Here is a 52,744-nt window from a genome sequence, read left to right on the forward strand (position 1 = left end):
ATAGCCACTCGCTATGCAAAAAATAGTGCGTCTTTTCTTGCCGCTGTGCAAATCCGTTGCTTTGTTCTTTGGCTGAAAATTTCATGACGACAGCATCTAGCTATCACTCCCCCGATCAAAGTCGGGAGGGCGACTAATACAACACCCGAAAGGGAAATAAGTCCGCGGCTCTTACTGCCGTTTCGAACCTCCCGGCACCACTACGATAGTGGTAACTTCGAAAAAAAGTAAGGAGTCAGAAATGACCAACCTCTCAGTAACCGCATTCATGTTCGAAAATCAGCCAGTACGCACATTGACTAAAAATGGCAACACTTGGTTTGTTGCTCAAGATATATGTGATGCATTGAAAATCAAAAATAGCAGGGATGCCATCGCAAAACTTGATGACGATGAAAAGGGTGTCGCTTTAACCGACACCCTTAGCGGGAAGCAAAAAGTAAACATCATCAATGAATCAGGAATGTATTTTCTGGTAATCCGTTGTCGTGATGCTGTAAGAAGAGGAACGCTGCCTCATCGTTTTCGTAAGTGGGTTACTAGTGAGGTTTTACCAGCAATTAGAAAGACTGGTAGTTATATAAGCAAAAAGAACACTGCTTCTCTGGAGAAGGCCATCATTTGCCCATACTGTGAAAAGCCCGCCAATATTGTAGGTGTTAAATATTACCATCGAGAAAGATCCGAAGTTCTTGCATTATGTAGTAATTCTCAATGTCCAAGCCAACCATTTAAATTCGAGCTTTCGTTTTGCCACTACTTACATGTTGAGAATGATAATAGCCCTCTAATTCAGCAAAATATCTGGGGTCATTGAATCAGTGACCTCGAAGATAATTGAAGCGAGTTAGTGTGTTTTCATTCAGAGAGTGGTGTCGCTAAAAAATCTCGTGCGACACTTTTGCGACACTGTCTCACAGATACAAAAAAGCCACTTGTCTAAAAGTGGCTTAATGTGCTGATTTAACAGCTAAAATTTGGTGGCCCCTGCTGGACTTGAACCAGCGACCAAGCGATTATGAGTCGCCTGCTCTAACCACTGAGCTAAGGGGCCTTTGAACTGGGAGGATTATACGGTACAGTTTGGTGCTAGGTCTAGTCCCCAAAATTCATATGCGTGTTTTATATACAATAATCAGTATCTTTTAACGTATTTCAGCCGATTGGAAGTAATCTGAAATCCTTTTTAGTAATATTGGTTGCTTTTATAACAAATATTTCTGGTTGTTTTTTGCCCCATGGCCATAATGTGGTCAAGAAAATCCTGTTAACTCCGTTTTGTGTTTTTCATTGATTTTCCGCCGTTTTTATACTTTCTAAAAAATTTTTGGTAAATAAATATGAAAAAACAGCAGCTATCGGCTGCTATTTGGTGTCATCACCAAATAGAAGATGACTTTTTTTCGTCTATTAGCCAAATGTCCCAACATATTAGTGAAAGTGTTCGAGTCTATGTGACAGGTGTTGAAACGCATTCATTGAATTTTTTGTTGGTGATTGATGTTAATGAACAGACTGCTGGAGATTTACAACAGGGGATTCGATTACTGGAAGAGAAAACTTATGTTCCTTTTGCGATTGTTACTGTAGAGCCAGATAATCAACTTTTAGTGGTGATGCAGCAGGCTGGATTTGTGTGGGATGCTGATAGCATAACTACAGCCATGCAACTTGATTTGGTGAATTGGCAGATAAATACAGTCTCAGTTATGGAATATGACATTCGGTGTGTTGACCACTGTTTGGATGATTGGGCAATTCCGGTAGAAAGTGCATTTGAGTCAGATGATGCTATTTCTGGACAATACCAAAAATGCCATCAGGTGGCTTTGGATGCAGGAAAAAATTTGCAACATTATGCCTTATATATTGATGAGCTGCCGGTCAGCTCTTTAACGCTATCAAGATTAAATAATTTTGTTCGTCTTGATGATATTAGTACTGTGGTGGAAAAACAGGGAAGAGGATATGCTTTTGCCTTGATCAATCATGTGCTGAATAAAGTTAAGCAAGATGGTGCAACTGCGTGCTATTTAGATGCCTCTCGCTATGGTAATGGGTTGTACAGGCGTATTGGGTTTCAGCCATTGTTTGAATATCAGGGATTTAGCCGCTAATAATGAAAAAGCGTCTGCTGTAACAGACGCTTTTCAGGTTTATCTCAAGTTTGATGATTAGTCATCAAGGAAGCTGCGCAGTACTTCGGAACGGCTCGGATGGCGTAGTTTACGTAGTGCTTTTGCTTCGATTTGACGAATACGTTCGCGGGTTACATCAAATTGTTTACCCACTTCTTCCAGAGTATGGTCAGTGTTCATATCGATACCAAAACGCATACGCAGAACTTTCGCTTCACGTGCAGTCAAACCTGCCAGCACATCGTGAGTTGCTGCGCGCAGGCTTTCTGACGTAGCTGAATCCAGCGGCAGTTCGAGCGTGGTATCCTCGATGAAATCGCCCAGATGTGAATCTTCATCATCACCCACAGGGGTTTCCATGGAGATTGGCTCTTTGGCAATTTTCAGGACTTTGCGGATCTTGTCTTCAGGCATCATCATTCGTTCTGCCAGCTCTTCCGGTGAAGGCTCACGACCCATTTCCTGCAACATCTGGCGGGAAATACGATTGAGTTTGTTGATAGTCTCAATCATATGTACTGGGATACGGATGGTACGTGCCTGATCTGCGATAGAACGTGTGATTGCCTGACGGATCCACCATGTCGCGTAGGTTGAAAATTTGTAACCACGACGGTATTCAAATTTATCAACCGCTTTCATCAAACCGATATTACCTTCCTGAATCAAATCGAGGAATTGCAAGCCGCGGTTGGTATATTTCTTCGCAATCGAAATAACCAGACGCAGGTTGGCCTCAACCATCTCTTTTTTCGCACGGCGGGCTTTCGCTTCACCGATTGACATGCGACGGTTGATGTCTTTGACCTGTTCAATAGTCAGGCCTGTCTCTTCTTCGATCTGGCGTAACTTTTGCAGGCTACGCATAATTTCTTCTTCAACTTCCAGCAATTTATCAGACCATGGTTTGTTCATTGCTTTTGCAGCGGTGAACCATGTATCAGTGGTCTCATTGCCAGAGAACAACGTGATGAAGATTTTCTTCGGCATTTTGCACTGTTCAACACACATCTTCATGATCTGGCGCTCTTGAAGACGTACGCGATCCATCATGGAACGCATGTTGTTAACCAGATGATCAAACTGCTTTGGTACCAGGCGGAACTGTTTAAATACTTCAGATAACGTTAAGATTTCTGCTGCGGAATTAGGATGACTACGACCGTGAGTCTTAATCGCCTGACGAGTCAGTTCATGCTGTTCACGTAGTTCTGAAAATTTCTGGCGAGCGAGTTCCGGATCGATGCTGTTATCTTCTTCGCTGTCAGTATCATCATCGCTATCTTCTTCATCATCGTCATCATCGTCGTCAAGTTCTTCCTGAGGAAGCTCTGAACCAACGTGAGTGGCGGTTGGGGCAAGATCTTCTTCTGCGTTAGGATCAACGAAACCCGTGATCAAATCGGACAGACGGCTCTCGCCGGATTCAACACGGTCGTACTGTTCCAGCAGGTAAGTAATCGCTTCAGGGTATTCAGCAACGGAGCACTGCACTTGGTTAATGCCATCTTCAATGCGCTTTGCAATGTCAATCTCACCTTCACGCGTCAAGAGTTCAACCGTACCCATTTCGCGCATGTACATGCGAACCGGATCGGTGGTACGACCGATTTCTGACTCAACACTAGATAGCACTTGCGCAGCCGCTTCCACTGCGTCTTCATCTGTGTCGTTTGTGTTTTCTGCCAACATGAGATCATCGGCATCAGGTGCTTCTTCCATTACCTGGATGCCCATGTCATTGATCATTTGGATGATATCTTCTATCTGATCAGAATCGACGATATCTTCCGGCAGATGGTCATTGACCTCAGCATAGGTCAGATAGCCTTGCTCCTTACCTTTGGTGACAAGTAGCTTTAGCTGTGACTGCGGGTTTTGCTCCATAAGACGGTATCCACACTTCAGAGTATTGGTTGGTGTCGGTCGGCGAAACAAATATGCCAACAATAATATTTAGGGGCGTTTTCAGAGTATTGCCGCTGCCCTCAATTGCGGCAATTGTAGGGTTACCTGCCCTACCTAATGCGGCATCTAAGCCGTGAATTCTGTGTCTGTGATTTTAGGTTTTGGTGTAAAACCTGTTTCACCAAGCTATATTTTTAAGGAGATAAACCTATATAAATAAGCCAAATAGTATAACCTCCAAGTTAATATAATCTTGAAGTGATATAGCTTTGCTGAGACAGATTCTTATTTCCTTGCACCAGATACTGTAATTAACCGGACTTCTTCGCGCTCTTCTGGTGTTAAGCCTTCCGTTCTCTCTTTAGCCATTAGAAAATTAAAACGTTCATCAAGTGCTGACGCAAAAAGATGGCTCAGTGCATCGCTGAAAGTCTTTTCAGCAATCTCTTCTATTTGTATATCGTTCCATGCAGCGAGTTTTTCAAGCTGTTTAGCGTACTTATTATCGCGATATTGCTCCAGCAGTTGTCCGGTGGTTAAACCTGGTTGTGCGAGGCACGTGTCAACAAGCTCTATGAATAATGGCAATCCTGCTATCTGAGTAGAAAACATTCCCTGTAATGGGGGAACTAATGTCGCTAAATGCGGATTCTGTACCAGCAATGCGATCAGTATGCGCATTGTTGTTGGTTTCAGTTTTAGCGCTTGATAAGTATTGGTATCTTTTTTGACAAGTTTTGCTAAAAATCGTTCCAACTGTGTTGTATCAGGCGTACCTAACAGGTTTCCAAGCTCTTTAAGCAAGTAGAGTCGCAGTGTTTCCCCTGGGATTTGACTGATCAGTGGCATAGCTAGCGAACTGAGCTTAGTCGTTCCTTCTGGGTTACTTAAATCAACCTGCGGCAATAGTGATTCGAACAAAAACGCAGATAAGGTGAATGCCTTTTCCATTCTCTGCTCGAATGTTTCCTGCCCTTCTTTGCGAATCAATGAATCAGGATCTTCGCCATCAGGCAAGAACATAAAACGTAATTGCCGCCCATCATTCAGATAAGGTAGCGCCGTTTCCAATGTACGCCATGCGGCATCACGGCCTGCACGGTCACCATCGTAACAACAGATGACATTATCGGTTGTCCTGAAAAGTAACTGAACGTGTTCGGCTGTCGTGGACGTTCCCAGTGAAGCCACGGCATAGTCAATGCCAAATTGGGCTAGCGCAACAACATCCATATAACCTTCAACCACCAATAGCTTGGTCAGGCTATTGTGGTTTTGTTGTGCCTCATAAAGGCCATATAACTGGCGACCTTTATGAAAAATTTCTGTTTCCGGCGAATTCAGGTACTTGGGAAGCTCATTTCCCAGCACTCGGCCGCCGAATGCAATTACCCGCCCACGACGATCGCGAATGGGGAACATCACTCGCTCGCGGAAACGATCATAAGTACGGCCATTGTCGTTCGTGACCAGCATTCCTGCATCGTTTAGCTGTTTGCGATCTTCCGCATTATGGGCAAACCGTTTTAAGGCGTTATCCCATCCCGCAGGCGCAAAACCAATGGCGAAACGCTGGATGATCTCTTCACTAAGCCCACGTTGCGCCAAATATTGTCGGGCTGATTGGGCGCTGGGAGCATTCAGTGAATGCTGATAGAAGCTATTGAGCTTCTCCATTAGCTGGTAAAGGTTTTGCCTTTGGTGACGTTCGATTTGACTACTGCCGGAACCTGCTTCGTAGGGAACTTCCAGCCCATGCATGGCTGCCAGTTCTTCGATGGATTCGACAAAATCTAACCTGTCATAATTTATTAAAAAATCAATGGCATTGCCATGCGCTCCGCAACCGAAGCAATGGTAAAACTGCTTATCACCATTAACAGTGAATGAAGGGGTTTTTTCGTTATGAAAAGGACAGCACGCTTGATGGTTTTTACCTTTTTTTTTCAAAGGCACCCTGACATCGATCAAATCAATGATATCGGTTCTTGCTAATAAGTCATTGATAAATGCGCGTGGAATTCGTCCAGCCATAAGCCCTTTTTCGCCTGTTGATGAACGAGAATAAGCCGCGCTTCCTTTGGGAAAGCACGGCCTTTAACTGCAGTAGTTTGTTAATACAATCACTAAGCGGACTGACCGCGAAGATTAGTACAAACGAGTGCGGCGTGCGTTTTCGCGAGCTAGCTTCTTAGCATGACGCTTAACAGCGGAAGCTTTAGCGCGTTTGCGCTCAGTCGTTGGTTTTTCATAGAATTCACGACGACGAACTTCTGCTAATACGCCTGCTTTCTCGCAAGAACGCTTGAAGCGACGCAGTGCTACGTCAAATGGCTCGTTTTCACGTACTTTAATTACTGGCATGTGCCTCTCACCTCAATAGAAATCGGGTTTGTCGCTGGCGGGATAGTGCCAGCCGTCTTTAAAATGGTGCGGAATTTTACTTCAATGAACACGGCCTTGTAAAGTGCCGAGGAAAATTGAAACCGATAACGCCACGGGTTACTGGCTGCTTTTTTGTACGCAAAACAAACAGCTTGGTGTTGGCGTTATTAACATTAACCACACAGAAAATTCAAGTAGGGCATTGATTATAGACTAAACAGAAAAAATAGCCAGTATGTAATGGACGCAGTGGCGAGAATGTTGATATGGAAAGTGTGCCGGCAGAGAATTTAGCAATAGATGGTGTTACACTGTTGCGCGTTGAAAGGAATGCGAATGTATATGATCAAACAACGAGACGTAAGATAACGAGACGAATAGTGCAATGCGAGTTTTAGGTATAGAAACGTCCTGCGATGAAACCGGAATCGCAATTTATGACGATCAAACCGGTCTATTAGCCAATCAATTATACAGTCAGGTTAAGCTACATGCTGATTATGGCGGTGTTGTGCCTGAACTGGCGTCCCGTGATCACATTCGTAAAACGGTTCCTTTGATTCAGGCCGCTTTGCAGGAAGCCGGTCTGACGAATAAAGACATTGATGCCGTTGCTTACACAGCCGGGCCGGGATTGGTTGGTGCATTGCTGGTTGGGGCAACGATTGGGCGTTCACTGGCATTCGCGTGGGATGTACCTGCTATTCCCGTGCATCATATGGAAGGCCATTTGCTGGCACCGATGCTGGAAGAAAACAGCCCTGAGTTTCCTTTTGTTGCCTTACTGGTTTCAGGCGGTCATACCCAGCTTATTAGTGTGACGGGTATCGGTGAATACAAACTGTTGGGCGAATCCATTGACGATGCCGCTGGTGAAGCTTTTGATAAGACAGCAAAGCTGCTTGGTTTAGATTATCCAGGTGGGCCAGTGCTTGCCCGTATGGCGCAGCAGGGGCAGGCGGGACGTTTTGTCTTCCCGCGTCCGATGACTGATCGTCCGGGGTTGGATTTCAGTTTCTCTGGCCTGAAAACGTTCGCAGCTAATACGATCCGCAATAACATTCATGGTCATGATACGGCTGAGGATGAGCAAACTAAGGCGGATATTGCCCGCGCATTTGAAGATGCAGTCGTGGATACATTGGCAATTAAGTGTAAACGAGCGCTGGAACAAACTGGATTCAAACGTCTGGTGATGGCAGGTGGAGTGAGCGCAAACCGAACATTGCGTACCAAAATGCAGGCAATGATGGAAAAGCTGGGAGGCGAAGTCTTCTACGCTCGACCTGAGTTCTGTACTGATAATGGCGCAATGATCGCGCTGGCTGGCATGATCCGTTTGCAAGGAGGTACTGCTGGTGAATTAGGCGTAACGGTGAAAGCGCGTTGGCCGTTGGCAGATCTCCCTGCTTTGCAAAAATAATAAAAGACATGGTTTGATATGGGCTGAGTGCTATTTGCTACTCAGCCTTTTCATTATTCATAGGCTTTCTCTACGTCAGTCTTCTTGTTGATTCTGCTCTTTAGTTGCTTGAATTTTCTCTTTATCAGTCATTTCCTGTTTCTTTTTCAATTTTTGCCAGATACGACTTTCTTGTCCTCGCCATAGACGTTGAATATTATCGTGATGACGTAAAAGTACCAGGCATGACAGCATGGCAACGGGAAAAGTGAATTCAGGTTTGAACCACCAGACGTAGAAAGGTGCAATTAATGCACTGACGATGGCACCCAAGGAGGAATAGCCGCTTAACAGTACTGTTAGCAGCCATGTCCCTGAAATCAGCCCCATCAGATCCCAACCGATGGCAGAAATGGCACCAAAAGCGGTTGCGACGCCTTTCCCTCCCTTAAAATGGAAGAAGATGGGATAAATATGCCCCAGACAGGCAGCAATGGCGGTAATACCTAAATAAAATGGGGAAACGTTGAGTTTATATGCCAGCCAAACCGGTATTAGTCCTTTTAGGACATCGCAAACCAGCACTGCCAATGCCGCCCATTTACCACCAATGCGCAGTACATTTGTTGCCCCAGGATTGCCGGAACCATGCTGACGGGGATCGGGAAGCCCTGCCAGGCGGCAGATCAATATCGCGCTGGATATGGAGCCACATAAGTACGCGAAGATGATCATGCCAAGCGCGATTGCACTCATAAGATATCTCCAATGAATAAGGGTCGTTTTCTTAAGTCTAACAATGGATAATACGCACATTTCGTCGGAAGTGGTATCTGGCGAACCGAAAAATGGGGAAAAGGTAGTGATGGATATCGTATTTATTGAAGAATTAACCGTGATTACCACTATTGGTGTTTATGACTGGGAACAAACAATTAAACAGAAATTAGTGTTCGATATCGAAATGGGATGGGACAACAAACTCGCCTCTTCCAGTGATAACGTTGAACACTGTCTGGATTATGCCAAGGTGAGTGAGGCGATTATTAATCATGTGTCAGGCCAACGTTTTGCGCTGGTTGAACGAGTCGCAGAAGAAGTGGCAGGCATCTTGCTGAACCAATTTCATTCTCCTTGGGTCAAAGTTAAGGTCAGTAAACCAGGTGCGGTTGCACACGCAAAAAGCGTAGGTGTAGTGATTGAGAGAAGTGCGAGCTAATTAAAACAGCGTCCCAATGTCATTAATCGCTTGGGACGCTAAATTGATTGATAAACTTAATCAATCGATTGTTGTTTCCAGTCTGCGATGGCAATGTGTCGTTGACGTTCTAATTCTGTGCGAATCTCAGCACCCTGAAATCCACGGGCAATCACTTCCTGGACGTTGACTTGGCTGGCAATAGCAAACACTTTGCGTAAATAATCAGCTTGTGGATAGGGTGACGTTTCTGCGCCTGGGTATCCACGGTTGTCTGCTTCGCTACAGGTAAGTAGTTGTTCAATACGTTGCGGTTTGCGCCAGGCATCCACGGCATTAAACAGGGTTAGCAGGATTTCTGGAGGCAATTGTTTTACGGTATGTACCCAATTGTGATATTGCGTCACAATCGTGGCTAAATCGCGTGCCGAGTTGGGAATGCGCAGTCGTTCGCACATTTGTTTCAGCGGTATCATTTCGATATGGCTGCATAGTGAGGCGAAGCGCGTGTCTATTTCTTCGCTCAATTGGGTGGATATTTGCAAAACTCGCAATGAATGAAGCCCTGCATCATATTCAAGTAGAGGAACAGCAAACAGATTATCGATCTCAGGAAAGAGTACCGCCAATGCTCCACAATCGCGCAGAACCTGAAAGTAGACTTGTGGTGATTGTGAAGTGAGTGCCTTTTCAGTTTCTCGCCAGACACGCTCAGGAGTTAATGAGGATAATTCACCACCTGCGACCATCTCGGTAATGAGCGCTTGCGTCTCTGGGGCAATTGAAAAACCCAGATGGGCAAAGCGAGCAGCAAAACGAGCCAAACGCAGCACACGTAATGGATCTTCTGCAAACGCAGGGGAGACATGGCGCAAGAGACGATTTTTGAGATCATTGGTACCATGATAAGGATCGATTAATGCACCTTCACGCGTTTGTGCAATAGCGTTGATCGTTAAATCACGGCGCAGCAGATCTTCTTCCAGTGTCACATCGGGGGCGGCATAACAGCTAAAACCGGTATATCCCTGACCTGATTTCCTTTCAGTACGTGCCAGCGCATATTCTTCATGGGTTTGGGGGTGCAAGAAAACAGGAAAATCCTTGCCAACTTGTTGATATCCCTGAGATAGCAGCTCCTTTGGATTGCTTCCAACAACAACCCAGTCCCGTTCAGTGACGGGCAGACCCAATAATTGATCGCGAACAGCGCCGCCAACCAAATAGACTTTCACTCTTGTTTCCTTAAATCAGCTCATCCAACGATCTTTCTTTTTCCGGCGAGGGATAATGTGTGGCAATATAAGCCCCAAAATCAGGCCAATCCCCGCACCCCCACCGCCATAAGCAAACCACTGTAAGATGATCTCTCTTTGTCTATCATCCAACTGAAAATTGGCAACTTCGACCTTTTTTTCAGCCACAATTAATTTATTCTGAAGCTGGACATTCTCTTTTTTCAGATCACTGATGATCTTATCGCTGTTTGCCACTTTGTTCTGTAATTCAGCGGTACGCTTATTCCACTTATCGTCAATGGCGGCCAGATTCTCAGTCAGTGCTTTGATCTCTTGTTCCATTGCAGGAAGACGCTCATGCAGGCTTGGAATGGTGCTGAGCTCACTTGCGAATATCCAACTTATGCGTCCTTTATTGTCTTGAATTTGCAAGAAACCATTATCTGATTTAGGGCTGATTAATGTGACTTCTTCGCCGGCATTTAATGAACCAATAATACGGTTTTTAATGCTTGGGCCGCTACGAATGTAAGCTGATAAATCATCGGAAACATAGCGTTTTTCTTCAGCATGTACGGATAACGGAAGAGTAAAACTCAATAACAAGATAAATAATTGATGTAGTTTTTGCATGCTGTGCTCAACTGTTCTCTGTGTATGGATCAATTAAGTATGGATTAATCGTAATTTAAACTACCTAAGGGATAGTAAAGAGTTAAGTTTGTTGGTGCAATCAGTAAACCAGAATGAATGCTATATCAACTGACCGAATACAAACCTTTTGCGGTTTTTTTTGGTGAAGTGAAAGTGATGTTTGTTGAGATAACACCCTATTGTGGTTTATTTTTCTCTTCTGTGAATGAAAAAGTGAACAGAATTAAGAAAAAATTCTGTCATATCAATTGAGGAATAAAAAATATGAGTTCTGTAGAAATAGAATTGAAACTGTCTGTGAAGCCTGATGCGATACCGGCAGTTCGCCAGCAGTTATTTCAGTTTCCTCATGATTACACTTCACCACAACACCTGACTAATATTTATTTTGAGACGCCAGATAATCAATTGCGACGTTGGGATATGGGGCTGCGTATCCGTGGTTTTGACGGGCACTATGAGATGACCATTAAAACCGCGGGTAAAGTGATAAGTGGGTTACACCAACGCCCTGAATTCAATATCCCTTTGCCCCAACCTCAATTAAATCTGGCACTGTTTCCCGCTCATATCTGGCCTGAAAATACCGATCTTGCCTATCTACAGGCACAATTGACCGAATTATTCAGCACCAACTTTAACCGTGAAAAATGGCTTGTGACTTATGAAGAAAGTGAAATTGAAGTGGTGCTGGATCAGGGAACTATTTTGTCTGGAAATAAAGATTCAGGAGATCAGACATCACCTATTTGTGAATTTGAGCTGGAACTAAAAAGTGGAAATATTATCGATATTTTGTCATTGGCAAACAAACTGGCATCACAAAATGGCCTGCGTTTAGCAAATAAAAGCAAGGCTGCACGGGGATATGCGCTTGTTCATGGTTTATCCCATAAGACATTACCAAAATTACCGAAAGAGTTGGAATGGCAGCAGCCATTATCTGTACTTTTGCCTGAAATATTGGCGCAATGGCAGGAGCAAGAAGAAGGATGGCTGGCGGGCTTGCCAGAAGGTAAAACGGGATTAGTGCAGGTTTTGCAGTGGATCATCACATTGACTGCAAGACAGACCGAATGTTTACCGATATTGGATTTATTGGCGGAATTAATGGCTGCTTTATCCATAAACAGTTCAGAAGCTGAAACGTTGTGCTACAGCGCATCTTGGTTGCAATGTAAGTTGGCGTTAATGCAATGGCTACTGATTCAGTCCCGATAATCCCCTTTTATTCTTAAAAATACGGTCATAAGGAAAAAACAGTTATGCGGCCACTTTCATCACCCTTAGCCCGACAATTGCAGCATATTATTGCGAATCTTCCACCATTAGAGGGAACGTTAGCGCCCTTTTCACCTGATGAACAGGCGGTGCTGTCATTGAGTGAGTTTGTGGCAGAAAACGTGTTATCACATCCTGCATGGTTAGAGGATATTCGCCAAAATCCCCCCCAACCGGAAGAGTGGCAACATTATTCCCATTGGCTGGAACAAGCGCTGCTGGTGGTCAATGATGAAAATGGTTTGATGCGGTGTTTACGTTTTTTCCGCCATCGGATTTTGGTCAGAATTGCATGGTCGCAGGCATTGCAAAGCAGTACGACAGAACAGACATTGCAGCAATTAAGCATGTTGGCCGAAACTTTGATTATCGCTGCCCGTGACTGGCTTTATCTGCGTTGTTGTCAGGATTGGGGAACGCCGACTAATAGCGCTGGAATGACTCAGCCGCTGCTAATTTTGGGCATGGGAAAATTGGGGGGCGGAGAGCTTAATTTTTCCTCTGACATTGACCTTATTTTTGCTTATCCAGAAAATGGCGTAACCCAAGGTGGGCGTCGAGAAATGGATAATTCTCAGTTTTTTACTCGATTAGGGCAGAAATTAATTAAGGTGCTGGATCAACCAACCGTAGACGGATTTGTTTATCGTGTTGATATGAGATTACGTCCATTTGGTGACAGTGGACCTTTGGTATTCAGTTTTCCGGCATTGGAAGATTATTATCAGGAACAGGGACGTGACTGGGAACGTTATGCTTTGGTGAAAGCGCGCATTTTGGGCAATGATGATCAGGTTTATTGTCAGGAACTGCGCCAGATGTTGCGACCGTTTGTTTTCCGCCGCTATATTGATTTCAGTGCAATTCAATCCTTGCGCAATATGAAGGGCATGATTGAGCGGGAAGTCCGTCGTCGGGGATTAAAAGATAATATTAAATTAGGCGCAGGTGGAATTCGTGAAATTGAGTTTATCACTCAGGTTTTTCAGCTTATTCGTGGGGGAAGGGAGCCGAGTCTGCAATCCCGCTCATTATTGCCAACCTTAAAGGCCATCAATGACCTGGCTTTACTGCCAACGGAAAAACTAAAGCAGCTTGAAGAAAGTTACCTGTTTTTACGGCGGCTTGAAAACCTGTTGCAATCTATTCATGACCAACAAACGCAAACTTTGCCCGATAATGAGTTAGATCGTGCCCGTCTCTCTTGGGGGATGAATTTTGCCAATTGGGATGAATTAATGGCAGAAACCGAACGCAAAATGAGTGCAGTACGAAGTATTTTCCAACAGTTGATCGGTGATGAAATAGAAGAGCAGAATGAAGAAGCCTGCCATATCCCGTTTAAGAGCTTCTGGCAGGAAGCCTTGCATATAGATGAACTTAGCGCGTTGATTCCTCATCTTGATAAAGAAAAAGTCTGGAAAATGCTTGATGTCATGACGCTTTTCCGTCGGGACGTCAGTAAGCGCACCATTGGTCCACGGGGAAGGGATGTACTTGACCAGTTGATGCCACGTTTGTTAGCAAAAATTGCAGTCAGGCAAGATGCCGATATCGTTTTAGAGCGGATTACTTCCTTGTTGCTCAGTATTGTCAGTCGCACGACTTATCTGGAACTGATGCTGGAATCAGAACTGGTCATGATCCATGTTATCCGGCTCTGTGCGGCCTCTCCAATGATCGCCAGCCAGCTTGCTCGTCATCCGTTGTTGCTGGATGAGCTACTCGATCCTAAATCGCTATATCAACCATTGCCGATGGAAGCTTATCGTGATGAGCTTCATCAATATTTGCTGCGGATCACTGAGGATGATGAAGAGCAGTTGCTGGAGGCCTTACGTCAATTTAAGCAGGCACAACTATTGCGGATCGCAGCAGAAGATATTGCGGGTGTCTTGCCTGTGATGAAGGTGAGTGATCACCTGACTTATCTGGCGGAAGCCATTATTGAGGCAGTTGTGCGACTGGCGTGGAACCAAATGGTAAAACGCTATGGCACACCTGCCCATTTATCCCAGCGGCAGGGCTTAGGATTTGCCATTATTGGTTATGGCAAATTGGGTGGCTGGGAACTCGGTTATGGCTCTGATTTGGATCTGGTGTTCTTGCTGGATTGCCCTATGGGGATAATGACGGATGGCGCCCGTTCCATTGAGGCTCGCCAATTTTATTTGCGCCTTGCTCAACGCATCCTTCATTTGTTCAGTACCCGAACGGCATCGGGGATATTGTATGACGTTGATGCCCGTTTGCGGCCATCTGGTGAGTCGGGCATGTTGGTCAGTACCTTGGAGTCCTTTGATGATTACCAAAAAAATGAGGCATGGACCTGGGAGCACCAGGCGCTGGTTCGTGCACGCATGGTTTTTGGGGATGAGAAAATGCGCCGTGATTTTGCACGCATTCGCCGTGAAACATTATGCCTTCCCCGTAATCCCGATCTTTTACGCCAACAGGTGCGTGAGATGCGAGAAAAAATGCATCGGCATTTGGGCAGCCACCAGCAAGATCAATTTGATCTCAAAGCTGATCCAGGAGGGATCACGGATATTGAATTTATTGCTCAATATCAGGTGCTGCGTTATGCATCAGAAAATGCCAACCTGACTCGCTGGTCTGATAATGTGCGAATTTTCGAATTAATGGCGCAGCATAATATTATGGACGAGCAGGAGGCGATGGCGCTGACACAGGCTTACATTACCATGCGCGATGAATTACATCATTTAGCGTTGCAAGCGTTATCCAGTCGAGTTTCAGTTGAACATTTTAGTCAGCAGCAAGCATTGGTACGTGATAGCTGGCAAAAATGGTTAGAGAATGACCTCACGTATCAATGATCTCAGGCAGCCGCTTTTCCTGATCGAGTTTGCAGGCACTGAGTTTGGTTATGGTAATATCCGCAACAGTTTATTTTGATACTTGGAGTATGGGATGAAAGTAACACTCCCCGATTTTCACCGCGCAGGTGTTTTGGTTGTTGGCGATGTTATGTTAGATCGCTACTGGTATGGTCCAACTAGCCGCATTTCACCGGAAGCACCGGTTCCTGTGGTTAAGGTAGAAACCATAGAAGAGCGCCCAGGAGGAGCGGCTAACGTAGCCATGAACATTGCTTCATTGGGCGCGAATTCACGTTTGATTGGCTTGACGGGCATTGATGATGCAGCGCGGGCATTGAGTGAGAAACTCAGCAGTGTGAAAGTCCGATGTGATTTTGTTGCTGTCCCAACTCATCCAACTATCACGAAACTGCGTGTTTTATCGCGTAATCAGCAATTGTTGCGTCTGGACTTTGAAGAAGGCTTCCAGAATGTAGATGCCCAGCCGCTGTTGGAAAAAATTCAGCAATCCTTGCCCCATATTGGCGCACTAGTGCTGTCGGATTATGCTAAAGGAGCGCTAAACCAGGTTCAGGCCATGATTAAGCTCGCCAACGAAGCCAATGTTCCTGTGCTGATCGATCCAAAAGGCAGCGATTTCAGTCGTTATCGTGGCGCAACATTGCTGACGCCAAATATGTCAGAATTTGAAGCCGTTGTCGGGCACTGCAAGGATGATGATGATTTAGTGCAGAAAGGCACGAAGCTGGTGCAGGATTTGGAACTGCAAGCACTGTTGATCACACGTTCTGAACGAGGCATGAGTTTATTGCGGGTTGGGCAGCCGCCCCTGCATTTACCAACTCAGGCACAGGAAGTTTTTGATGTCACGGGTGCAGGAGATACGGTGATAGGTATATTGGCAACGGCATTAGCCGCTGGCAAGCCGCTGAATGAAGCCTGTTACCTTGCCAATGCGGCAGCAGGTGTAGTGGTTGGTAAACTGGGAACCTCCACCGTGTCACCGGTTGAGCTGGAAAATGCAGTGCGTGGACGTGCAGAAACCGGATTTGGCGTAATGAGTGAAGCCAAACTGAAAGAAGCCGTTGCACAGGCGCGTCAGCGTGGTGAACGGATTGTCATGACGAATGGTTGTTTTGATATCCTCCACGCGGGGCATGTTTCATATTTGTCTAACGCGCGCAAATTGGGTGATCGTTTGATCGTTGCCGTTAATAGTGATGCGTCTACCAAGCGTCTGAAAGGGGAAACCCGTCCGGTGAATCCGTTGGAACAGCGCATGACAGTGCTATCGGCGCTGGAATCTGTGGACTGGGTTGTGGCATTTGAAGAAGATACACCGCAGCGCTTAATCGCGGATATCCTGCCGAATATTTTGGTCAAAGGTGGCGATTACAAGCCTGAAGAGATTGCCGGTAGTGAAGAGGTTTGGGCTGCGGGTGGCGAAGTTAAGGTACTGAACTTCGAAGATGGTATTTCTACGACCAATATCATCAAATCCATTAAGAGCCAGTAAGTTTGGCATCGTGTGCCGTTATGCTTTTTGACGCATAGCGGCATATCTCCTTACTCAATTTTCCTCACGGCATTCCTCTCACACCACCTTATTCAGCTTGCGGTGTTTTCTTATCTGCTTCTTCGAGACGAGCTTCCAATTCATGCAAGCGTTGTTCCATTGCAGCCAATTTTTCACGGGTGCGCAACAAGACTTGTGTCTGCACATCAAATTCTTCACGGTTAACAAGATCTAACTTACTTAACTGGGATTGCAGAACAGCACGCAATTTTTTTTCCACATCATCACCAAATTCTTTGACACCTTTTGGCATAGCGTTGTGGAGTTGGCGAGCAATTTGTTCAATTTTCTTTGGATCGAGCATGATGATCATCCTTATATATAACGTAATTGTGTTTTATAGCGTAATGATATTGGCACTATTTTAATACCCTATGAAGAAAGCATAAATGATTGAGAGCCAGGTTTCATATTTGATTTTTGCTGATTGCTCCTGCCGATTATTAGCGTTATAGTGAAATTGTTTATCTCAGGGCAGGGTGAAAGTCCCTACCGGCGGTAACATGAAATATCGAATGATCATTTTATGAAGCCCGCGAGCGCTCTGTTTGTCGTCATTATCTCTTTGTTGTTGAGGATAAAGCAGAGGTCAGCAGATCCAGTGTGATTCTGGAGCCGACGGTGATAGTCCGGATGGGAGAGAATAACAGCATCAATCGAGTGCTTGCACTCGTCTGTTGTTTTTGTTGCCGTATTTTTGTGCAGCACGAACTCCTCAAAATTGCCCTGATTCTGGTAATCCATACATTAAGAGAGGTTTCTTTACCATGAATCAGACGCTACTTTCCTCATATGGAACGCCATTTGAACGTGTTGAGCGCGCGCTTACTGCTTTGCGTGCGGGTCAGGGCGTGATGGTACTGGATGACGAAAATCGTGAGAATGAAGGTGATATGATTTTCGCCGCCGAAACAATGACGGTAGAGCAAATGGCGTTAACTATTCGCCACGGCAGTGGAATTGTTTGTCTGTGCTTGACTGAAGAGCGCCGTCAGCAGTTAAAATTGCCCATGATGGTGGAAAACAATTCAAGCCAATATCAAACCGCTTTCACCGTCTCAATTGAAGCTGCACAAGGTGTGACAACAGGTGTGTCTGCGGCAGATCGTATTACCACGATCCAGGCTGCTATTGCAGATGATGCGCAACCCAGTGATCTGAGCCGACCTGGACACGTTTTTCCTCTGCGCGCACAACCAGGAGGGGTTTTAACCCGTCGTGGTCATACCGAAGCGACCATTGACTTGGTCAAAATGGCAGGGTTCAAACCAGCGGGAGTGCTATGTGAATTGACGAATGACGATGGTTCAATGGCTCGCGCTCCTGAAGTGATTGAATTCGCAAAACAGCATGATATGCCGGTAGTGACCATTGAAGATTTAGTCGATTACCGATTAAAAATGGCAAAGGTAGCCAGCTAGTGGATTTTCCTATATAAACGCGTAACATTTTAGCGCAGGACAAGCTACACTCGCCTGTAATACTGTTTTTAAATTTGGATAGAGAACAGATTAGGGCAGGAAATATCGGTTATACTCAACCGATTTTGGGTTGCCATGCAGTTGTCGGGTAGCCCGAAAGACGGGGGATACATACGCATGTACGTTGAAAGGCTACAGTCCACACCCTGTAGCCTTTCAGTATTTCTAAGACACTCCATCATTTTTGATTGACGATATTCAAGGAAGGAATGTCTTAATCCTGCCATAATTTTTCTATCATAATCCGAATTTATTATTCGAATGTTTAATTTGCTGTATAAGGGGCGAAAATGAGTCTCCTGAGAATGCCTGCTCTGTTCATTGGTCATGGCAGCCCAATGAATGCCATTGAAGATAACTGTTACTCACGCGCTTGGTTTGAATTAGGGAAGAAATTACCCAGACCACGGGCGATTCTGGTGATTTCTGCGCACTGGTACACGAATGGTACAGCCGTGACGGCGATGGCACAGCCCAGAACTATCCACGATTTTGGTAACTTTCCCAGAGAATTGCATGAAAAACAGTATCCGGCTAAAGGTTTTCCTGAACTGGCTGTATTGGTACAGGATATTCTTGAACCGATTGAGGTTGAAACTGATTTTGAAAAATGGGGATTGGATCATGGATCTTGGGGGATATTGGCAAAAATGTATCCTGATGCTGATATTCCGGTTGTCCAACTGAGTATGGATCGCAATCAACCTGCGTCTTTTCATTATGAAATAGGTAAAAAATTAGCCTTACTGCGAGACGAAGGCGTCTTAATCATGGGGAGTGGAAATATTGTACATAACCTGCCGGCCACAAAACTGGGGATAAAATCTTTTCCTTGGGCACTCTCTTTTGAGCAGTTTGTGCGTGAAAGTTTAACCAGTCTGGAAGAGCCTCATCCCCTGTTTAATGCTTTGGACAGGGAAGACGGTCAATTGTCGAACCCAACACCAGAACACTTCCTGCCATTACTGTATGTGATGGGGACATGGGATAAAAAAGAGCCGATTTCAACCCCCGTTGATGGAGTTGAAGACGGCTCTTTAAGTATGTTATCGATTCAAATTGGCTGAGTGAATCAATCCAAAATAATATGCGGGTAGAAGCGTGACAAATCTTGAGTAATCAACTCACTGTCTTCACGGATACAGATACCCGCAGATTGATCATCGACTAACCAGCTACCAACCAGCGTATAGTTACCATCAAATTTCGGCAATTGGTGGAACTGCTGGATGATCATGCCCTCTTCCCCATAAGGGCCATCCGCATTGGCGATTTCACGGCCATTTTCAATGATGCGAATATTGGCACCTTCGCGGGAGAACAGAGGCTTAATGACATAGCTGTTCATGTCTGAAGGACGTTCATCCGCAAAATAGGCAGGCAGCAAGTTAGGATGATTTGGGAACATTTTCCACAGCATTGGCAGCAGCGCTTTGTTGGAGATAATGCTTTTCCATGCTGGTTCCAGCCAACGGACACCTGCATCAGCCAGCTTGGTAGAGAACATCTCACGCAGCATAAATTCCCATGGATACAGCTTAAACAGGTTACTGATCACTTGATCCTGCAAGTCAGTAAACTGCCCTTTCTCACCGAGTCCGATATCTTCAATAAACAGGAATTCTGTGGGAATATCGGCTTCCGCAGCACAATCCTGCAAATATTGGATTGTGCCTCGATCTTCTTCAGTATCCTGACAGCAGGCCATGTGCAGCAGACCAAATCCATGTTTTTCACGTAACTGTGCAAAACGCTCAATCAGCTTTTCTTGCAAGCTGTTGAACTGATCGGCATTTGACGGCAGGTTGCCTGCATTAATCTGATCTTCCAGCCAGATCCACTGAAAAAAAGCCGATTCATACAGAGACGTTGGGGTATCGGCGTTGTTTTCCAGCAACTTGGGGGGATTTTTGCCATCATAGGCCAAATCCAGGCGGGAATAGAGCGACGGTTGGCTGGTGACCCATGAAGAGCGGACAAACTCCCAACAGTGTTTTGGGATCTGGAATTTGGTCAGTAACTCTTCACTATCGACCACTTTTTCCACGACTTGCAAACACATTTGGTGCAGTTCTGCCGTTGCGTCTTCAATTTCTTCAATTTGGTTCAGAGTGAACTGATAATAAGCTTCTTCACTCCAGTAAGGCTGACCATACATAGTATGAAAATTAAAACCAAACTCTGCTGCTTTTTCGCGCCAATCCGGGCGCTCGGTAATACTAATGCGTTTCATCTTTAATTAACCACCCATAGAGCGGGAAGAACTGGAACTTGAGCTGGCGGACGAACGCTGCATGGCAGATTGTTTCGCCACGGAGTCACCAAATCCACCACGGGTAATCGTAGTTGTGGTTGCCGGTTTTGGTGCCATTGCCGTTTTTGGCACGGTCATGCTGCGACCACCTGCGGTAGCAGCGCCATAGCTTTTGCCTGTCGCATCAACAAACTTGCCATTCGCTGGGCTGGAAGCCGATTGTGATGTGAACAGCGGTTGAGATGGTGCAGAGCTGCCGCCCATTAAGCGTCCCATCATATAACCAGCCATCAAAGGCATCCAGAAACTGCTGCTACTGCTTTGTGCCTGAGCCTGACCGACTCCCGCTTGAGCAGGGGCTTGCGTACATTGTTGTTCACCGAATTCAGCCACACACTCTTCGCGAGTTGCATATTTCGGTGCGGTTTTTTCCGCTTCTTTCAGAGCGTTGTTGTAGGCGGTCTTGCATTGTTCACTTTGAGAAGGATTTGCCTGAGAGCACTCATCGGCATTGGTGTAGAGTGATACCGTTTCATCGTTTTGTTCACAGGCAGTAAGCATGAAAACGGTACTGACAGCAAGCGCTACAGGTGTCAGGCGATAGCTTCGCCACGTTTTACGGAAAGAATCGCGGTTTATCTCTTTTGTCCGTTTCATAGTCATAGGGGCATCCATCTTGAAGGTATCTGATTAAGATTAAGAGCCGTATCCCATTTTATTGTGTTCAATGGGTGTGGCTCTCAGGGATGTGCTAAAAAGCAGCCTACAAAATAGCAGGCTGCTTTCTTTATTAGTATAGCGTTTTTAATATAACGTTTTTCAATCGAGAACGATAGGGTATTAAATCAGCGAACTGATGGCGTTTTCATCTCTTTAATAATGTTGCTGGCAGAGGTTGAAATTTGTGCTCCCAACATTTTGTTCAACTCTACCAAATCCTTTTCATTTAAAGTGCCACGGGCTTGCTGGATCTGTAATTGGGAAAGCAGGTAATCGTAACGTGCTTTGGACAGATTTTGTTTAGCTTGATATAGCTTGGTTGTCGAGTCCAGGACATCCACGATAGTACGCGTTCCCACTTGATAACCCGCTTCCATTGAGTCTAACGAGCTTTGCGCAGAAAGCACGGCCTGTTTGTTGGCTTCAACACTACTGATGGCGGCAGAGATATTATTGGAGGAAGAATGCACTTCCTGTATGACTTTGCGGTAGGTGTTTTCCAATTCTTGGCTGGCACTGACAAAATTATATTCTGCCTGTTCTACCTGAGAGTAGGTCGCTCCGCCATTAAACAGAGGTAAATTTAGGGATAATTTAACCGAATTCTCTCCAGTGTAGCTATTTGTTCGCTCGATTCCGCGTTGATGGCTGTTAATGATCCCCGTGTTTGCGGTTAAATTGACAGTAGGCATATAGCCTGTCTGTGATTCTTTGATCTGCTCACGGCTTAAATCTTGTTTTAAGCGTGCTGACAATAAATTCAGGTTACGGTTCTCAGCTTCTTTCAGCACTGTATTAGCTGGCTCAGGCTGTTTGGTCTTGAACTGATCTATATTCAATGAGGCCAGTTGTGGGTAGTAAATACCCGTGATCATGCGCAGTTTTTCCAACGCATTTTCTAGGTTGTTACGATAAGAAACTTCCTGCGCCTGAATGGCGTCGTATTGAGCGCGGGCATTTTGTACGTCAGTAATGGCAACCAAGCCGACATTAAAGCGTTGGGTGGTTTGATCCAACTGGCGGTACAGTGAGGCTTTTTGCGCCTCCGTATACGTTAAGGCATCAATCTTATTCAGAACGTCAAAATAGGCTTGGGCGGTGTCTATAATTAATTTCTGTTGCGCGGATTGGTAATTGACATCTGCGATACCGGCACTTTTCTCAGATTGGTTTAGTTTGTTCCATTTCGCCATATCGAAGATAGTCTGATCCAAGCTTAAGCTTGCACCTGTGCCATGAGATTCTGAATCTCTGTTGTCACGAAAGGTTTTTCCATAACTGGCGTTGGCATTCAGACCCAATTGAGGCAGTAAACTACTACGCGCTATATTAATATTTTTAACCACTGAATTGCGATCAGCTTGTGCTTTAAGTAATTCGGGATTGGTTTCTTTCGCCTGCTGATAAATCTGGAGCAGATCGGCGGCATGACCCGAAGTACTAAAACCTACCAGATTCATAGCAATAAAAAGAGAGAGCAATTTTTTCATTTGCGTTCCTTGTTGTGCAGCTATTTTGCTTAGGTTGCCTCTGCATAAAAACTAATACCACAGATTCTAGCAGAGAATGCCAGCAGGGTAGGGTGGCTGTTTGTGCCATATTGCCTCATTTTTCTGCTTGTTTGTATCATCAAAATCAATTTATTTAGATCAATATGAAAAAATATCTTTTAATAATAGGAAATTTTAAAAACTGACAGGGGGATTTTATGAGTAAAAATCTTGCGTTGCCATATACCTTTACTCAACAAGATGTTGAAATTATTTCTCAAAAAACGCTTTATCGCGGTTTTTTTAAAATGACTGAATACCAATTCAAGCATCGCCTATTTCGCGGTGGTTGGAGTGAAACCATTAAACGTGAAGTTTTTGAGCGAGGTCATGCCGGCGTTTTATTGCCTTATGATCCGGTGCGCGATCAAGTTGTTTTAATTGAACAAATCCGTATTCCGGCAATTGAAACCAGTCATACGCCGTGGCTGTTGGAAGTGATTGCCGGCATGATCGAAGAGGGGGAAGAGGCTGAACAGGTCGTCCGTCGCGAAGCAGTGGAAGAGGCAGGGATTGAGGTTAAGCGCTGCCAGCCGGCATTAAGTTATCTTTCCAGCCCTGGCGGTACAACAGAGCGCCTGCATATCTTTGTTGGTGAAGTCGATGCCGCCACTGCGTCAGGAGTTCACGGTCTGGAAGGTGAGCATGAAGATATCCGTGTTCTGGTTGTGAGTCGAGATCAAGCTTATCAGTGGGTAGAAGAGGGCATTATCGACAATGCGGCCTCAGTCATTGCAATACAGTGGTTAGCGTTGCACCATGAAAAACTTAGGAAAAAATGGCTAGGGAATAATTCCTAATTTACGTTGGGAAATGGGAAGTGTGCCCCAGTCAGCAGATCTTTTGCATAAAGACACGTTAAAATAATTGTTATGATCGACAGGAAAAGGAAACCTTTTGGAAAGCCTGCTTGAAGTACCTGTGGCAGAAGGTGCCACAGCCAGAATACTGCAAATCACCGATACACACCTTTTTGCGAATAAGGGCGATTCATTGCTAGGCGTCAATACCTATCGCAGTTATCATGCGGTATTGGATATGATTTTGCAGCAAAACCGCGATATTGATTTGATCGTTGCGACAGGTGATTTGGTACAGGATCAGACCATCAATGCTTATCAGCATTTTGCTGAGGGGATTGCCCGTTTACCTGCACCTTGCGTTTGGTTACCTGGTAATCATGATTATCAACCCGCGATGGTTGACACGTTGGCAGCAGCAGGCATTTCACCTTCTAAGCAGATATTTATCGGTCAGCATTGGCAGTTGATTATGCTGGACAGTCAGGTACAAGGTGTTCCTCATGGTGAATTGACGGATTATCAGCTTGAGTGGATGAAAAAATGCCTGGATGAACACCGTGATCGCCAGGCAATTATTATGCTTCACCATCACCCGATTCCGTCTGGATGCACATGGCTGGATCAACACAGTCTGCGTAATGCGCCGGCATTATCAGAATATTTGAAAGGCAAAACCCAGGTGAAAGCTATACTGTGTGGGCATATCCATCAAGAAGTTGATGAAATATGGAACGGCATTCGTGTTATGGCAACACCGTCAACCTGTGTGCAATTTAAGCCTCATTGTACTAATTTTATGCTTGATACGGTGGCTCCGGGATGGCGTTATCTCGAACTGTCTGTGGCTGGCAATAATCAAGAAGTGGAATTACAGACACAAGTTCACAGGCTTAAGAATAACGAGTTTTGCCCGGATTTAGATTCGGACGGGTATTAATGTCGACGTTACTTTATTTACATGGCTTCAACAGTTCTTCTCAATCAGCGAAAGCGAATGCGCTGAAAACATGGTTGCACCAGCAGCACCCTGAAATTGACATGCTGGTACCACAATTACCCTCTTATCCCGAAGATGCAGCCATCTTACTGGAAGAACTGGTGATGGAGCATGCCGGTGAAAATATCGGGTTGGTAGGGTCTTCCCTGGGGGGTTATCTGGCTATCTGGCTTTCGCAGTGCTTTGGTTTACCCGCCGTGGTAGTCAATCCGGCGGTACGTCCTTTCGACCTGCTTGAAAATTATCTTGGGGAAAACGTGAATCCCTATACCGAAGAGCGTTATACTCTCGAACCAAGCCACATCCATGACCTCAAAGTGATGCACATTGACCCGCTGGAATCGCCTGATCTTATTTGGTTATTGCAGCAAACAGGGGATGAAGTGCTCGATTACCGTCAGGCCGTTGCTTACCTGATGCAGTGTCGACAGACGGTGGAATCTGGTGGGAACCATGCTTTTACTGGCTTCGAATATTATTTCCCTCAAATCATTGACTTCTTGGGGTTAACCAGCGGCAATAGTAAAAAAATTGCCAAAAATAGGTAAGCGACTGGTATTATCAACAGTATATCAATACTGATTGACCCTCTAATAACGAAGCAACCGACAGAATTACAACATGACTCAATCTAGTTACAACGCAGAGGCCATTGAAGTCCTCAGTGGCCTGGAGCCAGTTCGTCGTCGTCCCGGCATGTATACTGATACAGCCCGCCCGAACCATCTGGCACAGGAAGTGATCGATAACAGTGTGGACGAAGCTCTGGCTGGTCACGCGAAGCATATTGAAGTGATCCTTCACAGCGATCAGTCTCTGGAAGTGATAGATGATGGCCGTGGTATGCCGGTTGATATCCATCCTGAAGAAAAAGTTTCTGCTGTTGAATTGATTTTGACCCGCCTGCATGCGGGCGGAAAATTTTCCAATAAAAATTACCAATTTTCTGGCGGTCTGCACGGGGTTGGAATTTCGGTGGTCAACGCCCTGTCCAGACGCGTGGAAGTCACTGTTCGTCGTAACAGTCAGGTACACCAAATCGCCTTTGAAAATGGTGAGAAAGTACAAGAGTTAGAAGTCATCGGCAGTTGTGGTAAACGCAACACCGGAACAAGTGTCCATTTTTGGCCAAATGAGAGCTATTTCGACACGCCCCGTTTTTCTGCCACTCGCTTGACTCATTTACTGAAAGCCAAGGCGGTACTGTGTCCGGGCGTTGAAATTATCTTTAAGGATAAACTGAACGATACCGAGCAAAAATGGTGTTATGCCGATGGGTTGACCGATTATCTGTTAGAAGCCGTCAACGGGTTGGTAACATTGCCGCAAGCGCCTTTTGTCGGCACATTAAGTGGAGATACTGAAGCGGTCGATTGGGCAGTGCTCTGGCTACCAGAAGGCGGAGAATTATTGACGGAAAGTTACGTCAACCTGATCCCAACGGTACAAGGCGGCACCCATGTTAACGGCTTGCGCCAAGGTTTGTTGGATGCCATGCGTGAATTCTGCGAGTTCCGCAATATATTGCCACGTGGGGTTAAACTCTCTGCCGATGATATCTGGGATCGCTGTGCTTATGTGCTATCGCTTAAAATGCAGGATCCGCAATTTGCCGGCCAAACCAAAGAACGTCTCTCTTCTCGCCAGTCTGCGGCTTTCGTTTCCGGTGTGGTGAAAGATGCATTCAGCTTGTGGTTGAACCAACATATTCAGGATGCGGAGCAACTTGCTGAAATGGCGATTGCCAGTGCGCAACGTAGAATGCGTGCGGCGAAGAAAGTGGTACGTAAAAAACTGACCAATGGTCCTGCGTTGCCGGGTAAATTGGCAGATTGTACGGTGCAAGATCTCAATGTGACTGAACTGTTTTTAGTGGAAGGGGATTCCGCGGGTGGCTCTGCGAAACAAGCTCGTGATCGTGAATTTCAGGCGATCATGCCACTACGCGGAAAGATCCTGAATACATGGGAAGTTTCTTCGGATGAAGTGCTGGCTTCGCAGGAAGTTCATGATATCTCTGTTGCGATTGGTATCGATCCGGATAGCGACGATTTAAGCCAACTGCGCTACGGTAAAATCTGCATACTGGCGGACGCAGATTCCGACGGATTACACATTGCAACATTGCTGTGCGCCCTGTTTGTCCGTCACTTCCCGACGTTGGTGAAACGCGGGCATGTGTACATGGCAATGCCACCGCTGTATCGCATCGACCTCGGCAAAGAGGTGTATTATGCACTGGATGAAGGGGAGAAAAGCGCCATTTTGGATCGTTTGAGCCGCAAACGGGGTAAGCCGAACGTTCAGCGCTTTAAAGGGCTGGGGGAAATGAACCCAATACAGTTGCGCGAAACCACGTTAGATCCTAACACTCGCCGTTTGGTGCAATTGACTATCGACGATGAAAATTATCAAGAAACGCTCTCAGTCATGGATATGCTTCTGGCGAAGAAACGTTCAGAAGATCGCCGTAATTGGCTGCAAGAGAAGGGCGATTCCATCAATATCGAAATGTAGCGCATAAGATTAAATACATAAATACAGCGCAAAGGTAGTCAATACAGATCCTGAGGAAATTAATACATGAGTGAGATAACTCACGACGGTGTGGAGCGTCAGCCGCTTCACACATTCACTGAAAACGCCTATTTGAACTACTCCATGTACGTCATCATGGACAGGGCGTTACCTTTTATCGGTGATGGCTTAAAGCCTGTTCAGCGTCGTATTGTCTACGCGATGTCAGAACTTGGGCTGAGCAGCAGTGCCAAATTTAAAAAATCTGCCCGTACCGTCGGTGATGTTCTTGGTAAATATCACCCACATGGCGATGGGGCTTGTTATGAAGCTATGGTTTTGATGGCACAGCCTTTCTCATACCGTTATCCATTAGTCGATGGACAAGGAAACTGGGGGGCACCGGATGATCCAAAATCCTTTGCGGCGATGCGTTATACCGAATCCCGTTTGTCCAAATATGCCGAATTGTTACTGTCTGAATTGGGGCAAGGGACAGTCGATTGGGTGCCAAACTTTGATGGTACATTGCAGGAGCCTAAGTGTTTGCCTGCACGTTTGCCTAATATCTTGCTTAATGGCACCACGGGTATTGCCGTTGGTATGGCAACTGACATCCCGCCACACAATGCTCGTGAGGTAGCGAATGCCCTGATAGCCATGTTGGATAAGCCTGATCTATCGCTTGATGAGGCGATGGAATATGTCAAAGCGCCGGATTATCCAACAGAAGCAGAGATCATCACGTCAAAAGAAGATATCCGTAAGATCTACAAAAATGGCCGTGGTTCGGTGAGGATGCGGGCGATTTGGTCGAAAGAAGAAGGTAACGTAGTTATCACGGCTTTGCCTCATCAGGTATCTGGCGCGAAGATATTAGAACAGATTGCCAGCCAAATGCGGGCGAAGAAGTTGCCGATGGTGGATGATCTGCGTGACGAGTCTGATCATGAAAATCCAACTCGCCTGGTGATTGTTCCCCGTACTAATCGTGTGGATGTCGAACAGGTGATGAACCACCTGTTTGCAACCACTGATTTGGAAAAAAGCTATCGCGTCAATCTCAACATGATCGGTCTGGATAACCGTCCTGCGGTTAAGGGCTTGGTTGAGATCCTCAGTGAATGGCTGGTTTTCCGCCGTGAAACAGTGCGTAATCGCCTGAACCATCGGCTGGAAAAAGTGCTTAAGCGGTTGCATATCCTGGAAGGTTTGCTGGCAGCATACCTTAATATTGATGAAGTCATTCATATTATTCGTAATGAAGATGAGCCGAAATCAATATTGATGCAGCGTTTTGAATTAACCGAAACGCAGGCAGAAGCTATTCTTGAACTGAAATTACGTCACTTAGCGAAGCTGGAAGAAGTTAAAATCCGTGGCGAGCAGGATGAACTGGCGAAAGAACGGGACAAACTTCAGGCGATCTTGGGTTCTGAGCGTAAGTTAAATACGTTACTGAAAAAAGAAATTATTGCCGATGCCGAAAGCTACGGTGATGACCGTCGCTCCCCGCTGAAAGAGCGCACGGAAGCGAAGGCGATGAGTGATCACGACATCCTGCCCTCTGAGCCGATTACTGTCATCATGTCAGAAATGGGTTGGGTACGTAGTGCGAAAGGACACGAGATTGATCCGGCTGGCTTGAATTACAAATCTGGTGACAGCTTCCGCAGTGCGGTGCGTGGTAAGAGTAACCAGCCCGTGGTCTTTATTGATACCACAGGGCGCAGTTATTCCGTTGATCCATTGGATTTGCCATCAGCCAGAGGGCAGGGAGAACCGTTAACGGGTAAATTGGCGTTGCCGGCAAGGGCATCGGTTGAGCATCTTTTGATGGCGAAAGAAGAACAGAAATTCTTGATGGCATCTGATGCAGGATATGGTTTTATCTGTACTTTCAATGATTTGATTGCCAAAAACCGAGCGGGCAAGGCCATGATTACGTTGCCTGAAAATGCTAAGGTGATGCAGCCACTGGAGATCAACAACCAACAGGATGATATGTTACTGGCGATTACCAAAGCAGGTCGTATGTTGATGTTTCCGGTAGCTGATCTGCCGCAGCTTTCAAAGGGCAAGGGCAATAAGATCGTTTCCATTCCGGCGACACAAGCTGCATCAGGTGAAGATATGTTGGCTTGGTTACTGGTGTTGCCGCCACAATCTGCCATCACGCTTTATTTTGGCAAACGCAAGTTACTGCTTCATTCTGAGGACTTACAGAAATTCAGGGCTGAGAGAGGGCGTAAGGGAACGTCTCTGCCTCGTGGATTACAGCGTATTGAGCGCGTTGAAGTCGTTCGCAATACAAGCAATTAAGCTGCAAATTGGCAGGATAAAAGGTATCAATCATTATTTCAGGCCAGTTTTATAACTGGCCTTTCAGCAAGGGGCAGCTATGCTAGCAATCATTCGGGGCATTATTGTTATTCTATTTACGATATTTATCTTTATTTTTGGCGGTATTTACTGTTTATTCAGTCCACGTAACCCACGTCATGTTATGACTTTTGGGCATGCATTTGGCAAATTGCATAAAGTGCTTGGCATCAAGCTATTGGAACGCATTCCAGAGGAAGCACGGGAATATGGGCCTAGCATTTATATCGGCAATCACCAAAATAATTACGACATGGTTACGATGTCGAATGCGGTACAGCCACGTGCAGTCACCGTAGGTAAAAAAAGCCTGATCTTTATTCCCTTCTTTGGCCAGCTTTATTGGCTGACAGGTAATATTTTGATCGACAGGGAAAATCGGACAAGAGCACATGGTACGATTTCACAGGTTGTTAATCAGATCAAAAAAAATCGGGTTTCGATTTGGATGTTTCCAGAAGGAACGCGCAGTCGTGGCCGTGGATTGCTGCCCTTTAAAACAGGTGCTTTTCATGCTGCCATTGCAGCAGGTGTACCTATCGTACCGGTCTGTGTTTCTACGACACACGATAAAATAAAACTAAATCGTTGGGATAATGGCACCGTTATTGTTGAAATGTTGCCGCCGATTGACACCACGAAATATACCAAAGAACAGGTTCGCGAATTGGCCGAACATTGCCGACACATGATGAAAACGAAAATTGAAGAATTGGATAAAGAAGTCGAGGCACTTAATAAGCGTGGATAGCTAAATGTGATATGATTGCGTTTAATAAATTAATGTTTTTATTAAACGCAATCGATAGAATAATCAATCCTGATAGCCACAATATCAACGTATTCATCCCAGTCATTCTTTGAATTAAACAATTATTGGGAATGGCTATTCTTGTTGTGAGAATGATTGCTATCGTAGAGACTATTCCTTCTGTGGAGACCTTCTGTGGAGAAAGTATGTCACTGAGTCGGCGCCAATTTATTCAGGCTTCTGGTTTGGCAATGTGTTTAGGGGCGCTTCCTTTTGTCGTGCGAGCCAATAAAAATCAACAAACAAAATTGCCGCTCCCTCCCTTACTGGAATCCCGCAGAGGGCAACCCCTGTTTTTAGCCATACAAAAAGCGACCTGGTCGTTTGATGAACACAATAAAGTTCGAGTCTGGGGCATCAACGGACATTATTTAGGGCCAACCATTCGGGTTCAGCGAGGGGATGATGTCAAACTGATCTATAGCAATCGGCTGTCTGAGCCGGTTTCAATGACCGTTGGGGGATTACTGGTGCCAGGAACCTTGATGGGAGGTTCGGCTCGTCTGATAGCGCCAGGGGAAAGCTGGTCGCCGGTTATCCCAATAGATCAAGTTGCAACGACCTGTTGGTATCATGCCAATACCCCAAATCGCATGGCGCGGCATGTCTATGCTGGCCTTGCGGGTATGTGGCTGGTGGAAGATGAAAATAGCCGTAGCCTGCCTTTGCCCAGACATTATGGCGTCGATGATTTTCCTGTTATCTTGCAAGATAAGCGATTGGATAATTTTGGTGTACCGCAATATAACCCGCCAGCCAATCAAGGCTTTTTGGGCGATACCCTGGTGGTTAATGGTGTCGAAAATCCTTTTGTGGAAGTTCCCAGAGGCTGGATCAGGTTACGTTTTTTGAATGCATCTAATGCTCGGCGATATCAATTGCAGCTTAGTGATGGCCGTCCTTTCTACATGATTGCCACTGATCAAGGTCTGCTCCCTGCTCCGGTGGCAGTACAATTATTGTCACTTGCACCGGGAGAGCGGCGCGAGGTTTTGCTTGATATGTCGAAAGTGGAGAGTGTTACCGTTACTGCGGGGGAATCTGCTGGTGTAATCGATCGTTTGAAAGGCTTATTTGAACCTTCAACGAAACTGCTGTCAACCACAGTATTAACCCTGAAAGCCAGCGGGTTGCTCCCTCTGGTGACAGATCAACTCCCGACTCAGCTTATCGTTGATAATCCACAAATCAACTCTTCCATTCAAAGTCGTCAGATTGTTTTGGGTGATGATTCTCAAGGGATTAATGGCTCATTGCTGAATGAACATCGAATCGATATCACCAGCCAACAAAAGGCATGGGAACGTTGGGTTGTCACAACATCAGTGCCCCAGCCTTTCCACATTGAAGGGGTAAGGTTTAAAGTTATCAGCCTGAATGGTAACCGTCCAGAGCCACAGGATTATGGCTGGAAAGATACTGTTTGGATTGATAGCCGTGCTGAATTACTGGTTAATATGATGCAGCCGTCTTATGAGCATTTTCCTTTTATGTATTATAGCCAGATATTGGAGATGGCAGATCGTGGGGTTGCCGGACAGTTAGTGGTTGATCCCGCTGGTTTTTAAGTGAAATTTCTGCTCTGGCTTTACTCGTTTACAGCGCTGTTTTAGACAAAAGCTCTGTTAAATTAAATAAAGTTGTTATTTTGATGCCCGCTTGTTAAGTAATAAGCCGTTAAACAACGGCTTGTTTAACTATTATCGGGTAAACTCACTATTTGTTTGTAATAAATCGTTAATCATATCGACTGAGATTAACCCTTTCCGTATAGTGTCCCAAATTTTCATACTACTTGGCTGTAAGGTGATTTAATGATTATCAGCTTGATTGCTGCGATGGCTATGGATCGAGTTATCGGTATGGAAAATGCCATGCCGTGGACTTTGCCGGGTGATTTAGCCTGGTTTAAACGCAATACACTCGCAAAGCCAGTTGTAATGGGGCGAGTGACTTATGAATCGATTGGCCGCCCTTTGCCAGGACGCCTGAATATCGTGATTAGCAGTCAACCTGCAAGTGATGATCGGGTGACTTGGGTTAACTCTATCGAAGCTGCTTTAGCAGCCGCTGGCGATGTTAAAGAAGTCATGGTGGTGGGCGGAGGAAAAATTTATGAGCAGTTTATTCCTCTGGCTAATCGTATGTATCTGACTCACATTGATGCAGAAGTGATTGGTGATACGTATTTCCCTGATTATGAACCTGATGAATGGGATTCAACGTTTACCGAATATCACGATGCAGATGAAAGCAATTCTCATAGCTATTGTTTTGAGATTCTGGAACGCCGAGAGTGAGTTAATCTTACGTGCGGAGTGCCTTGGGGCACTCCTGTGTCACAGCCAGGTTTATCATTTATCAGACTTATGATTTAGTGAATAATGGATCCTGACTGAAATACTGCTTATCTTCCCAACGAAGCAAAGTCAATTTACCTCCCCAACAACACCCCGTATCCAGGGCGTAGATGCCAGCAGGCGTACCCTGACCTTCCAGGGCAGCCCAATGACCAAAGGCGATAGAATAGTCTTCAGGAATGTTGCGCGGTAATTCGAACCAGGGCTTTAGTGGAGCAGGGGCATTTTCCGGTTTGGATTTGCAGCTCATATCCAATTGACCCTGTGGAAAACAATAACGCATGCGGGTCAAAGCATTGGTACTGTAACGTAATCGGGCAAGTCCGCCTAACTCTGGCGTCCAATTATTCGGCATATCCCCATACATCTCATTGAGAAACAAAGGATAACTGTCACTGCGAAGAATAGATTCTACTTCACGGGCACATATTTTGGCTGTTTCCAGATCCCATTGTGGGGTGAGTCCGGCGTGTGCCATGACGAGTTTCAGTTCATCATCGATTTGCAATACGGGTTGTTTTCTCAACCAATTGATTAATTCATCAGCATCCGGTGCCGCGAGTAATTCATCCAGCAGGTCTTTTGGTTTATTGCGGCTGATCTTAGCGTAAACCGCCAACAGATGCAGATCGTGATTGCCCAAAACCAGTTTAACGGCGGTGCCGAGTTGCTTGATGTATCGAAGTACTGCCAATGAATCAGGGCCACGAGCAACCAGATCGCCTGTTAACCATAAAGTGTCTTCACTGGGATTAAAATTAACTTGTTCTAACAAGGAGCGAAATTCACGATAACAACCGTGAATATCGCCAATAAGGTATGTAGCCATAATTAATTTATCAGTGTTGAGATCGCCAATCGAAACACGGGAATGGTGACACGGAACGGACGACCATCATGATCAATCATATTATAGTGGCCTTCCATTGTTCCCAGAGGTGTTTCCAAAATAGCGCCACTGTTGTAGCGATATTCTGTTCCCGGCGGGATCAAAGGTTGTTTTCCCACAACCCCTTCACCCTGAACTTCGGTTTTGTGACCATCACTGTTAGTAATGAGCCAGTAGCGGCTGATAAGTTGCACAGGGGAATGCCCAAGATTGCGAATTGATACGGTATAAGCAAACACAAAACGTTGTTGTTCCGGCTGTGATTGGCTTTCTACGTAAGTACTTTGTACTTGGATATGAATTCTTGGTTCATTGAGCATAGGGACCTCCTGTTGCTGCAACGTCTGTTTATTTGTTTAGGCAATTTCAGGTTGAGAGGATAACCAGTTCGCCATCTTACAGTATTGCTCGACAGAGATGTTTTCAGCCCGTGTGCTTGGATCAACACCCAATTCAGTTAACTGTTCAACAGAAAAAATGTTCCCAAGGCTATTGCGGATCGTTTTTCTCCGTTGGTTAAATGCCTGAGTGGTGATTCGGGCTAACATACGAATGTCCTGAACAGGATAAGGCATGCTCTTGTGTGGAATCAAACGCACAATAGCAGAATCCACTTTCGGCGCTGGTGTAAATGCCGTTGGTGGTACTTCAAGAACAGGTATTACCTGACAGTAGTATTGCGCCATCACACTTAAGCGTCCATAGGCTTTCCTGCCAGGCCCTGCGACAAGACGATTCACGACTTCTTTTTGTAACATAAAGTTCATATCAGCGATAGCATCAGTATAGCTGAAAAGATGGAACATTAACGGTGTAGAAATGTTATAAGGCAAGTTACCAAATACACGCAGGGATTGCCCATGTTCTTTGGCAATCTGACTAAAATCCACTGTCATGGCATCTTGTTGAATGATTGTCAGCTTATCTTTCAGCTTGGGGTGGACATGCAGACGAGCCGCTAAATCACGGTCAAGCTCGACGACAGTCATTTTATCCATGCGTTCACCCACTGGCTCAGTCAGTGCTCCCAGACCTGGGCCGATTTCCACGATGGCTTGGCCGACCTGTGGATTCATCGCATTGACAATACTATCAATGATAAGCTGATCGGTTAAAAAGTTTTGCCCGAAACGTTTACGGGCATGGTGCCCCTGATGGACTTTGTTATTCATTACTGTTTTGTATCATTTTAATTGCTAGATTCAATGCGGTGATAAAACTACCCACATCAGCTTGACCTGTCCCCGCCAGCTCCAGAGCTGTGCCATGATCGACAGAAGTTCGGATAAATGGCAGACCCAACGTAATATTCACGGCCCTGCCAAAACCCTGGTATTTTAGCACGGGTAGCCCTTGATCGTGATACATCGAAAGCACAGCATCAGCATGATCTAAATATTTGGCTTGGAACAGGGTATCCGCAGGCAATGGACCCTCCAGCCATATGCCTTCTGCTCGCAGGCTGTCTAAGGCGGGAATGATGATATCTATTTCTTCATGTCCCATATGTCCCCCTTCACCGGCATGAGGATTCAGGCCGCACACATAGATATGGGGACGAGGGATGCCGAATTTGGTTTTTAGGTCATGATTGAGAATGGTGATCACTTCCCGCAGAGAATCAAACGTAATTGCTTTGGGGACATCCAGAATCGGCAAATGGGTGGTTGCCAGTGCTACCCGCAGCTCTTCTGTTGCCAACATCATCACCACTCTTGAGCATTGGCTGTGATCAGCAAAAAACTCAGTATGTCCGGTAAAAGGCACGCCGGCATCATTAATGACACCCTTATGTACCGGTCCAGTCACCAATGCTGAAAATTCCCCATTCAGGCAACCATCACAAGCTCTTGCTAAGGTTTCCGTCACATAAGTACCATTTTGCCGGTTTAACTCCCCTGCCATTGTTGGTGAATGAAGGTTAACGGGCAGGATGGTCAGGGTTCCGGCGGCTTGTGATGAAGAAATATGCTCTGGAGAATAAGTTTGCAATTGCAGAGGTAAATTCAGTTGCTTAGATCGGGAGAGCATCAGCTCTGGATCGGCACAGACAACCAGTTGGATAGGCCACTCTTTTTGAGCCAAAGCAATGACTAAGTCAGGGCCAACCCCGGCAGGTTCGCCGGGGGTAATGACGATGGGTTTATTATTGTGCATCGTTGCTATCTAAAATTTTCACATAAGCAGAGGCGCGTAATTCTTGCATCCAGTTTTGTGCCTCTTCATTGAATTTACGGTTGAACAGCAAGCGGTAGGCACGATCTTTCTGTGCGGCATCTGTTCTGTCAACTTTACGGCTATCCAGCAGTTGGATTAAGTGCCAGCCGAAAGAGGAGTTTACCGGCTGGCTAATCTCACCTTTTTGCAATTTCATTAACGCATCACGAAAAGCAGGGTCGTAAGCACTCGGCAAATTCCAACCCAATTCTCCGCCGCGCAGGGCTGAACCTGGATCTTCAGAATGCTCTTTTGCTGCTTCTTCGAATGAGGTTTTGCCACTTAAGATCTCTTCTCTGAGTTTCAGCAGTTCGTTGCGGGCCTGCTCGTCATTCAGAATAGGTGAAGTTTTCAGCAGAATATGGCGGGCATTCACTTCGGTGACAGCAATAGACATCTGACCACCGCGGATATCATTCACTTTCAGAATGTGAAAACCAACACCAGAACGAATTGGGCCAATAATCTGTCCCTTATGAGCAGATTGGAGCTGTGCCGCGAACAGGGATGGCAATTCTTGCAGTTTGCTCCAACCCATATTACCCCCTTTCAGGGCTTGAGCATCACCGGAATAGGAGAGGGCTAATTTGCCGAAATCCACGCCATTCTGAAGTTCAGATAAGATTTTTTTGATCGTGGTTTCCGCTTTTTCTACCTGCTCCTGGTTTGGGTTTTCCGGCAGAGGGATCAGGATTTGGCTGATATTTACCTCAGAGTCCTGACTGTTTTGGTTACTGATTTGGTTAGCCAGTGAATCAACTTCCTGTGGCAGGATAGAGATGCGGCGGCGTACTTCGTTGTTACGTACTTCTGCAATCATCATTTCCTTGCGGATTTGATTACGGTAAGCATCAAAGCTCATCCCCTCTGTGCTCAGGTTTTGTTTCAACTGGGCAAGGCTCAAGTGGTTTTGCGCCGCAATATTTGTGATCGCAGAATCTAAGGCTTGATCGGGGATCGTTATTTGCATCTGGTTTGCCATTTGCAGAACAATATCATCCATAATTAGGCGTTCAAGGATTTGGTGACGCAATGTCTTCTCATCCGGTAATTGCTGGCCTGCATGTTTTGCATTGAGTTTAACGGATTGTAAAAGGCTGTTGACGTCACTTTCCAGTACGACATCATTGTTAACAACGGCAGCTACCTTATTCAGCTCTTGTGGAGCCGCTATTGCGACAGAGTTTACTGAAAACATCAATCCGAAAATCAGCGATCTCCAGTTCTTCATACATTTCCCATCATATCAATCCCGCCTTGGCGGGGTTATTTTGTTTACATTGCGTTTAGCGGTATCAGAATGTACGTTGGTATGGAAGAATACCTTGCTGCAACATTTTCTGACTACCTAAACTATGATTGTTACTTAAGCCACGAAGTTCAACATTGAATGACCATTTGTTGTCATATTGACTGCTGTCGAAGCGCCAATCGGTGATCTTGCGTTCATAACCCACACTGACTGCCCAGCAGCAGGTGTTGTATTGCAAACCTACCATCTGGTTTGCTGGTTGTTTTTCTTTGGTATCGTAGTAATAAGCCCCGACAAACGCCCAACGATCTGACAATGGCCAGCTTGCCACCACACCAATCTGAGAAATTCCTTGCTGGTAAGCGGGCGCGCCTCCTTTTAGTGTGGCTTGAATATAATTGCGGTCAACAAAACGATAGTTTAACTGCAACATGCGGTCAGCATCACGACGATACTCCATGACGGCATTACCCATCGTTAAACTGTCCAGACGATTATCATATTGCAGCCCGCCTTTGATGCCCCAGGAATCATTGATTTTCCAGTGTACATCTCCAGCCCAGGTTGTCGCTCCCGTTTCTTTTTTGTTTCCAATGATATCCTTGCTACCTAAAGCAGACCCAGTATCTTCGGTACGCGGACGTTCAAAGTAGTAAATTTGACCTATGGACAGGCTAAAACGTTCAACTAAATCTTCATCATAAATACGGCTAGTCACGCCCGTCGTAAATTGATTGGCCGATGAAATGCGGTCTAAGCCGCTGTAGAAACGATCGCGGAACAATCCGGTATAATCTGTCTGTAATAGGGAAGAATCAAAATTATTAATATTATTTTGATTCTTATAAGGCACATAGAGATACTGAACGCGTGGCTCCAGCGTTTGGGTGTAACCCTGATTAAAATACATGGCGCGTTCAAACACTATCTTCGCATCTGATTTAAACACGGGTAAGACACGGTTTACTGATTTTTCCAGCAGAGGATTGTTCTTTTTTGCTTCATCAGAAATATCCTGCTCGTAATGAGTCGCCATCAGTTTAAATTCATTATTGATGCTCGCCCAACCATTAGAGAGGGGTAAATTAACAGTCGGTTCCAGATGCCAGCGGGTAGCATCAGGCCATAGGTTACCTACGCTGGTGAATTTGGCTATTTGAGCATAGGTACGAAAATCAAACGCTCCCAAATCATTTTTATAATAATTGAGATCTAATTGAGGTTCGGATCGGTAGGCTCTTTTCCTATCATCGATGGTAAAAAGCTGGAATTGCTTGGTTGTTAGTGTGGCATTCCAGTTCTGTTGTGCATAGCCCACACTGAATTTCTGAGTCGCATAGCTGTCGGTACTGGAGCCATATTGCGATGTGAAGTCACTGAAATAGTTCGGATCACTGACCTTGGTATAATCAGCGCTGAAACGCCAAACCTGATTAAGCACACCGCTGTGGTTCCAGTAAAACAACCAACGGTTATTACTATCACGATCCAACGAGGTTTTACCGAGTTTCTTATCATCGGCATACAGACGATCATAATTAATCCAATCCAGCGCAACTGTACCTGCACCCGCGTTGGTTAAGTAACGGAATTCATTATCCAGCTTCAAGCCTCGCATCGTGATGAGATGCGGGGTGATCGTGGCATCATAGTTGGGCGCAATGTTCCAATAATACGGCAGCAGGAACTGGAAGCCTTCCTTATTGGAAAAACTGGCATTAGGGATCAAGAAACCAGAACGGCGTTTATCCCCAATGGGTAATTGCAAATACGGAGTGTAAAACACCGGCACATTAGCAACACGAAAACGGGCATTCCAGATTTCAGCGACTTCTTCTTCACGGTCAAGGATGACCTCCGAACCTACGACACTCCAGCTATCATTACCGGGCAGACAGGAAGTGAATATGCCATTATTCAAGATGGTATAGCGGTTCTCATCACGCATCATCATCTTGTCTGCGCTGCCACGTCCTTGACGGCCAACCATCTGGTATTTGCCTTGTTCCACGTCGGTATCTTTATTGTTCAGATTCGCCCAGGCGCGTGGTCCCTTCAAAATGATTTGAGGATCATCATAGCTGACATTACCCACTGCGGTAACCGTGCGCACGGGTTCTTTATTCTGCTCTTGTGTCTGTTCAAGCCGAACCTTATCGGCTATCAGCGTTTTATTCCCCTGTTGGATATTAACATTGCCAATGAACTCAACCGCATTGGGATATTCACCGTGAGTATCATCGGACTGAATGTAAACTGGCAGCTTATTTGGATCGCCTGTGATAATCGGCTTATCGTAGACAGGTACACCCAACATACATTGTGCTGCAAGGTCAGCATGGGCTTGCTGACTATAAAGTGCTGCCCATACCATTGTGGCCAGCAGGGTAGGATAACATTTATTCATAGATGTTTATGCGGTTCCGTCATCAGTGGCATCGTGCCGGCAAACGCTCAGAGACTAACGTAGTTGAGAGAGATGAGCCAGAGTAAAGTTTAACTTTACTAATCTTGTTGTTAGGCACAGAGCTTAATGGATAGTATGATAATGCAAAATTGCGCTCAGGGCATTGGGGAATTGAAGACTATATGCAGTATTGGGGAAAATTATTCGGATTGATATTTGGGATTGCGTCTGGAGCTGGTTTTTGGGGGATTGTGATTGGCTTAGTGCTTGGTCACATCTTTGATAAAATCAGAATGCAAAAATTGGGGAGAACGACTAAAAACCCAACCCGACAGGCGCTGTTTTTCCGCAGTACTTTTCAAGTATTGGGGCATTTAACCAAAGCAAAAGGTCGGGTAACAGAAACAGATATTCAACTTGCTACCCAATTGATGAACAGAATGCAACTGCATGGCGGGGCACGGCTTTCCGCGCAGCAGGCATTTCGTGAAGGCAAACAGCCACAATTTCTTTTGCGTGAAACAATGCGACAATTACGCCGTGCTTGCTTCGGTCGTTCTGACTTGATCCGCATGTTTCTGGAAATTCAGTTACAAGCTGCATTTGCTGATGGTGAACTGCATCCTAATGAAAGAAAAGTGCTGTTTGTCATTGCCGAAGAGTTAGGCATTTCCCGTATTCAATTTGAACAATTCCTTGCCATGATGGAAGGCGGCCGCCATTTTGGTGGACAGTACCAGCAGCATGGGCGTTATCAAGGCCATGAACAGTCGCGTGCAACATTGGAAGATGCTTGTAAGGTATTAGGCGTTAATAAACAGGATGATGCGACCACCATTAAGCGCGCTTATCGAAAACTGATGAGTGAGCATCATCCCGATAAACTGGTGGCAAAAGGATTACCACCAGAAATGATGGAATTGGCGAAACAGAAGGCGCAGTCCATCCAGTTAGCTTACGATTTGATTAAAAAGGAACGGGGCTTTAAATAGCACTCGTCAGAATTCGGCCTTACATTCAAAATGCATTGGTGTGCCATAAGCCGGATGCGTGATAAAGAGTTCTTGAGCATGTAATTGCAGGCGAGGCGCCATTTCCCTTGCCTGCGTATGGGCATAGAACTTATCTCCCAAAATGGGATTACCCAGTGCCAGCATATGCACGCGAAGCTGATGTGAGCGTCCTGTGATGGGCGCCAGCCTGACGCGTGTTGCCTGAGCTTCATATTCCAGAACCTGATACTCAGTTTGGGCGGACTTGCCCGTTTCAAAACAGACTTTTTGTTTCGGGCGATTCGGCCAATCGCAGATTAAAGGCAGATCCACCAAACCTTTTTCCTGTTCCAGCTTTCCCCATACCCGTGCGATATAAACTTTTTTCGGCTCACGTTCACGGAACTGGCGTTTTAACTCACGCTCGGCGGCTTTAGTCAGCGCCACAACCATGATACCGCTGGTCGCCATATCCAATCGATGGACTGATTCGGCTGTAGGAAATTCAGCTTGTATCCGTGTCATGATACTGTCTTTGTGCTCTTCTGCTTTACCCGGCACAGAAAGTAATCCACTGGGTTTGTTAACAACCATAATGTGCTCGTCCTGATACAGCACATATAACCAGGGATTTGTCGGGGGATTATAAGACTCCAGCATAGTGGCTCCAATGAGTCGGAAAAATGGGATCCCCAGGGGAATCTTGCGGAAAGCGCCCCTGGGTTTACCGAATGACAGGTTATTGCTGTCTGTTTATTGGTGAGAAACAACCACCAAACGAATCGCATCCAGACGCCAGTTGGCCTGATCAAGATTGAGCAGCAGATGTTTATGCTCTGAACCGATCGCTTCCAGTTCATCATCACGAATATTTGGGTTAACCGCTTTCAGGGCTTCCAGACGTGACAATTCAGCCGACAGCACTTCATCAGCTTCTTTTTTCGCTTGCTCAATCAACACACGCGCTTGCTCTTCAATCAGAGGTTCAGATTGACGCAAAATAGCATGAACCTCTTTCTGCACCGCATTAACCAGCTTGCTGGCGTTATGGCGGTTAATCGCATTGAGTTGGCGGTTGAAACTTTCAAACTCGACCTGAGGAGCCAGATTGGTGCCTTTCAGATCCAACAAGAGGCGCACGGGGGTTGGTGGTAAGAAACGCGTTAATTGCAGGTGCTTCGGCGCCTGAGCTTCAACAACGTAGATCAACTCAACCAGCAACGTACCCACTGGCAGCGCTTTGTTTTTCAGGATGGAAACGGCACAACTTCCCGTATCCCCCGACAGAACTAAATCGAGACCATTGCGGATAATAGGGTGTTCCCAGCTCAGGAACTGAGTATCTTCGCGGGAAAGGGCTTTTTCACGGTCAAACGTAATCGAGCAGCCATCTGTAGGTAATCCAGGGAAATCAGGCACCAGCATATGATCGGATGGATGCAGGGCAATAATATTGTCGCTGCGATCTTCCTGATTGATACCAATGATATCAAACAAATTCAGGGCAAAATTCACCAGATCCGTGTCGTTATCCTGCGCAGCAATCTTTTCTGCCAATACCTGTCCTTGCTCGCCACCGTTGGAGTTCATCTCCAGCAAACGGTCACGCCCTTGTTCCAATTGCTGTTTAAGCTTCTCATGATGCCCGCGACATTCGGCAATCAATTCATTGAAGCCAGTTGGTTCATTGGGTTTGGCCAGGAAATTGAGCAGGGTTTCATAATATTTGTCATAGATAGAACGGCCTGTTGGACAAGTATGCTCAAAGGCATCCAGCCCTTCGTGATACCAGCGCAGGAGAATGGATTGCGCCGTGTTTTCCAGATAAGGCACACTGATTTTAATATTACGGTTTTGACCGATACGATCCAGACGACCGATACGCTGTTCCAGCAAATCAGGGTTGAAGGGCAAATCAAACATGACAAGCTGGTTGGCAAACTGGAAATTACGCCCTTCTGAGCCGATTTCAGAGCAGAGCAGCACTTGCGCACCTTCTTCCTCAGAAGCGAAATAAGCGGCGGCACGGTCACGCTCCAGCAGGGACAAACCTTCGTGGAACACCGCACTGCGGATGCCTTCGCGTTCACGCAGAATTTGCTCCAGTTGCAGCGCAGTTTCTGCCTTGGCGCAGATCACCAGCACTTTTTCATCGCGGTTTGCCATCAGGAAGCCCATCAGCCATTCTACGCGGGGATCGAAATTCCACCATGTGGCATTTTCCCCTTCGAATTCCTGATAGATCCGCTCAGGATAGAGCATATCTTTGGCGCGAGACTCCACTGTCTTTTTGGCTCCCATGATTTCAGAAACCTTGATGGCCGTCTGATATTGGGCTGGCAGTGGTAACTTGATCTCGTGCAGTTCACGATGCGGGAAGCCTTTCACACCACCACGGGTGTTACGGAAAAGCAGTCGGCTGGTGCCGTGGCGATCCATCAACATGGTGATCAGCTCGCTACGGGCATCTTTGCTTTCCTCATCCTTATCGCTGTTTGCGGCTTTCAGCAGAGGTTCAATATCTTGCTCACTGATCAGTTCAACGATGGCATTTTGCTGGTCATTGCTCAGAGTTTCACCGGACAATAGCAACGTCACGGCATCCGCGACAGGGCGGTATTTCTGTTGTTCATCAATAAAGGCTTGATAATCGTGGAAACGATTTGGATCCAGCAGACGCAGGCGGGCAAAGTGGCTTTCTTGCCCCAACTGCTCTGGTGTCGCCGTTAACAACAAGACAGACGGGATTTGTTCTGCCAATTGTTCGATAACCTGATATTCGCGGCTTGGGGATTTTTCGCTCCATGCCAGATGGTGAGCTTCATCCACCACCATCAAATCCCAGCTTGCTTCCAGCAGAAGTTCAAAACGTTGCTTATTACGGCGAACAAACTCTAAGGAGCAGATAATCAACTGTTCGGTTTCGAACGGATTATCGCTGTCATGCAGTGCTTCGCTATATCGGCCATCATCAAACAGCGAAAAACGCAGGTTGAAACGGCGCAGCATTTCTACCAACCATTGGTGTTGCAGGCTATCTGGCACAATGATTAGCACACGTTCAGCCCGTCCGGCCATCAATTGCTGATGGATAATCATACCGGCTTCAATGGTTTTCCCCAGGCCGACTTCATCCGCCAGTAATACACGTGGTGCATGACGCTTGCCCACTTCATTGGCAATGTGTAATTGGTGAGGGATCAAACTGGCACGAATGCCACGCAGCCCACTTTCTGCCAGACGGAACTGCTCGCTTTGGTGTTTACGGGCGCGAAAACGCAAAGCAAAGCGATCCATACGGTCAATTTGCCCTGCAAACAAGCGATCTTGTGGCTTGTTAAACGTCAGCTTGCTATCCAGAAAAACTTCCCGCAGGCAGGTATTTTCTTCTTCAGTATCCAGACGCGTACCGACATAGATCAGCAGGCCATTATCTTGTTGGACATCATCAATCTTGAGTTTCCAGCCTTCGTGACTGGTCACGGTATCGCCCACATTAAACATAACGCGAGTGATGGGGGAGTCATTGCGTGCGTAAAGGCGGTTTTCTCCGCTGGCAGGGAAGAGCAACGTTACCATGCGCGCATCAAGCGCCACGACTGTTCCTAATCCAAGTTCGCTTTCTGTATCGCTTATCCAGCGTTGACCAAGAGTAAATGGCATAAATTTTGGCTCAGTTTTCTGTTAGACAATATTATTTTATGGTTGCAGGATGGCTGCTTTTGTTGGATATCAATCGTTAGTGGTTACCGATAGGGATAGTTTTCAATCGCACTTTACAGCGCCCCTTTGTTGATAAAGGGGTCACAAAAGTCCAATTGCCCATTAGAGGGGCGATATGTTAATTGAAGCCGAGCAAGCCGTCACCTGCAAAAATAACCATTATTCGAAAGAGATACTTATTTGCCCTGTTAATAGAGGCATAAAGTCATCTTGAATAAATGGCAAGATAGCGTCAGCAATCGGCTTCAACTGCTTATTGATGTAGTGTTCATAGTCGGGGGCAGAGGTTTGGTTCTCCAATGGCTCAGGGCCTGCCTGGGTGATAACATAGTTGATCCAGCCACCATTTTGGTACTGTAGTGGACGATTGTGCAGTTGATTATATTCGTCCGCCAAACGTGCTGCCCGCACGTGGGGAGGGACATTGCGCTGGTAATCAGACAACTTACGGCGTAATCGCTTACGATAAACCAGACGGTCATCAAATTCACCCGCCAGCGTTTTAGCAATATACTCACGAATATAATGTTGATGCGGTTGTTGATGGAAAATCAGGGTATATAGCTCCTTCTGGAATATTTGCGCCAGTGGCGTCCAGTCAGTTCTGACCGTTTCCAGCCCTTTGAAAATAACCTTATCTCCGCTTAATCCGGCATAACGTTTTTTGCTGCCTTGCTCTGCCCCGCGTACTGTTGGCATCAGGAAACGCCGATAATGTGTCTCAAATTCTAGCTCCAGCGTACTGACAAGATTGAATTCAGTTTTAAGATAGTCTCGCCACCATTGATTGACAGATTGCGTCAGAGAATGCCCGATTTGACAGGCTTCTTCCTCTGAATGCGGGTGTTTGAGCCAGACAAACGTTGAATCCGTATCGCCATAAATGACCTGATAGCCCTGTGATTCGATGAGCTTACGGGTTTGGTGCATGATTTGGTGGCCGCGCATCGTAATTGATGAAGTCAGGCGAGGATCAAAAAAATGACAGCCAGAGGCACCGAGCACACCATAAAAAGCATTCATAATAATTTTCAGGGCCTGGGAAAGAGGGGCATTTTGTTGTTTTTTGGCCTTATCGCGCGCCTGCCAGATTTGTGTGACGATATCCGGCAGACAATGTTGCGTACGGGAAAAAAATGCCTGACGAAAGCCAGGGACGGCGTATTGACTGTCTGGATTGGCAAGGCCTTCAACCATGCCGACCGGATCAATCAAAAACGTGCGAATAATCGAAGGATAGAGGCTTTTGTAATCCAGCACTAACACTGAATCGTATAATCCCGGAAACGAATCCATCACAAAACCGCCTGGACTGTTATCATCGAAATACGTTGGCTGGACAGGCGCAACATAGCCAATACGGTGCATTTTGGGCAGATAAAGATGTGTGAATGCCGCTACAGATCCGCCACTACGATCCACCGCCAACCCTGTTACCGTGGCGCGTTCCAATAAGAAGGCCATCAAATCTGCTTTTTCAAAGATACGATTAACCAGAATACAATCCTGCAAATTATAGTGGGCGAGGGCAGGCTTATCTTGCTGAAAGCGGCGGTTGATCTCATCCATGCGATCATAAGGATTATCGACCGCTTTTCCTTCCCCCAAAAGTTGTTGTGCTACATATTCAAGACTGAAAGAAGGAAAATTCCAGGTTGCGGTTTTCAGTGCATCAATGCCGTCAATAATCAAACGGCCTTCTGCTGAGGCGAAAAAATGCCCTGGCTTGAAACCATGTTCTCGCCATTCAAGCAAAGCCCGATTGCGCCCAAATTTTAACGGCACGTTATAGCGTTCAGCATGTTGCTGTAACACTTTCAAATCAAACTGAACCAGATTCCAGCCAATAATGGCATCAGGATCATAATGAGCCAGCCATTCATTGAGTTTTTCCAGCATCATCGGACGACTGGCAACATACTCTAATTTGAAATCGATATCCTGTTGATTACCCTGTGCTGGCCCTAACATAAATACGGTTTTCTCGCCGCATCCAGCCAAGCCAATGGAATACAACTCACCATGCTGGCTGGTTTCGATATCCAGTGACACCCATTGCAAATTTGGCCGATAGGTGGGATTAGGTTTCATTTGATAACTGCCGTCGGGTTTCTGGCTGAACCAAACGGGAGCAGTGATAAAGCGTTCCATCATAAACCGGTCGGGTGGGCGAATATCGGCTTCGTAGAGGGGGATATCTTGCGCTTTGAAAATTTTTTCCAGATGTTGCAATTGGTGGTAATGCGGGCAATACAGCGCCGCAACAGGCTGGCGATTGAAATCTTTTAATGGCAATGCCTTTAATTCACAGTGCCGCTCTGGTGCGAGTAAAAGTTTTGCTTTAGGCAGATCATGTTGAGGCACAAAGGCAACCGCTTTTTGACGAGGAATAATAATGCGGCGTGCACCCGCTTCCGTTGCCAGCCAATACACCAACTCAATACCTGATGGGGTATCTTTCCAATGACGAGTCAGGATAAGACCTTGTTCAACATGATTTATCTGCATAATCTCTCTCTTATGAGAAAACAACCCTATTTAGTTTGATAGGGATAATTTCAATCATAGCATTAAACATGGTTATTTATACAGTATTTTGATTAGATCGTTTTCGATAGTTATGGTTCATTATTTTAATAATTAATAAAGCGATAATAATATTATTTATAATAAATTAATTTTTACTAGAGAGATATTAACTGCTTTAAATAGTCAGAATGATTCATTGTTTTTTCCAAACTTAAGTCTATTTTGTTGTTATTATTAATTGGATGATATCCAATTAATTTTTTTGAAAGAATGAAACATTAACTGAATCTGGTAAATATTAATGAATAACCCGAATAAATTGACGCAAACAGATATCAAAGCCTTACTATTATTTATTGCTTTTACTCTGCTGTATTTGTTACCAGGTGTTTATGGACATACCCCTTGGAAACAAGATGAAAATTACAGTTTTGGCATTATTCATACTATGTATGAAACAGGGAATTGGTTAGTAACAATGAATGCTGGTCAACCTTTTATGGAAAAGCCACCCCTATATTATTGGACAGCCACTTCATTTATTCATTTGTTATCCCATTGGCTTCCGATGCACGATGCCGCCAGAACAGCTTCTTTATTTTTTTCAGTGATCAATTTTTCCTTTTTTATTCTGTTGGCGCGCCGCGTATTTGATGTCAAAAACTTTACCGACAGTCGAATATGGATAGCTTTTGCTTTGTATGCCAGTGCACCTGGATTAGTTCGCCACAGCCACGATATGTTTACTGATACCTCATTAATAACCGGAACCACTATCGGATTATATGGTTTACTGGGATTAATCAAAAACGAAAAAACCGGTTACTCCTGTTTATGGTTGATCATAGGTACGACTGTAACACTCTTATCAAAAGGGGTATTTATTCCGGGATTATTATGGATTTGCCTTGTTCTGGCTCCCGTTTTCCTTAGACATTGCCGAACCAAACAATATTGGCTAAATGCTTTATTGTCAGGGATCATTGCACTGATTTTAATCCTGCCGTGGCCGGTCATGTTATTTATTGAACACCCTGATTTATTTAAAATCTGGCTTTGGGATAACAATATCGGTCGCTTTTTAGGTTTTTCTGTTGAAGATCTTGGGGCAAGGGGAAATTTGACCATGATCCCTGAGGCAGTGCTATTGTTTGCCTTGCCATCAGGAATATTGGCTTTTATCTTTATATTAACAAACCCAATTAAAATTCTGTCAGATAAACACTATTTCTTGTGTGCAGCCTTTGTTGTATTAGGGGTTGTTCTATTACAAATATCAGCCTCTGGTCGTGCATTATATTTACTGCCTTTTATTGCACCCATGGCTATTTTGGCTACAGGGGTTTTTATTAAAATACCATCAATAATCTATAAATATTTAACCCTATTTTCTTCCCTATTTTGGTCTGCCCTGATTATCTTTTTATGGGTTTGTTATTTTTTGTCGCTTTCCACTGACTATAAGCATTGGTTAACCCCATTTAGCCGCTGGCTGCCAATGAGTTATCAAATGCATTTTTCGGGATTTATTGTTACTGCTGCTGCCTTGATCACTGCGATATGGATAGCTAAAAGTTGGCTTCTTTCTAAATCACCAGACTTGCGCGCTGCCCAAAATTGGGTTTTAGGTATTGCTACAGTTTGGGGATTAGTATTTACATTATTTGTTGGCTGGATTGATTACACTAAGGGATATAAAGAGGCGTTTCTTGACCTAAAACAGAAGCTGGCGGGAGTGTATAAAGATAATGACTGTATGGCATCGTATTATATTGGAGAATCGGAAGCGCCAATGCTTTATTACTTTGCCCGTGTTTTGCATCAACAACAGCGTAAATTTGAAACGCCCGAAAAATGTGATTGGTTAATTGTATTATCCGAAGAAATAGAACCCGCCCCCGAAAGGATGACGTTATTTTGGCATGGACATAGGCCAAATCGCGATCGTGAGAATTTAGTTGTTTATAAGAAAGTGGAATTGGGTGATATAAAAAACAATGGGTAATCTATGTTGGATTAGTGGCCGTTTAAGCGGCCATTTAAAACTATTGGCAAATTTATAACGTTATAAATACTAATCTCTATAAATAATCTGTGTAAATATTGACTCAATTAATGTTAATTTTCATAAATTTTTTTAATATAGTGATATTAAATACAAAACTATAAAAATATTGTATTTAATTTACATTTCTATATATAATAAAAATTATTATTAGTTTATACATGTAACTTATTTATGCAGCTTTACTTTGTGGGCAGAATTTCTGCTAATTTTGTTAGTTTATTAATCTTTTCTCTGTTAGCAATTTCAGGAAAATCAAACGCAGCATCGCTGATCAGCCCTGTTGATCAAGATGCCATTACCCAGCAACAAAAAGACTTGTTACAACAAGCACAACAACAGCGTGATGACATTCGTAATAGCGTGACGTTATCACCACTCGTCTCTCCAGCATCTGATGATGAAGATTCGTTCTGCCACCCTATTCACCACATTCAGTTTGAAGGTGCAGAAAATCTCTCCGCATCAGTGCAACAGAAATTATCCAAGCCTTACTTATCCCGCTGCCTGACCGCTGGTAAAATTAATGAATTAGTCCGCAAGGTATCAAACACCTATATAGAAAAAGGTTATGTGACCTCCCGTGCGGGATTAAAAGAACAGGATTTATCCACCGGCGCCCTGACGATTACGGTGACGGAAGGAAAAGTCGGCTCCATCCTGCTTGACGATGAAACACCCCTTGCCCTGAAAATGGTGTTTCCCAATATGGTCGGCAAAATTCTTAACTTGCGGGATATTGAACAAGGCATGGAACAGTTAAACCGTCTGCCTTCCCAGCAAATAACCATTGATATCCAGCCGGCTAAACAATCTGGTTATTCTGACGTCATTTTAAAGCGAACAGAACCCCGATTACCGATTAATGCTAGCCTGGGAATGGATAATAGTGGGCAAAAAAATACCGGTACAGAACAAATTAATGCCACTTTAGGACTGGACAGCCCACTACACTTTGCAGAGATGTGGTCAATCTCCGCCAACCGTAACAGTGATTTTCGCCATAATCACCAGAATTGGAACGTAACGTCAGGGGTGACAATTCCTTATGGCTACTGGTCATTCGATTACCAGTATGCCAAAAACAGTTCATTCCAAATGATATCCCCAGATACATTCAATGCCCGCCATGAAAGTAAGGGGCAAACTCATCAATTAAAAATAAACCGGACGTTATACCGTGATGGTAAACAAAAGCTAGCCCTGAATATGGGGGTAGTCCGTCGCCAAACTTCCAATGTTACGGCTGGTGTTAAGTTATCTATCAACAGCCAGATATTAAGCGCTGTTAGTCTGGGCGCTAACTACAGTACTACGCTGGCGGGGGGGTATCTGACGTTTAACCCGACACTCAGTCATGGTTTGGATATTTGGGGCGCGACGAAAGATAACTCCGGCGCCCGCAATGCCCTCAAAAGTCAATTTCGTAAGTTCAACCTGAGCAGCAGTTATTTTATTCCTGTCACTGACAATATTTATTACCTGACCTCCCTGTATGGGCAGTTTACTCCAGATAATCTTTATGCCAGCGAGCGCCTTTCATTAGGCGGGCAATATTCCGTCCGGGGATTTAAGGAACAGAATCTCATAGGAAATAATGGCGGATATTGGCGCAATGAACTGAACTGGAAATTAACCACGCTCCCTTTATTGGGTGAGCTTGCTTTAAATGGTGCTCTGGATACAGGTTGGCTGAAAAACAGTAAAAAAGGAGAAATTGAAGGAGGTAATGTCACAGGCACATCACTAGGTATTTCACTCAATCACAACAGGATGAATCAAACGGTCACCTTAGGAAAGCCCCTGGTTTATCCCACTCACCTCAAACCAGACCACTGGATCGTTTATTGGTCTGCTTCACTCAATTTTTAATAAAACCACAGCAACAAATTTGGACTTAGTTTCGTGAAAGAACAAGATAAAGATAAATTCAGCAGCCCTATGGCAAAGGGAACCTGTTATTTTTTGATTTACCTGACAGGCATATATCCTATTAATTCGGCAGTGGCGGGCGGTATTACCCCTGATAATCCGCAAACACAGGTACACAATAATGGCAATGTGCCGGTGGTAAATATTGCCACCCCCAATAATGCCGGAATATCTCACAATACGTATAAAGAGTTTAATACTGGCACTCAGGGCGCGGTATTAAATAACGCCGCACAAGCGGTTAAATCTCAACTGGCCGGCCAAATTAATGCCAACGCCAATCTGCATGGAAAAGCAGCCGAACTCATCATCAACGAAGTGACCGGAAGTAGCCGTTCTGAATTACTGGGACAATTGGAAGTTGCAGGCCAGAAAGCCAACGTGATGATAGCCAACCCCAATGGTATCACTTGTGATGGGTGTGGCTTTATTAATACCGCCGGTGCCGTACTGACGACCGGTAAACCGCAATTTGATAAACAGGGTGCACTGGAAGCGCTGAGTGTGACAAAAGGCCAAATCACGATTGGGGGGAAAGGGTTAAATGGCCAATCAACCGATTATGTCGATATTATCAGTCGGGCGACTGAACTGAATGGAAAAATTCAGGCTAATAATCTTGCACTCACTCAGGGCGCTAACCAGATTTCCTTTAAAGACGGTACGGCAAAAACCATTGCTGGTGAAGGGAGCCGTCCGCAATTAGCTGTTGATACTAAAGCACTGGGAGGCATGTATGCCAATAAAATCCGCCTGATTGCAACGGAAAATGGGGTTGGCGTTAATCTTAAAAATATTACCAGTAATCAACGCGACATTACATTAAGTGCTAATGGCAAAATGGAACTTGGTAACATTAAAGCTAAAACTGACTTAAATGTGGGCGCTAAAGAAATTAATATTGAACCAAATATTCCGGTTCAGGCAGAACGGAATATTATTCTGGCAGGTAATAAAATAACCAATAAAGGCAATGTAATTGCCGGGCAAGATATGCGGGTGTATGGCGATACTATAAACAATATAGGGACTAAAGCACTTCTGCAATCTAATAATAATATGTGGATTCAGAAGAATGTGGAAGGAGATAAGAGTAAATATATTGAAAATAAATCGGCAGTTATAAAAACTAATAAAGGAGACTTGATTATTAGAACTGAAAAATTAGCTAATATTCAAGATTTCTCTTTGAACAATGATATGAAAGTTGAAGCAACTTCGACTAGTAAGAATAATCGACTAGATATACATCATGGTATAAAATTTCCCATGAAAAAATTCGAGTATTCTAAGTGGTTTAATACGATGGATTTTTATCAGAATAATGCTGTCAATGTAAAGAGATATTTAACCCAGCACAACATTAATTCCACAAAAGCATCTATAAGTTCTGGGAATAATCTGTACATTAACGCAACCAATTTAAATAATATAAATTCCGATATGAGGTCTAAGAAGGATTTAATTCTAACTGGAAGGGATTTAAACGTAATAAGTACTCAGAATGGTGAAAAAAATATATTTCATACTTTTGATTATTCAATTCCTTGTTTAAATTTTTTTGGGGGATGTAATGCGGATCATTATTTTTTTAACTTAGGCGAAGTTCATTCCTGGAAAGATGTTAATCCTCATATAAATTCTCTTTTACTTTCTGAAGGAAATTTAATTGCTGATTTTTCAAATAATATAACTATTGAAAAGAAAAGGCATTACAATGCTGAAAAAATAGGTGAGATCACTATTGATAACGATAATTCAGAATCATTAGTTAGTATAAAAAACATGGTATTATTTTCTAACTCAATAACTAACAAGAGTAATATAAGGTCAAATAAAGATATTTCAATAATAGGAAATGATTATGTTAATATAAATCAGTCAAAAATTTTAGCTAACAAGGATTTATCCATTAATGCTGCTAATAACATTGAAATAGTTCAAAGTGATATTAAAGGTAAAGATATCTCTTTATTAAGTAAAGAGGGAAGTATAAATATTCTCACTGATAATCGTATAGGTTATTTTTTATTGAATGGAATTCGTTGGTTAGGTGGAATTGAAGCTACAAATGATCTTATAATATCAGCTGGAAATAACGCTAAATTATCTAATTTAAGATTTAAGCCTCAAAACGGCAATAAATAAGCTTTCAAAATAGTAGATCACTTGGAGGGAACTCAGTCCAATTTTTGCGATCTGATTAATCGCCAAATCAAAAAAAATCCCAAAATGGACTG

39 protein-coding genes, 1 tRNA gene, 2 pseudogenes and 1 riboswitch are annotated in these 52,744 nt (G+C 44.8%); of the genes and pseudogenes, 22 read left to right on the forward strand and 20 right to left on the reverse strand.

Annotation, left to right across the window (positions count from 1 at the left end; genetic code table 11):
- Positions 1-87: pseudogene (locus tag Xedl_RS25795) on the forward strand (IS5/IS1182 family transposase); the annotation flags it as partial.
- 154 nt (positions 88-241) lie between these two features.
- A complete protein-coding gene (locus Xedl_RS39355) occupies positions 242-817 on the forward strand; it encodes a BRO-N domain-containing protein (protein WP_083600353.1) in 576 nt (191 codons plus the stop codon).
- Positions 818-978: 161 nt separating this feature from the next.
- Here Xedl_RS39355 and Xedl_RS14380 read toward each other — a convergent pair.
- Positions 979-1,054 (reverse strand) — tRNA-Ile (locus tag Xedl_RS14380).
- 286 nt (positions 1,055-1,340) lie between these two features.
- On the opposite strand from Xedl_RS14380, the gene Xedl_RS14385 reads away from it, so the two are divergent.
- Positions 1,341-2,117 (forward strand): GNAT family N-acetyltransferase, encoded by a 777-nt coding sequence (locus Xedl_RS14385; RefSeq protein WP_074024520.1) that lies wholly within the window; start codon positions 1,341-1,343, stop codon positions 2,115-2,117.
- Between the two features lie 57 nt (positions 2,118-2,174).
- Here the strand turns inward: Xedl_RS14385 and rpoD are convergent, their stop codons facing one another.
- The 3 genes from rpoD to rpsU form a co-directional block, all read right to left on the reverse strand.
- Positions 2,175-4,025, reverse strand: a complete 1,851-nt coding sequence (rpoD, locus tag Xedl_RS14390; protein ID WP_074024521.1) for an RNA polymerase sigma factor RpoD — start codon at positions 4,023-4,025, stop codon at positions 2,175-2,177.
- A gap of 306 nt (positions 4,026-4,331) precedes the next feature.
- The gene (gene dnaG, locus Xedl_RS14395; RefSeq protein ID WP_074024522.1) at positions 4,332-6,080 is read right to left on the reverse strand and encodes a DNA primase; all 1,749 of its coding nucleotides are present in this window, start codon (positions 6,078-6,080) and stop codon (positions 4,332-4,334) included.
- A gap of 114 nt (positions 6,081-6,194) precedes the next feature.
- The gene (gene rpsU, locus Xedl_RS14400; RefSeq protein ID WP_001144069.1) at positions 6,195-6,410 is read right to left on the reverse strand and encodes a 30S ribosomal protein S21; all 216 of its coding nucleotides are present in this window, start codon (positions 6,408-6,410) and stop codon (positions 6,195-6,197) included.
- A 406-nt stretch (positions 6,411-6,816) separates the two neighbouring features.
- Between rpsU and tsaD the strand changes: the two genes are divergently transcribed.
- On the forward strand, positions 6,817-7,854 hold the full coding sequence (gene tsaD, locus Xedl_RS14405; protein ID WP_074024523.1) for a tRNA (adenosine(37)-N6)-threonylcarbamoyltransferase complex transferase subunit TsaD: 1,038 nt from the start codon (positions 6,817-6,819) through the stop codon (positions 7,852-7,854).
- Positions 7,855-7,929: 75 nt separating this feature from the next.
- Here the strand turns inward: tsaD and plsY are convergent, their stop codons facing one another.
- On the reverse strand, positions 7,930-8,589 hold the full coding sequence (gene plsY, locus Xedl_RS14410) for a glycerol-3-phosphate 1-O-acyltransferase PlsY (RefSeq protein ID WP_074024524.1): 660 nt from the start codon (positions 8,587-8,589) through the stop codon (positions 7,930-7,932).
- A 109-nt stretch (positions 8,590-8,698) separates the two neighbouring features.
- On the opposite strand from plsY, the gene folB reads away from it, so the two are divergent.
- A complete protein-coding gene (gene folB, locus Xedl_RS14415) occupies positions 8,699-9,052 on the forward strand; it encodes a bifunctional dihydroneopterin aldolase/7,8-dihydroneopterin epimerase (protein WP_143187451.1) in 354 nt (117 codons plus the stop codon).
- A 56-nt stretch (positions 9,053-9,108) separates the two neighbouring features.
- Here the strand turns inward: folB and Xedl_RS14420 are convergent, their stop codons facing one another.
- Both Xedl_RS14420 and Xedl_RS14425 read right to left on the reverse strand, forming a co-directional pair.
- Positions 9,109-10,266, reverse strand: a complete 1,158-nt coding sequence (locus tag Xedl_RS14420) for a multifunctional CCA addition/repair protein (RefSeq protein ID WP_074024525.1) — start codon at positions 10,264-10,266, stop codon at positions 9,109-9,111.
- Between the two features lie 15 nt (positions 10,267-10,281).
- Positions 10,282-10,902 (reverse strand): TIGR04211 family SH3 domain-containing protein, encoded by a 621-nt coding sequence (locus Xedl_RS14425; protein WP_074024526.1) that lies wholly within the window; start codon positions 10,900-10,902, stop codon positions 10,282-10,284.
- A gap of 285 nt (positions 10,903-11,187) precedes the next feature.
- On the opposite strand from Xedl_RS14425, the gene Xedl_RS14430 reads away from it, so the two are divergent.
- From Xedl_RS14430 to hldE, 3 genes are all read left to right on the forward strand, one after another.
- Entirely contained in the window at positions 11,188-12,144 is a 957-nt protein-coding gene (locus tag Xedl_RS14430) for a CYTH domain-containing protein (protein ID WP_074024527.1), read from the forward strand.
- A gap of 44 nt (positions 12,145-12,188) precedes the next feature.
- The gene (glnE, locus tag Xedl_RS14435) at positions 12,189-15,044 is read left to right on the forward strand and encodes a bifunctional [glutamate--ammonia ligase]-adenylyl-L-tyrosine phosphorylase/[glutamate--ammonia-ligase] adenylyltransferase (RefSeq protein ID WP_074024528.1); all 2,856 of its coding nucleotides are present in this window, start codon (positions 12,189-12,191) and stop codon (positions 15,042-15,044) included.
- 94 nt (positions 15,045-15,138) lie between these two features.
- A complete protein-coding gene (gene hldE / locus Xedl_RS14440) occupies positions 15,139-16,563 on the forward strand; it encodes a bifunctional D-glycero-beta-D-manno-heptose-7-phosphate kinase/D-glycero-beta-D-manno-heptose 1-phosphate adenylyltransferase HldE (RefSeq protein ID WP_074024529.1) in 1,425 nt (474 codons plus the stop codon).
- Between the two features lie 88 nt (positions 16,564-16,651).
- Here the strand turns inward: hldE and ubiK are convergent, their stop codons facing one another.
- Positions 16,652-16,927 (reverse strand): ubiquinone biosynthesis accessory factor UbiK, encoded by a 276-nt coding sequence (ubiK, locus tag Xedl_RS14445; RefSeq protein ID WP_074024530.1) that lies wholly within the window; start codon positions 16,925-16,927, stop codon positions 16,652-16,654.
- A gap of 157 nt (positions 16,928-17,084) precedes the next feature.
- A riboswitch (FMN riboswitch) is annotated at positions 17,085-17,272 on the forward strand.
- Between the two features lie 118 nt (positions 17,273-17,390).
- Here ubiK and ribB point away from each other — a divergent pair.
- Complete coding sequence (gene ribB / locus Xedl_RS14450) at positions 17,391-18,044, forward strand: 3,4-dihydroxy-2-butanone-4-phosphate synthase (RefSeq protein ID WP_074024531.1); 654 nt, start codon at positions 17,391-17,393, stop codon at positions 18,042-18,044.
- Positions 18,045-18,394: 350 nt separating this feature from the next.
- Positions 18,395-19,171, forward strand: coding sequence for a 4,5-DOPA-extradiol-dioxygenase (gene ygiD / locus Xedl_RS14455; protein ID WP_074024532.1), 777 nt, complete (start codon positions 18,395-18,397; stop codon positions 19,169-19,171).
- Positions 19,172-19,176: 5 nt separating this feature from the next.
- Here the strand turns inward: ygiD and Xedl_RS14460 are convergent, their stop codons facing one another.
- From Xedl_RS14460 to tolC, 3 genes are all read right to left on the reverse strand, one after another.
- On the reverse strand, positions 19,177-20,337 hold the full coding sequence (locus Xedl_RS14460) for a glutathionylspermidine synthase family protein (RefSeq protein ID WP_074024533.1): 1,161 nt from the start codon (positions 20,335-20,337) through the stop codon (positions 19,177-19,179).
- A 6-nt stretch (positions 20,338-20,343) separates the two neighbouring features.
- A complete protein-coding gene (locus tag Xedl_RS14465; RefSeq protein WP_208605065.1) occupies positions 20,344-21,015 on the reverse strand; it encodes a DUF1190 family protein in 672 nt (223 codons plus the stop codon).
- A 188-nt stretch (positions 21,016-21,203) separates the two neighbouring features.
- Positions 21,204-22,568 (reverse strand): outer membrane channel protein TolC, encoded by a 1,365-nt coding sequence (gene tolC / locus Xedl_RS14470; RefSeq protein WP_074024535.1) that lies wholly within the window; start codon positions 22,566-22,568, stop codon positions 21,204-21,206.
- Positions 22,569-22,786: 218 nt separating this feature from the next.
- Between tolC and nudF the strand changes: the two genes are divergently transcribed.
- The 8 genes from nudF to folA all read left to right on the forward strand — a co-directional run bounded on the left by nudF (position 22,787) and on the right by folA (position 32,438).
- Complete coding sequence (gene nudF / locus Xedl_RS14475; protein ID WP_074024536.1) at positions 22,787-23,428, forward strand: ADP-ribose diphosphatase; 642 nt, start codon at positions 22,787-22,789, stop codon at positions 23,426-23,428.
- Between the two features lie 97 nt (positions 23,429-23,525).
- Complete coding sequence (gene cpdA, locus Xedl_RS14480; RefSeq protein ID WP_074024537.1) at positions 23,526-24,368, forward strand: 3',5'-cyclic-AMP phosphodiesterase; 843 nt, start codon at positions 23,526-23,528, stop codon at positions 24,366-24,368.
- Positions 24,368-24,976, forward strand: coding sequence for an esterase YqiA (yqiA, locus tag Xedl_RS14485; RefSeq protein ID WP_074024538.1), 609 nt, complete (start codon positions 24,368-24,370; stop codon positions 24,974-24,976). Before cpdA ends, yqiA begins: the two co-directional genes overlap by 1 nt.
- A gap of 73 nt (positions 24,977-25,049) precedes the next feature.
- The gene (gene parE / locus Xedl_RS14490; RefSeq protein ID WP_074024539.1) at positions 25,050-26,945 is read left to right on the forward strand and encodes a DNA topoisomerase IV subunit B; all 1,896 of its coding nucleotides are present in this window, start codon (positions 25,050-25,052) and stop codon (positions 26,943-26,945) included.
- A 66-nt stretch (positions 26,946-27,011) separates the two neighbouring features.
- Positions 27,012-29,267, forward strand: a complete 2,256-nt coding sequence (parC, locus tag Xedl_RS14495; protein WP_074024540.1) for a DNA topoisomerase IV subunit A — start codon at positions 27,012-27,014, stop codon at positions 29,265-29,267.
- 79 nt (positions 29,268-29,346) lie between these two features.
- Entirely contained in the window at positions 29,347-30,078 is a 732-nt protein-coding gene (locus tag Xedl_RS14500; RefSeq protein WP_074024541.1) for a 1-acylglycerol-3-phosphate O-acyltransferase, read from the forward strand.
- A 206-nt stretch (positions 30,079-30,284) separates the two neighbouring features.
- Positions 30,285-31,706, forward strand: a complete 1,422-nt coding sequence (ftsP, locus tag Xedl_RS14505) for a cell division protein FtsP (protein WP_074024542.1) — start codon at positions 30,285-30,287, stop codon at positions 31,704-31,706.
- Between the two features lie 246 nt (positions 31,707-31,952).
- Positions 31,953-32,438, forward strand: coding sequence for a type 3 dihydrofolate reductase (gene folA, locus Xedl_RS14510; RefSeq protein WP_074024543.1), 486 nt, complete (start codon positions 31,953-31,955; stop codon positions 32,436-32,438).
- 67 nt (positions 32,439-32,505) lie between these two features.
- On the opposite strand, the gene apaH is transcribed toward folA, so the two are convergent.
- From apaH to lptD, 6 genes are all read right to left on the reverse strand, one after another.
- Positions 32,506-33,327 carry a bis(5'-nucleosyl)-tetraphosphatase (symmetrical) ApaH gene (gene apaH / locus Xedl_RS14515; RefSeq protein ID WP_074024544.1) on the reverse strand — a complete coding sequence of 274 codons (822 nt, stop codon included), beginning with the start codon at positions 33,325-33,327 and terminating at the stop codon, positions 32,506-32,508.
- A 2-nt stretch (positions 33,328-33,329) separates the two neighbouring features.
- A complete protein-coding gene (gene apaG, locus Xedl_RS14520; protein WP_074024545.1) occupies positions 33,330-33,707 on the reverse strand; it encodes a Co2+/Mg2+ efflux protein ApaG in 378 nt (125 codons plus the stop codon).
- 36 nt (positions 33,708-33,743) lie between these two features.
- On the reverse strand, positions 33,744-34,559 hold the full coding sequence (gene rsmA / locus Xedl_RS14525; protein ID WP_074024546.1) for a 16S rRNA (adenine(1518)-N(6)/adenine(1519)-N(6))-dimethyltransferase RsmA: 816 nt from the start codon (positions 34,557-34,559) through the stop codon (positions 33,744-33,746).
- Positions 34,552-35,544 carry a 4-hydroxythreonine-4-phosphate dehydrogenase PdxA gene (pdxA, locus tag Xedl_RS14530; RefSeq protein ID WP_074024547.1) on the reverse strand — a complete coding sequence of 331 codons (993 nt, stop codon included), beginning with the start codon at positions 35,542-35,544 and terminating at the stop codon, positions 34,552-34,554. Before pdxA ends, rsmA begins: the two co-directional genes overlap by 8 nt.
- Entirely contained in the window at positions 35,534-36,835 is a 1,302-nt protein-coding gene (surA, locus tag Xedl_RS14535) for a peptidylprolyl isomerase SurA (protein ID WP_074024548.1), read from the reverse strand. The genes pdxA and surA overlap by 11 nt, the downstream gene beginning before the upstream one ends.
- 64 nt (positions 36,836-36,899) lie before the next feature.
- A complete protein-coding gene (gene lptD / locus Xedl_RS14540) occupies positions 36,900-39,263 on the reverse strand; it encodes an LPS assembly protein LptD (protein WP_074024549.1) in 2,364 nt (787 codons plus the stop codon).
- A gap of 182 nt (positions 39,264-39,445) precedes the next feature.
- Between lptD and djlA the strand changes: the two genes are divergently transcribed.
- Positions 39,446-40,255 carry a co-chaperone DjlA gene (gene djlA, locus Xedl_RS14545; protein ID WP_074024550.1) on the forward strand — a complete coding sequence of 270 codons (810 nt, stop codon included), beginning with the start codon at positions 39,446-39,448 and terminating at the stop codon, positions 40,253-40,255.
- Between the two features lie 6 nt (positions 40,256-40,261).
- Here djlA and rluA read toward each other — a convergent pair whose 3' ends face one another.
- The 3 genes from rluA to Xedl_RS14560 form a co-directional block, all read right to left on the reverse strand.
- Positions 40,262-40,915: a bifunctional tRNA pseudouridine(32) synthase/23S rRNA pseudouridine(746) synthase RluA gene (rluA, locus tag Xedl_RS14550; RefSeq protein WP_074024551.1), complete on the reverse strand. Its 654-nt coding sequence runs from the start codon at positions 40,913-40,915 to the stop codon at positions 40,262-40,264.
- Positions 40,916-41,008: 93 nt separating this feature from the next.
- A complete protein-coding gene (gene rapA, locus Xedl_RS14555; RefSeq protein WP_074024552.1) occupies positions 41,009-43,918 on the reverse strand; it encodes an RNA polymerase-associated protein RapA in 2,910 nt (969 codons plus the stop codon).
- Positions 43,919-44,137: 219 nt separating this feature from the next.
- Positions 44,138-46,486, reverse strand: a complete 2,349-nt coding sequence (locus Xedl_RS14560) for a DNA polymerase II (protein ID WP_074024553.1) — start codon at positions 46,484-46,486, stop codon at positions 44,138-44,140.
- A 322-nt stretch (positions 46,487-46,808) separates the two neighbouring features.
- Here Xedl_RS14560 and Xedl_RS14565 point away from each other — a divergent pair, with 322 nt between their 5' ends.
- From Xedl_RS14565 to Xedl_RS41240, 3 genes and pseudogenes are all read left to right on the forward strand, one after another.
- Positions 46,809-48,512: an ArnT family glycosyltransferase gene (locus tag Xedl_RS14565; RefSeq protein WP_074024554.1), complete on the forward strand. Its 1,704-nt coding sequence runs from the start codon at positions 46,809-46,811 to the stop codon at positions 48,510-48,512.
- A gap of 234 nt (positions 48,513-48,746) precedes the next feature.
- On the forward strand, positions 48,747-50,444 hold the full coding sequence (locus Xedl_RS14570) for a ShlB/FhaC/HecB family hemolysin secretion/activation protein (protein ID WP_074024555.1): 1,698 nt from the start codon (positions 48,747-48,749) through the stop codon (positions 50,442-50,444).
- 69 nt (positions 50,445-50,513) lie between these two features.
- Positions 50,514-51,686: pseudogene (locus tag Xedl_RS41240) on the forward strand (filamentous hemagglutinin N-terminal domain-containing protein); the annotation flags it as partial.
- Between the last annotated feature and the right edge of the window lie 1,058 nt (positions 51,687-52,744).

This window comes from Xenorhabdus eapokensis, assembly GCF_001908105.1.

Coding starts and splice junctions, on each gene's coding strand:
- Xedl_RS39355 (WP_083600353.1), top strand. CDS start 242: ATGACCAACCTCTCAGTAACCGCATTCATGTTCGAAAATCAGCCAGTA.
- Xedl_RS14385 (WP_074024520.1), top strand. CDS start 1,341: ATGAAAAAACAGCAGCTATCGGCTGCTATTTGGTGTCATCACCAAATA.
- rpoD (WP_074024521.1), bottom strand. CDS start 4,025: ATGGAGCAAAACCCGCAGTCACAGCTAAAGCTACTTGTCACCAAAGGT.
- dnaG (WP_074024522.1), bottom strand. CDS start 6,080: ATGGCTGGACGAATTCCACGCGCATTTATCAATGACTTATTAGCAAGA.
- rpsU (WP_001144069.1), bottom strand. CDS start 6,410: ATGCCAGTAATTAAAGTACGTGAAAACGAGCCATTTGACGTAGCACTG.
- tsaD (WP_074024523.1), top strand. CDS start 6,817: ATGCGAGTTTTAGGTATAGAAACGTCCTGCGATGAAACCGGAATCGCA.
- plsY (WP_074024524.1), bottom strand. CDS start 8,589: ATGAGTGCAATCGCGCTTGGCATGATCATCTTCGCGTACTTATGTGGC.
- folB (WP_143187451.1), top strand. CDS start 8,699: ATGGATATCGTATTTATTGAAGAATTAACCGTGATTACCACTATTGGT.
- Xedl_RS14425 (WP_074024526.1), bottom strand. CDS start 10,902: ATGCAAAAACTACATCAATTATTTATCTTGTTATTGAGTTTTACTCTT.
- Xedl_RS14430 (WP_074024527.1), top strand. CDS start 11,188: ATGAGTTCTGTAGAAATAGAATTGAAACTGTCTGTGAAGCCTGATGCG.
- glnE (WP_074024528.1), top strand. CDS start 12,189: ATGCGGCCACTTTCATCACCCTTAGCCCGACAATTGCAGCATATTATT.
- hldE (WP_074024529.1), top strand. CDS start 15,139: ATGAAAGTAACACTCCCCGATTTTCACCGCGCAGGTGTTTTGGTTGTT.
- ubiK (WP_074024530.1), bottom strand. CDS start 16,927: ATGCTCGATCCAAAGAAAATTGAACAAATTGCTCGCCAACTCCACAAC.
- ribB (WP_074024531.1), top strand. CDS start 17,391: ATGAATCAGACGCTACTTTCCTCATATGGAACGCCATTTGAACGTGTT.
- ygiD (WP_074024532.1), top strand. CDS start 18,395: ATGAGTCTCCTGAGAATGCCTGCTCTGTTCATTGGTCATGGCAGCCCA.
- Xedl_RS14460 (WP_074024533.1), bottom strand. CDS start 20,337: ATGAAACGCATTAGTATTACCGAGCGCCCGGATTGGCGCGAAAAAGCA.
- Xedl_RS14465 (WP_208605065.1), bottom strand. CDS start 21,015: ATGAAACGGACAAAAGAGATAAACCGCGATTCTTTCCGTAAAACGTGG.
- tolC (WP_074024535.1), bottom strand. CDS start 22,568: ATGAAAAAATTGCTCTCTCTTTTTATTGCTATGAATCTGGTAGGTTTT.
- nudF (WP_074024536.1), top strand. CDS start 22,787: ATGAGTAAAAATCTTGCGTTGCCATATACCTTTACTCAACAAGATGTT.
- yqiA (WP_074024538.1), top strand. CDS start 24,368: ATGTCGACGTTACTTTATTTACATGGCTTCAACAGTTCTTCTCAATCA.
- parE (WP_074024539.1), top strand. CDS start 25,050: ATGACTCAATCTAGTTACAACGCAGAGGCCATTGAAGTCCTCAGTGGC.
- parC (WP_074024540.1), top strand. CDS start 27,012: ATGAGTGAGATAACTCACGACGGTGTGGAGCGTCAGCCGCTTCACACA.
- Xedl_RS14500 (WP_074024541.1), top strand. CDS start 29,347: ATGCTAGCAATCATTCGGGGCATTATTGTTATTCTATTTACGATATTT.
- ftsP (WP_074024542.1), top strand. CDS start 30,285: ATGTCACTGAGTCGGCGCCAATTTATTCAGGCTTCTGGTTTGGCAATG.
- folA (WP_074024543.1), top strand. CDS start 31,953: ATGATTATCAGCTTGATTGCTGCGATGGCTATGGATCGAGTTATCGGT.
- apaH (WP_074024544.1), bottom strand. CDS start 33,327: ATGGCTACATACCTTATTGGCGATATTCACGGTTGTTATCGTGAATTT.
- apaG (WP_074024545.1), bottom strand. CDS start 33,707: ATGCTCAATGAACCAAGAATTCATATCCAAGTACAAAGTACTTACGTA.
- rsmA (WP_074024546.1), bottom strand. CDS start 34,559: ATGAATAACAAAGTCCATCAGGGGCACCATGCCCGTAAACGTTTCGGG.
- pdxA (WP_074024547.1), bottom strand. CDS start 35,544: ATGCACAATAATAAACCCATCGTCATTACCCCCGGCGAACCTGCCGGG.
- surA (WP_074024548.1), bottom strand. CDS start 36,835: ATGAAGAACTGGAGATCGCTGATTTTCGGATTGATGTTTTCAGTAAAC.
- lptD (WP_074024549.1), bottom strand. CDS start 39,263: ATGAATAAATGTTATCCTACCCTGCTGGCCACAATGGTATGGGCAGCA.
- djlA (WP_074024550.1), top strand. CDS start 39,446: ATGCAGTATTGGGGAAAATTATTCGGATTGATATTTGGGATTGCGTCT.
- rluA (WP_074024551.1), bottom strand. CDS start 40,915: ATGCTGGAGTCTTATAATCCCCCGACAAATCCCTGGTTATATGTGCTG.
- rapA (WP_074024552.1), bottom strand. CDS start 43,918: ATGCCATTTACTCTTGGTCAACGCTGGATAAGCGATACAGAAAGCGAA.
- Xedl_RS14560 (WP_074024553.1), bottom strand. CDS start 46,486: ATGCAGATAAATCATGTTGAACAAGGTCTTATCCTGACTCGTCATTGG.
- Xedl_RS14565 (WP_074024554.1), top strand. CDS start 46,809: ATGAATAACCCGAATAAATTGACGCAAACAGATATCAAAGCCTTACTA.
- Xedl_RS14570 (WP_074024555.1), top strand. CDS start 48,747: ATGCAGCTTTACTTTGTGGGCAGAATTTCTGCTAATTTTGTTAGTTTA.